Origin of the sequence: Streptomyces sp. OZ13, from assembly GCF_052068155.1 — a bacterium.
In the GTDB taxonomy this organism is placed as follows: Bacteria; Actinomycetota; Actinomycetes; order Streptomycetales; family Streptomycetaceae; genus Streptomyces.
Genome location: NZ_JBQHCZ010000005.1, coordinates 396,178 through 452,527, shown reverse-complemented (window position 1 = coordinate 452,527; position 56,350 = coordinate 396,178). Strand labels below are relative to the sequence as shown.

The 56,350-nt window shown below is 70.7% G+C and carries 55 protein-coding genes (2 of these 55 running past the window's edge); 17 read left to right on the top strand and 38 right to left on the bottom strand.

The genetic code is table 11. The features are described from left to right. Nucleotides 1–323 carry the 3' portion of an alpha/beta fold hydrolase gene (locus ACTMTU_RS15530; RefSeq protein ID WP_441264063.1) on the top strand. It extends 529 nt beyond the left edge of the window, so only the last 323 of its 852 coding nucleotides appear in the window; its start codon lies off the left edge, out of view; the stop codon is at nt 321–323. 42 nt (nt 324–365) lie between these two features. Here the strand turns inward: ACTMTU_RS15530 and ACTMTU_RS15525 are convergent, their stop codons facing one another. Next, nucleotides 366–1,265, bottom strand: coding sequence for an NYN domain-containing protein (locus ACTMTU_RS15525; protein WP_441264062.1), 900 nt, complete (start codon nt 1,263–1,265; stop codon nt 366–368). A gap of 180 nt (nt 1,266–1,445) precedes the next feature. On the opposite strand from ACTMTU_RS15525, the gene ACTMTU_RS15520 reads away from it, so the two are divergent. Beyond that, nucleotides 1,446–1,601, top strand: coding sequence for a hypothetical protein (locus ACTMTU_RS15520; RefSeq protein ID WP_441264061.1), 156 nt, complete (start codon nt 1,446–1,448; stop codon nt 1,599–1,601). 76 nt (nt 1,602–1,677) lie between these two features. On the opposite strand, the gene ACTMTU_RS15515 is transcribed toward ACTMTU_RS15520, so the two are convergent. The 4 genes from ACTMTU_RS15515 to ACTMTU_RS15500 all read right to left on the bottom strand — a co-directional run bounded on the left by ACTMTU_RS15515 (nt 1,678) and on the right by ACTMTU_RS15500 (nt 4,908). Next, nucleotides 1,678–2,283 (bottom strand): MarC family protein, encoded by a 606-nt coding sequence (locus ACTMTU_RS15515; protein WP_005312320.1) that lies wholly within the window; start codon nt 2,281–2,283, stop codon nt 1,678–1,680. 101 nt (nt 2,284–2,384) lie between these two features. Continuing rightward, on the bottom strand, nt 2,385–3,248 hold the full coding sequence (locus ACTMTU_RS15510) for a PHP domain-containing protein (RefSeq protein WP_441264060.1): 864 nt from the start codon (nt 3,246–3,248) through the stop codon (nt 2,385–2,387). Between the two features lie 133 nt (nt 3,249–3,381). Continuing rightward, nucleotides 3,382–4,020, bottom strand: a complete 639-nt coding sequence (locus ACTMTU_RS15505; RefSeq protein ID WP_441264059.1) for a DUF6758 family protein — start codon at nt 4,018–4,020, stop codon at nt 3,382–3,384. Between the two features lie 291 nt (nt 4,021–4,311). Beyond that, entirely contained in the window at nt 4,312–4,908 is a 597-nt protein-coding gene (locus ACTMTU_RS15500) for a suppressor of fused domain protein (protein ID WP_441264058.1), read from the bottom strand. 449 nt (nt 4,909–5,357) lie between these two features. Between ACTMTU_RS15500 and ACTMTU_RS15495 the strand changes: the two genes are divergently transcribed. Continuing rightward, a complete protein-coding gene (locus ACTMTU_RS15495; RefSeq protein ID WP_441264057.1) occupies nt 5,358–6,473 on the top strand; it encodes a magnesium and cobalt transport protein CorA in 1,116 nt (371 codons plus the stop codon). Nucleotides 6,474–6,501: 28 nt separating this feature from the next. Next, nucleotides 6,502–7,014, top strand: coding sequence for a hypothetical protein (locus tag ACTMTU_RS15490; RefSeq protein WP_441264056.1), 513 nt, complete (start codon nt 6,502–6,504; stop codon nt 7,012–7,014). Nucleotides 7,015–7,299: 285 nt separating this feature from the next. Here ACTMTU_RS15490 and ACTMTU_RS15485 read toward each other — a convergent pair whose 3' ends face one another. Further along, the gene (locus ACTMTU_RS15485) at nt 7,300–8,076 is read right to left on the bottom strand and encodes a hypothetical protein (protein WP_441264055.1); all 777 of its coding nucleotides are present in this window, start codon (nt 8,074–8,076) and stop codon (nt 7,300–7,302) included. Nucleotides 8,077–8,259: 183 nt separating this feature from the next. Between ACTMTU_RS15485 and ACTMTU_RS15480 the strand changes: the two genes are divergently transcribed. The 3 genes from ACTMTU_RS15480 to ACTMTU_RS15470 are packed head-to-tail and all read left to right on the top strand — an operon-like array spanning nt 8,260 to nt 11,284. Beyond that, nucleotides 8,260–9,522, top strand: a complete 1,263-nt coding sequence (locus ACTMTU_RS15480) for a magnesium transporter MgtE N-terminal domain-containing protein (protein ID WP_441264054.1) — start codon at nt 8,260–8,262, stop codon at nt 9,520–9,522. Next, nucleotides 9,515–10,108: a DUF1003 domain-containing protein gene (locus ACTMTU_RS15475; protein WP_441264053.1), complete on the top strand. Its 594-nt coding sequence runs from the start codon at nt 9,515–9,517 to the stop codon at nt 10,106–10,108. The genes ACTMTU_RS15480 and ACTMTU_RS15475 overlap by 8 nt, the downstream gene beginning before the upstream one ends. Nucleotides 10,109–10,150: 42 nt before the next feature. After that, nucleotides 10,151–11,284, top strand: coding sequence for an Mrp/NBP35 family ATP-binding protein (locus ACTMTU_RS15470; RefSeq protein WP_441264052.1), 1,134 nt, complete (start codon nt 10,151–10,153; stop codon nt 11,282–11,284). Between the two features lie 156 nt (nt 11,285–11,440). Here ACTMTU_RS15470 and ACTMTU_RS15465 read toward each other — a convergent pair whose 3' ends face one another. The 5 genes from ACTMTU_RS15465 to sigE form a co-directional block, all read right to left on the bottom strand. After that, complete coding sequence (locus ACTMTU_RS15465) at nt 11,441–12,136, bottom strand: hypothetical protein (RefSeq protein WP_441264051.1); 696 nt, start codon at nt 12,134–12,136, stop codon at nt 11,441–11,443. A 118-nt stretch (nt 12,137–12,254) separates the two neighbouring features. Continuing rightward, nucleotides 12,255–12,716, bottom strand: coding sequence for a sec-independent translocase (locus ACTMTU_RS15460; RefSeq protein ID WP_441264050.1), 462 nt, complete (start codon nt 12,714–12,716; stop codon nt 12,255–12,257). Between the two features lie 138 nt (nt 12,717–12,854). Further along, the gene (locus ACTMTU_RS15455) at nt 12,855–14,831 is read right to left on the bottom strand and encodes a trypsin-like peptidase domain-containing protein (protein ID WP_441264049.1); all 1,977 of its coding nucleotides are present in this window, start codon (nt 14,829–14,831) and stop codon (nt 12,855–12,857) included. A gap of 120 nt (nt 14,832–14,951) precedes the next feature. Further along, complete coding sequence (locus tag ACTMTU_RS15450; protein ID WP_441264048.1) at nt 14,952–15,899, bottom strand: anti-sigma factor family protein; 948 nt, start codon at nt 15,897–15,899, stop codon at nt 14,952–14,954. Continuing rightward, nucleotides 15,896–16,666, bottom strand: a complete 771-nt coding sequence (gene sigE, locus ACTMTU_RS15445) for an RNA polymerase sigma factor SigE (protein WP_441264047.1) — start codon at nt 16,664–16,666, stop codon at nt 15,896–15,898. Before sigE ends, ACTMTU_RS15450 begins: the two co-directional genes overlap by 4 nt. A 132-nt stretch (nt 16,667–16,798) precedes the next feature. Between sigE and ACTMTU_RS15440 the strand changes: the two genes are divergently transcribed. Beyond that, on the top strand, nt 16,799–17,476 hold the full coding sequence (locus ACTMTU_RS15440; RefSeq protein WP_441264234.1) for an O-methyltransferase: 678 nt from the start codon (nt 16,799–16,801) through the stop codon (nt 17,474–17,476). Between the two features lie 160 nt (nt 17,477–17,636). Here ACTMTU_RS15440 and ACTMTU_RS15435 read toward each other — a convergent pair whose 3' ends face one another. Further along, on the bottom strand, nt 17,637–17,804 hold the full coding sequence (locus tag ACTMTU_RS15435; protein WP_003966491.1) for a DUF3117 domain-containing protein: 168 nt from the start codon (nt 17,802–17,804) through the stop codon (nt 17,637–17,639). A 311-nt stretch (nt 17,805–18,115) separates the two neighbouring features. On the opposite strand from ACTMTU_RS15435, the gene ACTMTU_RS15430 reads away from it, so the two are divergent. After that, nucleotides 18,116–18,916: an enoyl-CoA hydratase/isomerase family protein gene (locus tag ACTMTU_RS15430; RefSeq protein ID WP_441264046.1), complete on the top strand. Its 801-nt coding sequence runs from the start codon at nt 18,116–18,118 to the stop codon at nt 18,914–18,916. 21 nt (nt 18,917–18,937) lie between these two features. On the opposite strand, the gene ACTMTU_RS15425 is transcribed toward ACTMTU_RS15430, so the two are convergent. Next, nucleotides 18,938–19,522 (bottom strand): DNA-3-methyladenine glycosylase I, encoded by a 585-nt coding sequence (locus tag ACTMTU_RS15425; protein WP_441264233.1) that lies wholly within the window; start codon nt 19,520–19,522, stop codon nt 18,938–18,940. Between the two features lie 5 nt (nt 19,523–19,527). Beyond that, a complete protein-coding gene (locus ACTMTU_RS15420) occupies nt 19,528–19,881 on the bottom strand; it encodes a DivIVA domain-containing protein (RefSeq protein WP_441264045.1) in 354 nt (117 codons plus the stop codon). Between the two features lie 133 nt (nt 19,882–20,014). On the opposite strand from ACTMTU_RS15420, the gene folP reads away from it, so the two are divergent. Beyond that, nucleotides 20,015–20,875 carry a dihydropteroate synthase gene (gene folP / locus ACTMTU_RS15415; RefSeq protein WP_441264044.1) on the top strand — a complete coding sequence of 287 codons (861 nt, stop codon included), beginning with the start codon at nt 20,015–20,017 and terminating at the stop codon, nt 20,873–20,875. Nucleotides 20,876–21,016: 141 nt separating this feature from the next. On the opposite strand, the gene ACTMTU_RS15410 is transcribed toward folP, so the two are convergent. Both ACTMTU_RS15410 and dapE read right to left on the bottom strand, forming a co-directional pair. Beyond that, nucleotides 21,017–21,766 (bottom strand): TIGR00730 family Rossman fold protein, encoded by a 750-nt coding sequence (locus ACTMTU_RS15410; protein WP_441264043.1) that lies wholly within the window; start codon nt 21,764–21,766, stop codon nt 21,017–21,019. Nucleotides 21,767–21,863: 97 nt separating this feature from the next. Then, complete coding sequence (dapE, locus tag ACTMTU_RS15405; RefSeq protein WP_441264042.1) at nt 21,864–22,943, bottom strand: succinyl-diaminopimelate desuccinylase; 1,080 nt, start codon at nt 22,941–22,943, stop codon at nt 21,864–21,866. Between the two features lie 83 nt (nt 22,944–23,026). Between dapE and ACTMTU_RS15400 the strand changes: the two genes are divergently transcribed. Next, nucleotides 23,027–23,986 carry a hypothetical protein gene (locus ACTMTU_RS15400; RefSeq protein ID WP_441264041.1) on the top strand — a complete coding sequence of 320 codons (960 nt, stop codon included), beginning with the start codon at nt 23,027–23,029 and terminating at the stop codon, nt 23,984–23,986. A gap of 295 nt (nt 23,987–24,281) precedes the next feature. Next, the gene (locus ACTMTU_RS15395; RefSeq protein ID WP_441264040.1) at nt 24,282–24,710 is read left to right on the top strand and encodes an ATP-binding protein; all 429 of its coding nucleotides are present in this window, start codon (nt 24,282–24,284) and stop codon (nt 24,708–24,710) included. Between the two features lie 161 nt (nt 24,711–24,871). Here ACTMTU_RS15395 and dapC read toward each other — a convergent pair whose 3' ends face one another. After that, complete coding sequence (gene dapC / locus ACTMTU_RS15390; protein WP_441264039.1) at nt 24,872–25,966, bottom strand: succinyldiaminopimelate transaminase; 1,095 nt, start codon at nt 25,964–25,966, stop codon at nt 24,872–24,874. Nucleotides 25,967–26,162: 196 nt separating this feature from the next. Then, nucleotides 26,163–26,483, bottom strand: coding sequence for a ferredoxin (gene fdxA / locus ACTMTU_RS15385; RefSeq protein ID WP_003985062.1), 321 nt, complete (start codon nt 26,481–26,483; stop codon nt 26,163–26,165). A 114-nt stretch (nt 26,484–26,597) separates the two neighbouring features. Here fdxA and ACTMTU_RS15380 point away from each other — a divergent pair, with 114 nt between their 5' ends. Further along, entirely contained in the window at nt 26,598–27,593 is a 996-nt protein-coding gene (locus tag ACTMTU_RS15380) for a GNAT family N-acetyltransferase (RefSeq protein ID WP_441264038.1), read from the top strand. Between the two features lie 17 nt (nt 27,594–27,610). After that, nucleotides 27,611–28,444, top strand: a complete 834-nt coding sequence (locus tag ACTMTU_RS15375) for a transglutaminase-like domain-containing protein (RefSeq protein WP_441264037.1) — start codon at nt 27,611–27,613, stop codon at nt 28,442–28,444. Between the two features lie 127 nt (nt 28,445–28,571). Here ACTMTU_RS15375 and ACTMTU_RS15370 read toward each other — a convergent pair whose 3' ends face one another. From ACTMTU_RS15370 to ACTMTU_RS15350, 5 genes are all read right to left on the bottom strand, one after another. Then, nucleotides 28,572–28,937 (bottom strand): hypothetical protein, encoded by a 366-nt coding sequence (locus ACTMTU_RS15370; RefSeq protein ID WP_441264036.1) that lies wholly within the window; start codon nt 28,935–28,937, stop codon nt 28,572–28,574. A 508-nt stretch (nt 28,938–29,445) separates the two neighbouring features. Next, nucleotides 29,446–31,674, bottom strand: coding sequence for a hypothetical protein (locus ACTMTU_RS15365; protein ID WP_441264035.1), 2,229 nt, complete (start codon nt 31,672–31,674; stop codon nt 29,446–29,448). A 234-nt stretch (nt 31,675–31,908) separates the two neighbouring features. Continuing rightward, complete coding sequence (locus ACTMTU_RS15360; protein WP_441264034.1) at nt 31,909–32,394, bottom strand: DUF6113 family protein; 486 nt, start codon at nt 32,392–32,394, stop codon at nt 31,909–31,911. Next, entirely contained in the window at nt 32,391–33,278 is an 888-nt protein-coding gene (mshB, locus tag ACTMTU_RS15355) for an N-acetyl-1-D-myo-inositol-2-amino-2-deoxy-alpha-D-glucopyranoside deacetylase (protein WP_441264033.1), read from the bottom strand. The genes ACTMTU_RS15360 and mshB overlap by 4 nt, the downstream gene beginning before the upstream one ends. 23 nt (nt 33,279–33,301) lie before the next feature. Then, nucleotides 33,302–33,496 (bottom strand): hypothetical protein, encoded by a 195-nt coding sequence (locus ACTMTU_RS15350; RefSeq protein WP_005312422.1) that lies wholly within the window; start codon nt 33,494–33,496, stop codon nt 33,302–33,304. A gap of 169 nt (nt 33,497–33,665) precedes the next feature. Between ACTMTU_RS15350 and ACTMTU_RS15345 the strand changes: the two genes are divergently transcribed. After that, nucleotides 33,666–35,825: a prolyl oligopeptidase family serine peptidase gene (locus ACTMTU_RS15345; protein WP_441264032.1), complete on the top strand. Its 2,160-nt coding sequence runs from the start codon at nt 33,666–33,668 to the stop codon at nt 35,823–35,825. A gap of 8 nt (nt 35,826–35,833) precedes the next feature. On the opposite strand, the gene ACTMTU_RS15340 is transcribed toward ACTMTU_RS15345, so the two are convergent. The 15 genes from ACTMTU_RS15340 to ACTMTU_RS15270 form a co-directional block, all read right to left on the bottom strand. Continuing rightward, on the bottom strand, nt 35,834–36,985 hold the full coding sequence (locus ACTMTU_RS15340; protein ID WP_441264031.1) for a hypothetical protein: 1,152 nt from the start codon (nt 36,983–36,985) through the stop codon (nt 35,834–35,836). 218 nt (nt 36,986–37,203) lie between these two features. Further along, a complete protein-coding gene (locus ACTMTU_RS15335; RefSeq protein ID WP_441264030.1) occupies nt 37,204–38,274 on the bottom strand; it encodes an ABC transporter ATP-binding protein in 1,071 nt (356 codons plus the stop codon). Beyond that, nucleotides 38,267–39,268, bottom strand: coding sequence for an ABC transporter ATP-binding protein (locus tag ACTMTU_RS15330; protein ID WP_441264232.1), 1,002 nt, complete (start codon nt 39,266–39,268; stop codon nt 38,267–38,269). The genes ACTMTU_RS15335 and ACTMTU_RS15330 overlap by 8 nt, the downstream gene beginning before the upstream one ends. Before the next feature lie 44 nt (nt 39,269–39,312). Then, entirely contained in the window at nt 39,313–40,308 is a 996-nt protein-coding gene (locus ACTMTU_RS15325) for an ABC transporter permease (protein ID WP_441264029.1), read from the bottom strand. Further along, nucleotides 40,301–41,224: an ABC transporter permease gene (locus tag ACTMTU_RS15320; RefSeq protein WP_441264028.1), complete on the bottom strand. Its 924-nt coding sequence runs from the start codon at nt 41,222–41,224 to the stop codon at nt 40,301–40,303. The genes ACTMTU_RS15325 and ACTMTU_RS15320 overlap by 8 nt, the downstream gene beginning before the upstream one ends. Before the next feature lie 73 nt (nt 41,225–41,297). Continuing rightward, nucleotides 41,298–42,926, bottom strand: coding sequence for a peptide ABC transporter substrate-binding protein (locus ACTMTU_RS15315; protein ID WP_441264027.1), 1,629 nt, complete (start codon nt 42,924–42,926; stop codon nt 41,298–41,300). A gap of 67 nt (nt 42,927–42,993) precedes the next feature. Next, nucleotides 42,994–43,938: a GNAT family N-acetyltransferase gene (locus ACTMTU_RS15310; protein ID WP_441264026.1), complete on the bottom strand. Its 945-nt coding sequence runs from the start codon at nt 43,936–43,938 to the stop codon at nt 42,994–42,996. A gap of 93 nt (nt 43,939–44,031) precedes the next feature. Next, nucleotides 44,032–44,517, bottom strand: coding sequence for a GNAT family N-acetyltransferase (locus ACTMTU_RS15305; protein ID WP_441264025.1), 486 nt, complete (start codon nt 44,515–44,517; stop codon nt 44,032–44,034). 121 nt (nt 44,518–44,638) lie between these two features. Then, entirely contained in the window at nt 44,639–45,787 is a 1,149-nt protein-coding gene (locus ACTMTU_RS15300) for an ABC transporter ATP-binding protein (RefSeq protein WP_307708116.1), read from the bottom strand. Next, entirely contained in the window at nt 45,780–46,838 is a 1,059-nt protein-coding gene (locus tag ACTMTU_RS15295) for an ABC transporter ATP-binding protein (protein WP_441264024.1), read from the bottom strand. Before ACTMTU_RS15295 ends, ACTMTU_RS15300 begins: the two co-directional genes overlap by 8 nt. A 14-nt stretch (nt 46,839–46,852) precedes the next feature. Continuing rightward, nucleotides 46,853–47,824 carry an ABC transporter permease gene (locus ACTMTU_RS15290; RefSeq protein WP_441264023.1) on the bottom strand — a complete coding sequence of 324 codons (972 nt, stop codon included), beginning with the start codon at nt 47,822–47,824 and terminating at the stop codon, nt 46,853–46,855. Beyond that, nucleotides 47,817–48,746, bottom strand: coding sequence for an ABC transporter permease (locus tag ACTMTU_RS15285; protein WP_441264022.1), 930 nt, complete (start codon nt 48,744–48,746; stop codon nt 47,817–47,819). Before ACTMTU_RS15285 ends, ACTMTU_RS15290 begins: the two co-directional genes overlap by 8 nt. A 127-nt stretch (nt 48,747–48,873) precedes the next feature. Continuing rightward, entirely contained in the window at nt 48,874–50,490 is a 1,617-nt protein-coding gene (locus ACTMTU_RS15280; protein WP_441264021.1) for a peptide ABC transporter substrate-binding protein, read from the bottom strand. Between the two features lie 413 nt (nt 50,491–50,903). Then, the gene (typA, locus tag ACTMTU_RS15275) at nt 50,904–52,811 is read right to left on the bottom strand and encodes a translational GTPase TypA (RefSeq protein ID WP_307708112.1); all 1,908 of its coding nucleotides are present in this window, start codon (nt 52,809–52,811) and stop codon (nt 50,904–50,906) included. Nucleotides 52,812–53,190: 379 nt separating this feature from the next. Further along, nucleotides 53,191–55,545, bottom strand: a complete 2,355-nt coding sequence (locus tag ACTMTU_RS15270) for an ABC transporter family substrate-binding protein (protein ID WP_441264020.1) — start codon at nt 55,543–55,545, stop codon at nt 53,191–53,193. A gap of 320 nt (nt 55,546–55,865) precedes the next feature. On the opposite strand from ACTMTU_RS15270, the gene ACTMTU_RS15265 reads away from it, so the two are divergent. Next, nucleotides 55,866–56,105, top strand: coding sequence for a hypothetical protein (locus ACTMTU_RS15265; RefSeq protein WP_441264019.1), 240 nt, complete (start codon nt 55,866–55,868; stop codon nt 56,103–56,105). A gap of 85 nt (nt 56,106–56,190) precedes the next feature. Next, nucleotides 56,191–56,350, top strand: partial view of a hypothetical protein gene (locus tag ACTMTU_RS15260; protein WP_441264018.1) — the 5' end (the start) only. The gene runs 662 nt beyond the window's last position; 160 of the gene's 822 nt are visible here — the first part of the coding sequence; it begins with the start codon at nt 56,191–56,193; its stop codon lies off the right edge, out of view.

Here is a 56,350-nt window from a genome sequence, read left to right as displayed (position 1 = left end):
AGGACGCGGCGGAGGAAGCCACGGAGGACCGTGAGGACCTGCGGCGCCGATGGCTGCTGCACAGTCCGGCCCAACTCCTCGCCACGGGACGGCAGTTGATGAACGAACCGGACAGGGTCGCCGAACTCGCCGCCGTACGGCCGCCGCACACGCATGTGCTGTCGGGCGAACGGGACGACACCTGGCCGGTGCCGCTGCTCGACGCGATGGCGGAACAGCTGGGGGCGCACCGGACGGTGGTCGCCGGTGCGGAGCACTCCCCGAACACCGACCGGCCTGTGGAGACCGCCGCCGCGCTCGTCCGGTTCTGGGCTCAGCACTGAGGCCGGAGCCGGGGCCGGATCGTACGGCTCCCCCAGGAGCAGTCAGTACTGGGACTGGAGGTGCTGCCAGAAGCCGTCACGCAGCGCACGCCGGAGCAGCGCGTGCCCGCGAAGCGAGCGCTGGAGCCGCCGTTCCGCCTCGATGAGCAGGTCCTGGTCGACGGACCCGGGCAGGTAGGGGTGGCCGGGAAGCAGTTCGGCCAGCTCGGCGCGACCGCGCTCGCCCAGCCAGGTCGCGGCGATCTGCGCGCCCACGAAACGCACTTCGTCACGCGAGGGCGGCGGTGAGCCCTCGTTCTCGTAGGTCGTCACGGGCCTGCGGGTGATGTAGGGACGGCAGAAGTCGAGGTCGAAGGTGCGCTGGCTGTCGACCTCCCACAGCAGCGGCTCCGCCTGGTTGCGGCCCTCCCCCGCCTCGATGCCCCACAGGTGGACCCGTGCGCCGTACCCCTGGGCCGCCTCGACCGCGGAGACCAGGTCCTCGTCTCCGCCGACGAGCGCCGCGTCGCTGATGGCGCGGTGCCGGGCCAGGGACTCCAGGTCGGTGCGGATGAGGGAGTCGACGCCCTTCTGCTGGTTGTTGGCGTTGAGGTTGCCGAGGCGCACCTTGACGTCGGGCAGCTCCGCTATCGCCTGCTGCTCGGAGGTGTGGATGCGGCGCCGGGCGCCGTCGTACCAGTAGACCCGCAGCAGCCGACTGTCGGCGAAGATCGTGCGCGCCTTGTCGATGAAGGCTTCGATCAGACCTTCCGCGTCGAGGTCGAAGGAGCGCCGGTCCTCCGTGCCCGCCACAAGCAACCCGGCCGCAGCATAGACGTAACCGGCGTCGACGAAGATGGCATGGGTGGAGGGAGTCTTCGCGACCTCGGCGAGCATCCGCTGCAGGAGCTCATTGGTGCGCTCCAGGCGGCCGGCGATCTGGTTGATCTCTGCGTCGTTCATACGGGGCTCATTGTCCGTGCCCGGAGCGCTACCCGCCAGTAGTTAGGCATCCGAAAAATTTCCTTAGCGTAGGGAATGTTTGCAGGATGCATCCCGTTGTCACCCATATACACGGACGGAGGCTTCCGTCTGTCAGCCACTCAGTTCTCCTGCAGGAGGATCAGACGAAGGGAGAAGCGCTTGCGCTTCGAGATCATGCGACTGGACGACATCGACGGCACGGCTGTCGACAGTACGGTCGTGGACGCCGCCTCCGTCAATCGGATCGTGCAGCAGGCCGCCTACACCGGCCAGCGCATCTACATCCGGCCCGCCGACACCGACGTTGCTTCATAACGCCTGACCAGCTCGACGACGCACGACGCCCCCGTACGGACGAACCGTACGGGGGCGTGCTGCGTCCCGGCGCCGGTCAGGCGCCCTGGACGACCTGGGTCACGCCGTTGATGATCTGCTGCACGGCTATCGCGGAGAGCATCATCCCGGCGAGCCGGGTCACCAGGACCACGCCGCCGTCCTTGATCAGGCGGATGATCACCAGCGAGTAGCGCATGGTCAGCCAGAGCACGACATGCATGGCGACGATCGCCGCCCACACGGAGACCTGCTCGCCCGCCCCGTCCGCGTGCTGCACGGCGAGGATCACGGAGACGATCGCGCCGGGCCCCGCCAGCAGCGGCATGCCCAGCGGCACCAGCGCCACGTTGACGTCCTTGGTCTGCTTGGGCTCGTCGGTCTTGCCGGTGAGCAGATCCAGGGCTATCAGCAGCAGCAACAGTCCGCCGGCGATCATCAGCGCGGGGACGGAGACATGCAGATAGTCGAGGATCTGCTGGCCGAGTATGCCGAAGACGGTGATGACACCGAAGGCGACGGCCACGGCCTGCCACGCCATCCGGCGCTGCACCTTGGTGGCGCGCCCTGAGGTGAGGGCGAGAAAGATCGGCGTGATCCCGGGGGGATCCATGATGACGAAGAGGGTCAGGAACAGGGAGCCGAAAACGGCAGCGTCGAACACAGTGAGGGCCTTGCGGGAGAGGGTCGTACGAGGTGGGCAAGCGTGGGTGAGGGCGCGTCCCGCGTGATCGAGGACGTCAGGACGCCAGGCGCGGGAACGCCCTAGGAAATGGCTCCGCCCGTGCCCGGCACCGGGAACGCCCCGGTGGCACGGCGGGTGATCTCGCCGTAGATCTCGGGATCGGTGGTGTATTCGCCGAGCCGGCAGGTCTTGCGGCTGCCGTGGTAGTCGCTGGAGCCGGTCGTCAGCAGACCGAGGTCCTGGGCGAGGCCGCGCAGCCGGGCGCGGGTCTCCTGGTCGTGGTCCATGTGGTCGACCTCGATGCCGTCGAGGCCGCACGCGGCGAGCTCCGCGATCGCGGCCTCCGGCACCACCCGGCCGCGCTTCACGGCGAGCGGGTGGGCGAGGACGGTGACGCCGCCGGCGGCCTTGACCAGGCGGACCGCCGTGAAGGGATCGAGCTCGTGCTTCTCCACGTACGCCCGGCCGCCGTCGGCCAGCCACAGGGGCGTGAAGGCGTCGGAGACGGAGGGCACGACGCCCAGCTCGACGAGGGCCTCAGCCACGTGGGGCCGACCGACGGAGCCGTCCCCGGCGATACGGGCGACCTGCCCCCACTCGACGGGCACACCGAGGTCCCGCAGCTTGCCGACCATCGCCCGGGCGCGCGGCACCCGGTCGTCGCGCACGAGCTCCCGCTCGCGCAGCAGGTCGGGCTCCTCGGGGTCGAAAAGGTACGCCAGCATGTGGACGCCGATGCCGTCGAGGCGGCAGGAGAGTTCGGCCCCGGTGACGAGAGTCACTCCCGCAGGGACGGCCGCGGCGGCCTCCGCGTGGCCGCGAGTGGTGTCGTGGTCGGTGAGCGCGACGACGTCCAGACCTGCGGCCGCCGCGTTACGCACCAGCTCGGCCGGGGTGTCCGTGCCGTCCGAGGCCGTGGAGTGGGTGTGCAGGTCGATGCGCACGACGCGTGACTCCGGGGCTCGGGGCGGACAGGGGACACCTCAGGATAACTGCCGCACCAGCACGCCCCGGCCGCCCTCGGAGCGCACCCCCGCCACCCCCGACCGCCCTCGGCGGCCCGGAGGGAACGGCCCGCTACGAGAGGAGTCGCGGCGACAGGGCCCCGCACGGCAGCAGTTCGACCTCGGCGCCCGCGTCCCGCAGGTCCGTGAGCACCAGCTCGTCGTACATCAGCAGCCCGGACTGCTCCGGCCAGACCACGGCCCACAGCCACAGGCCCCGCGCTTCGCCGGCGAACACCGCCCGGTCGTCGGGGACGCCCTTGACATGCCACAGCGGGGTGGGCCGGCCGGCCGCGAGCACCTTGGCCTGCGACGGCTTGTCCACTTCGATGTGCGGCCCGGGGTCCGGACCGTCGATACCGGCGTAACGGGATCCGAGGCCGACGCCCAGCTCCTCGGCGATCAGCAGCAGCTCCCCGATGCCGCCGAGCGGCCCCGGTCCGGAACACGCGACGGCCGTCGCCCGGCCGCCGCTGCGGTCGTCGCCCGCGTAGGCGACGCCGGTGTAGAGCCAGCCGACCGGAAGGGGCCAGGGCATCCACACGGGGACCTGCGCGCGGTGCACGACGACACCGAGGGCCTCGACACTGGGCGGGATCACCGGCTGCAGCGGGTGCACGGCACCGTGCACATCGCACTGCCAGGAGTCGGCAAAGAGACCGGGCGCCCTCACCCGGCCACCGCACTTCGGGCAACTGGGTTCGCCCCTCATAAGGGTCAACGGTCCTCTCCGGTGGACGCCGCGTCAAGGACGATCACCCGTCCGGAGCGCGCCTCCGGCCCGGTGAAAATAAATGTATGGATCACTTATCAGGTCATGTGACGTCTTGCCCGGCGCCGAACGGTCCGAACGGGAGGAAGTCACCCGATCGGATCAACGGCCCGCTCCGGGAGACGCGGCGGCCCCGGTGAGGACGGACAAGGCTCGGCCGCACCCTGGGGCCTGGGCTGAAACCGCGTCATGCACCGCGTCCCGGCCAACCTCCTTGAACCGGCGCGTGGTTCAGTCCAGCGTCACGGACCGGCGCAGCGGATCGCGCAGGTCCGTCCCGTGCATCAGCCAGCGTTCCTGGAGTTCCGCCGCGCCGTGCACCCTCTTCCATGCCGCCTCGTTCGACGTCATGGGCAGCAGAGGCAGGAAGCGCACCGGGTCCATCGGGTCGCCCAGCTCCAGGTCCTCCACCAGCCCGCCGGGCTCCGCGACGAGCACGGAGCTGAACGGCGCGGAGGGCCACAGGGCGTCCCCCACGTCGAGCGACGCGCCCGGCGCCACGACCACGCCCTCCACCTGCGGGGACGCGGCCAGGACCGCGAGCGGCCGCAGCACCTTGTCGGTGTCGGCGAGCCCGGCCCGCACGGTCAGCACCAGCTCCGCGCGCGGGCCCTTCACCGGATCGGCGAGGGCCGCGGTGGGGTCGGTCATCGGGTGGGCGGACATGCCGAGAGTGGCGTAGCGCACGATGTCCTTGTCGCCGTCACGGTCCCGGAAGCGGAGCACCTCGATGCGGTCGGTGCCCAGGAAGGTCACCGCGGCACGGGCGTCCGGTTCCCCGAGGGCGCTGCGCAGCCGGGCTTCGACAAGAGCAAGAACGTCTTCCATGTCGCGAGCATAAAACGCGTAAGGACCGGGCAAACACAGGGATTGACCCGTAGTCGGCTGATAGGCTTGGCCGCTGGTCGGGACGGACACAGAAGTGTTGCCTTCAAGTCCTGACGACACATCGTCCCTCACGGGGGACCGGCCGGAGGAGGTGAGGCTGCGGTGGATCGAAGTCGATCGTGCAGTACCAGCAGCTCTTCCGCACGGCACCGTTCCCTTCGCCGGTCCTGACCCGACGAACCGGAATCCGGTGTACTGAGGCCTTCCCGCACGGGGCCCCACGGCTTTTCGCACGACGGAAGAGCGCGAGCACTTCGTTTTTGCCTGTCTGTAGCGAACGCCGTCACCGCGCTCCCGCGGTGCCGCCCGCTTTGCGGACGTACGACTCACGTCCCCATTCCGGGCTGTGCCACGCCACCGCCGACGGCCTCTCCGTGAAGGAGCCAGCCATGTCGATGATCCGTGACCTGCGCGCAGCGGTCCGCCCCTCGCTGCGAAAGAGCAGCACCCCGTACAACGGCTACGACACCACCCGTGACCCCTCCGCCTCCAGCGCGGTCGTCGACTGCGCCGTCTACCGTGACGGCCGGCGCCTCGAGAGCACCGCGTGCCTGACGCCCCACGAGGCGATGCTGCGGGTGCGGGAGGGCGGCGGCTTCGCCTGGATCGGGCTGCACGAGCCCACTGAGGCCGAATTCGCCGGTATCGCCGCGGAGTTCGGGCTCCACCCGCTCGCCGTCGAGGACGCGGTCCACGCCCACCAGCGGCCCAAGCTGGAGCGGTACGACGACACCCTGTTCACCGTCTTCAAGACGATCCACTACGTCGAGCACGCGGAGCTCACCGCCACCAGCGAGGTCGTGGAGACCGGCGAGGTGATGTGCTTCACCGGCCGGGACTTCGTCATCACGGTGCGGCACGGCGGCAAGGGCTCGCTGCGCGCACTGCGGCACGGTCTCCAGAAGGACGCCGAGCTCCTCTCCAAGGGTCCCTCCGCGGTGCTGCACGCCATCGCCGACCATGTGGTGGACGGCTACATCGCGGTCGCGGAGGCCGTGCAGGACGACATCGACGAGGTGGAGATCGACGTCTTCTCCGCGCCGGCCAAGGGCAGCCCGCGCGGTGGCGACGCGGGGCGGATCTATCAGCTCAAGCGCGAGGTGCTGGAGTTCAAGCGGGCCGTCTCCCCGCTGCTGCGTCCGATGCAGCTGCTGAGCGAGCGGCCCATGCGGCTCGTGGACCCCGACATCCAGAAGTACTTCCGCGACGTCGCCGACCACCTCGCACGGGTGCAGGAGGAGGTCATCGGCTTCGACGAGCTGCTGAACTCCATCCTCCAGGCCAACCTGGCCCAGGCGACCGTCGCCCAGAACGAGGACATGCGCAAGATCACCTCCTGGGCGGCGATCATCGCCGTCCCGACGGCGGTCTGCGGCATCTACGGCATGAACTTCGACCACATGCCGGAGCTGAAGTGGAAGTACGGCTACCCCCTGGTGCTCACGGGCATCGCGGTGGTCTGTTTCGCCATCCACCGCACGCTCAAGCGCAACGGCTGGCTGTAGTACGAGAGCCGGTCGATAGGCTGCGCGCATGACATCGCATCTGCTCGGCCGGGCGCTCGTCGAGGAGGCCACGAAGAAGTCGGGCCTCATCTGGGTGCGTGGCGACGGCCCCGCGCGTGCCCTGTGGCACGTCTGGCACGAGGGCGCCGCGTGCATCGTCGGCGACGGGCCCGGCGAGCAGCCGCTGCCGGGTCTCGTGGACGGCGCGGACGCGGAGGTCACCGTACGCAGCAAGGACAAGGGCGGCCGGCTCGTCGCCTGGTCGGCCAGGGTGAGCGAGCTCGCCCCGCACTCCGAGGCGTGGGAGGCGGCCGTCGGCGAGCTCAAGGGCAAGCGGCTGAACGCGCCGGACGCGGAGCGGATGACCGAGCGCTGGGCGCGTGAGTGCCGGGTGCTGCGCCTCGAGCCGCGGGACGTGGTCACCGACCTGCCCGACGGCTCGCTGGCGGCCGCGCCGCTGCCGACCGCCGCGACGACCCGCCGGCCTGTTCCGGCGGCACTGCCGAGGCTCCTGCTGAAGCGGCGCAAGCGCCGCGACTGATCCGGCCGCGGCGGCCAAGGGCCTCCGGCGGGAGTCAGCGGGCGGGCTCGAGTCGCCTGGCAACTCGGGCCCGCCCGGCGTTTGAGGGCACCGCGCGGAGCGCGGTACGCCGCCCGCAGGGCGGTACGGGGGGCCTGCCCGGTTTCGGGAAGTGGGGCCCCACGACCGCCAGGCCGGAGGGGGTGGGAAAACGCCCCAGGGCAGCGCCACGCGCCCCAGCGTGAGTCAGGAGCCCTGCGCGCAGCTCACGAGCTCGGCGCGCAGATCAGGGGCCCTGCTCGGATATCAGGAGCTCTGCTCGGAGGACTTGGGGAGCTGCTTGCCGTAGTCGACCATCTCGTCCTTCGACGGCTCCGCCAGCGGGAAGTCCTTGTCCCAGTCGCCCAGCGTGAGCACCCCCGCGCCGCCGGCCCGGGTGAACTGCAGCGGATACGGCTTGCCCTCCAGCGACACGTCGAGGACACCGCCCCGGCCGCCCTCGCCCGCCGTGACCTTGATGGTGCGCACCCCGCCGACGCGGGTCCGGTCGCCCTTGCTGAGCTTGCCCTCCATCCCGAGCAGCCCGTCGAGCAGCACGTCCATGTCGGTGAAGCCGCGGAACTGCTTGTACGAGGGGTCGCCCTTGGGGACCTTCACGTACTTGTCGGCGAGCTTCTTCGCCGCCTCGAGGTCCGATTCGCTCGGCTCCTTCTCCTCGTCGCCGTCCGCGTGGCTCCAGAAACCGGCGTCGGCCTTCAGGAAGAGGGTGTCGCCGATCCTCAGCAGCTCGAAGGCGTTCTCCTTGGACGTGAGCGAGCCGGTGCCGCCGTCGTGCTTGAGCCGCATGTTCAGCTTGTAGGTGCCGCCCTTGCTGACGAGGGTGCCCGAGAGGCGCACCGAGGCCGCGGCGTCGGCCGCCGTCCGCGCCTTGGTCTCGATCTCCTCCGCCGACAGCTTCCCGATCCCGTTCGTCCCCGCGTCGGGGTCCTCACCGCACGCACCGAGGGCGATGGTCAGCCCGGCACACAGCACCGCGGAGAGCCCGGCCCGGCGTGCTCGGCCGGCCGGAGGGAGGGGAGTCACCAGCGCACTGCCTCTCATCTGTGGGGAATGGCAGACCGCAGCGTACCTGTGCGTGGTGCACGGTTGAGCAGGCAGCCGTACGGCCGTCGGCCGGGAGCGGCCCGGATCGGTACCGGCTAGCCTGAAACGGTCCGGAACCAGCATTCCGGGGCAGAAGTGGCCGGTAGTGGAGGAGGGGCGAACATGGCGGCAGGCGCCCCGCGGGTCTTCGTCTCGCACCTCGCCGGCGTGCCCGTCTTCGACCCCAACGGTGACCAGGTGGGGCGCGTACGCGACCTGGTCGCGATGCTGCGTGTCGGCCGCCGCCCGCCACGGCTGCTGGGCCTGGTGGTCGAGGTGATCAGCCGCCGCCGGATCTTCCTCCCCATGACGCGGGTCACGGGCATCGAGTCGGGCCAGGTCATCACCACCGGTGTCCTCAACGTGCGCCGCTTCGAGCAGCGTCCCACCGAGCGGCTGGTGCTGGGCGAGCTGCTGGACCGGCGGGTACGTCTCGTGGAGAGCGGCGAGGAGGTCACGGTGCTCGACGTGGCGATCCAGCAGCTGCCGGCCCGCCGCGACTGGGAGATCGACAAGGTCTTCGTGCGCCGGGGCAAGGGCGGGGCACTGCGCCGCAAGGGAGAGACGCTGACCCTCGAGTGGTCCGCCGTCACCGGCTTCTCGCTCGAGGAGCACGGTCAGGGCGCGGAGAACCTGCTGGCCACTTTCGAGCAGCTTCGTCCGGCCGACCTGGCCAACGTGCTGCACCATCTGTCGCCCAAGCGTCGTGCCGAGGTGGCCGCGGCGCTCGACGACGACCGGCTCGCCGACGTGCTGGAGGAGCTGCCCGACGACGACCAGGTGGAGATCCTCGGCAAGCTCAAGGAGGAGCGGGCGGCCGACGTCCTGGAGGCCATGGACCCGGACGACGCCGCCGACCTGCTGTCCGAGCTGCCGGAGGCGGACAAGGAACGGCTGCTGGCCCTGATGCGGCCCGACGACGCGGCGGACGTACGGCGGCTGATGGCGTACGAGGAGCGCACCGCGGGCGGTCTGATGACGACCGAGCCGATCGTGCTGCGCCCCGACGCCACCGTGGCCGACGCGCTGGCCCGGGTGCGCCAGCAGGACCTCTCCCCCGCGCTCGCCGCGCAGGTGTACGTGTGCCGACCGCCCGACGAGACGCCGACGGGGAAGTACCTGGGCACGGTGCACTTCCAGCGGCTGCTGCGGGACCCGCCGTTCGCGCTGGTCAGTTCGATCGTGGACAGCGACCTGCCGCCGCTGTCTCCGGGCACCCCGCTGCGGACCGTCACCCAGTACCTCGCCGCCTACAACATGGTGGCGGCGCCGGTCGTCGACGAGGGCGGGTCGCTGCTGGGCGCCGTGACCGTCGACGACGTACTGGACCACCTGCTGCCCGACGACTGGCGCGAGACCGAGTTCGAGGAATCCGCCCATGGGTAGCGGCGAGACGGGTCCGCCCGACCGGTTCGAGCAGCCGGGGCGCATGCCGGCGGGCGCGAGCGCCGCCTCGCGGTCGCGGGTGCGGCTGGACCTGCCGCGGGCACCGCGCCGCAGCCTGCTGCCCGACTACGACCCGGAGGCCTTCGGCCGTCTCTCCGAGAAGATCGCACGGTTCCTCGGTACGGGCCGGTTCCTCGTCTGGATGACCCTGACGATCATCGCCTGGGTGGTGTGGAACGTCAGCGCCCCGGCCCCGCTGCGCTTCGACGAGTACCCGTTCATCTTCCTGACCCTCGCGCTCTCCCTCCAGGCGTCGTACGCGGCGCCGCTGATCCTGCTGGCGCAGAACCGGCAGGACGACCGCGACCGGGTCAACCTGGAGCAGGACCGCAAGCAGAACGAGCGCTCGATCGCGGACACGGAGTACCTGACCCGGGAGATCGCGGCGCTGCGGATGGGCCTCGGCGAGGTGCCGACGCGGGACTGGATCCGCTCGGAACTGGAGGATCTGGTGCGGGCGACGGACGAGCAGCGGGTCCCGTCCACGCACGAGCGCACGCGCGGTAGTGACGAAGACGACCGCTGACGGCCTTTCCGCAGGCGGTGGCCGGAGCCGTACCATCTCCGTATGGCTACGGAAGACGCGGTGCTTGAGGCACTGGCGACGGTGAACGACCCCGAGATCAACCGACCGATCACCGACCTGGGCATGGTGAAGTCGGTCGACATCGGGGACGACGGCACGGTCGCCGTCACGGTGTACCTCACCGTCTCGGGCTGCCCGATGCGCGAGACGATCACCAAGAACGTGACCGAGGCGGTCGCCCGCGTCGACGGCGTCTCGCGGGTCGAGGTCACGCTGGACGTGATGAGCGACGAGCAGCGCAAGGAACTCGCGGCATCGCTGCGGGGCACCACCGCCGAGCGCGAGGTGCCGTTCGCCAAGCCCGGTTCGCTGACGCGTGTGTACGCGGTGGCGTCCGGAAAGGGCGGCGTCGGCAAGTCCTCCGTGACCGTGAACCTGGCGGCGGCCATGGCGGCGGACGGTCTGAAGGTCGGCGTCGTCGACGCGGACATCTACGGTCACAGCGTGCCGCGCATGCTGGGTGCGGACGGGCGTCCGACCCAGGTCGAGAACATGATCATGCCGCCGTCCGCGAACGGCGTGAAGGTCATCTCCATCGGCATGTTCACGCCCGGCAACGCCCCGGTGGTGTGGCGCGGCCCCATGCTCCACCGGGCGCTGCAGCAGTTCCTCGCCGACGTGTACTGGGGCGACCTGGACGTCCTGCTGCTCGACCTCCCGCCGGGCACGGGCGACATCGCGATCTCCGTCGCGCAGCTCGTCCCGAACGCGGAGATCCTCGTCGTCACCACCCCTCAGCAGGCCGCCGCCGAGGTGGCCGAACGGGCCGGCTCCATCGCGGTGCAGACCCACCAGAAGATCGTGGGTGTCGTCGAGAACATGTCGGGCCTGCCGTGCCCGCACTGCGACGAGATGGTCGACGTCTTCGGCAGCGGCGGCGGCCAGCGGGTCGCCGAGGGCCTGACGAAGACGACCGGCACGACGGTGCCGGTGCTGGGCTCGATCCCGATCGACGTACGGCTCCGCGAGGGCGGCGACGAGGGCAAGCCGGTCGTCATCACGGACCCGGACTCCCCCGCGGGTTCGGCTCTCCGGGCGATCGCGGGCAAGCTCGGCGGCCGTCAGCGCGGTCTGTCGGGCATGTCGCTGGGCATCACCCCGCGCAACAAGTTCTGACCGGAGGGGCACCCGCCCTTCACCGGCACCGAAGGGCGCCGCTCGGCTCGAGCGGCGCCCTTTCGGTCCGTCTTCGGGTCCGTACCCGCCCCGTGGGGCACGTACGGCGGTCGTCCCGCCTCCGGGTCGGCGCACGTACGCGACCGGCCTACCGGGTCAGCGCACGTACGCGGCCGGGTTGGCGACCACCGCGAACCCCAGGCCGTACGCGCTCATCCCGCGCCCGTACGCGCCGATGTGGACTCCCGCCCCGGTCGTGCCGGCCAGTACCCAGCCGAACTCCGACTCGCGGTAGTGGAAGGACGTCGGCACCCCGTCCACCGGCAGCGAGAGGGTCGACCACTCGGGGCCGGTCAGATCGTCCGCCAGCTCGAACGCGGTCTCCGTCTGCTGGTCCAGCCAGTCGTCACGCAGCGAGTGGTCGAGCTTCTCCGGCCAGGTGTGGGCCAGGAGGCCGGAGCCGGCCAGCCAAGCGGCCGAGGAGACGGTGGTGGCCTCCAGCACGCCCGTGCCGTCACCGGTACGCCTGACCGGGTTCGCGGCGACGGTCACCACGACGGCGAAACGCTCCTTCTCGGCACCTGCCGTCTCGGACCGTATCGTCGGCTCGTCGCCGTGACCGATCGCGCCGTGCTGGACCGTCCCGTCCGCGGCGGTGCCCACCTGCATCAGGCGCCGGGGACCGGTGAAGGCCTCGTCAAGCGCGTACCAGGGGAAGGCGGCGTTCTTGAATCCCTCCGCCGCACGCCGGGCAGCCGTGTCCCCCTGCGCCGTGCGGGATCTGTAGCCGCTCTGGTCCGGCGTTTCGCCCGCCGTCCCCTGCTGCTCCGTCACCCGGCTCGTCGTCGACATGTACCCGGCCGCCTCTCCGTCTTTCACACCTGCAGCGGACCCGCCCCCCTCGGGCGTCCTCACTGCCGGACAGATGGAGAATAGCCACCCTGTCCCCGCTCGCAGGGATTGACAGTCCTCAGGTGGCGTCTGCGTCGAACGGCGGACGGGTGCCGCCGGCGGGCTTGTCGCCCTTCTTGAGCAGGTCGGGGCCGCCTGAGGAGGAACCGTTCACCGCGGCGGGCACGGAACTGTCCGACACACCGGAATGCTCCGTTCCGTTGACGGCGTCGGCAACCTCGTTGATCTCCTTCTTGAGATCGAAGCTGCTGCGGAGCTCCTTGAGGTCCTTCAGATCCTCGTTCTCCGCGAGCTGCTTGCGGATGAACGCCTTCGGGTTCAGGTCCTCGAACTCGAAGTCCTTGAACTCGGGCCCGAGCTCGCTGCGGATGTCCTCCTTCGCGCTCTCGGAGAACGCGCGGACCTTCCGGATGAAGCGGCTGGCGTCCTGGATGACCTTCGGCAGCTTGTCGGGGCCGAAGATGAGCACGGCGAGAACCACGAGCGCCACCAGCTCCAGTGCGCCTATGTCATTGAACACCTTGCTGCTCCTCGTGTTCTCCGTGCTCGCTGCGTGCCCCGTGCCCGCCGCGGTCCGCGGACCGGCCGGGATCCGGGTCCGGTCCACGGTACCCGGCGAAACTGTCGGCCCGGTACCTTCCGGGCAGCGCCGAGATGGTCATGAGCTGTCCGCGGAACCGAGCACGAGCGTCACCGTCCGCTCGTCCCCGCCGCGACGCAGCGTCAGCTCCAGCTTGTCACCGGGGCGGTGTGCGCGGATCTTCACGATCAGCTCCTCGCCGCTGTGCACCCGCCGGCCGTCGACCTCGGTGATGACATCGCCCGGCCTGACACCCGCCTCGGCGGCGGGACCGCCCGGGGTGACGGCCGGGGAGTCGTCCTGGCCCTTGTCGCCGACACGCGCCCCGTCACCGGCGAACTTCATGTCGAGGCTGACCCCGATCACCGGATGCGTGGCCTTACCGGTGTTGATCAGCTCCTCCGCGACGCGCTTGCCCTGATTGATGGGAATCGCGAAGCCGAGCCCGATGGAGCCCGCCTGGGCCCCGTCGGTCCCCGCACCGGTGTCCGCGGCACGGATGGCGCTGTTGATGCCGATGACCCGGGCCTTGCCGTCCACGAGCGGGCCGCCCGAATTGCCGGGGTTTATCGGTGCGTCGGTCTGCAGGGCGTCGACGTAGCTGATGTCGCTGCCGTCGCCCTTGTCGCCGCCGGCGGTGATCGGCCGCTCCTTGGCGCTGATGATTCCCGAGGTGACCGTGTTCTGGAGGTCGAACGGTGCGCCGATCGCGACGACGGGATCGCCGACCCGGACGTTGTCGGAGTTGCCCAGTGGCAACGGCTTGAGGCCGCTGACCCCGGTCACCTTGACCACAGCGAGGTCGTAGCCGCTGTCCTTGCCGACGAGGGTGGCCTTGGCCGTCTCGCCGCCGCTGAAGGTGATCGAGATGTCACCCGAGGCGCCGGCCGGGTCGACGACATGGTGGTTGGTGAGGATGTGTCCCTGCTCGTCGAGCACGAAGCCGGTTCCGGTGCCCTGTTCCGCGTCGCCGCTGACATGCAGGGTGACGACGCTCGGTAGGGCGCTCGCGGCGATGCCGGCGACGCTGTCGGGCGCCCGGTCGACGCTCTCGCGACCGGCCTGGGGAAGCTCGATGCGGGTCACACCGCCGTTGCGCTCCACATAGGCGCCTATGACACCGCCGGTACCGCCCGCGACGAGCGCGACGACGAGCGCCCCGATCAGCAGCGGGCCGCGCCTGCGCCTGCGGGGGGCGGCCGGCTCCCCCGACTGGGTGAGCGGCGCTCCCGGCGCACTCCAGGGGTCGTACTGGAGCCAGACGGAGGACAGCGGCTGCGGTCGCTCCGGGGCGGGCGGCGGACCGGCCAGGGCGGGCGCCGGCGGCACTACGGGGTCGGAGTGCGGATGCGGGAGCAAGGGCTGGGACTGGGGCTGAGGGTGCTGGTCCGGGTGCGGATGCGGATGCGGATGCGGCTGCGGCTGCGGCTGCGGCTGCGCGTAAACGCCGTTCCCTGCGCCCGGCGTCGCGTACTGGGCGGGCAGCGGCGTGCCGTGGGCCGGTGTCGCCACCGGGCGCTGCACGGGAGGGGCGGGCGCCCACGGGCCGGGTCCGCCGTACGGCGGGGTGCTGTAGGGATCGGGGTCGTGCAGCGGCTGGGGCCTCTGGGGCACGGTGCCCGCTGAGGCGGCCGCCACGGGCACGGTGGCGTCCACCGGCGCGGGTGCCTCCGCGTGGGCCGGCTCGGGCACGGTGGCCTCCACGGGCGCGGGTGCCTCCGAGTGGGCCGCCGCGGACACGGTGGCGTTCACCGGCGCGGGCACCTCAGCGTGGGCAGGCGCCGGCGCCTGCGAGGGCACCTCGGCGGGAGCCGGCGCGGGTGCCTCATCAGGCGCCTCCGCGGGCGCGGGGACCGTCGCCCCGTCCGGCTGCGCGTGCGTCCGGGCGTCCACCCGGTCCGTTTCCGGTGCCGCTGACGCGTCCACCGATGAAGCGTCCCGGGCCCCGGGAGCCTCTTCCGGCGCGGGTGCCTCCTGCCCGGAGGGGACCGCGCGCCCCTTGTCGGGGCGGCTCCACCACTTCGCCTTGGGTCCGGTGGGCTTCCCGTCGTCCATGCTCTCCCCGCAAACTGCCGGCCGCTGCGGCGCCCCCGCGGGCACCCGCTGAGATTCAACCAGGTTTGCGAATCCGCGCGCAGGGTCCTGGTCGGGTCCTGCTCAGGTGCCCGGTGCCGGTCAGCGCGAAGGCGGCGGGGCGGGCTGCGACGGGGCAGCCAGATACCTGGGCACGGGATTGGCCACAGGACCGATCGCCGCGGCGGCGGCCAGGTGCAGCGCCGCTGCCGTGGGTCGTATCAGCGGCGTCGTCGACGAGGCGTGGGCCAGCGGCGAGACACCGAGGTGGCGGTTGAGCGCATGACCACCCGGCTCCCCCGGCACCGCGGCGATCACCGGCCCGGAGCCCGGCCTGGTCTGGCCGCTTCCGCCCCGGCGCCGGTCGCCGTCCGTGCCGCGGTACACAGTGGCACCGCCACCGGATCCCGGGGTCGTGGTGTTCGCGGCGGTCGTCGGCGTCGCGGTGCGCAGCGGCGTCACCTTGTTGCCGCCGCCCTGCCCGCGCGCACCGGAGTCGCCGGAGGCGTCCAGCGGAACGGCACCGCCCAGGGCGATGGCGGCGAACGACACGGCGCTGGCCGCCGCGAAGGCGAACCGCCTGCCGCGCCACGGCGAGCGCTCAGCTTCCGCGCGGCCGACCTCGTGGATCCGGAAGCCGCTGCCGCCACCGGGCAGAACGGCCGCGTGGGCCCCGCCGGGGACGTAGCCGAACGTCTCCGCGCGTGGATCGCGCGGTCTTCCCGCGGACGGGGTCAGCGCTCCGAACACCCCGCCGGCGGCACGTCCGCCGCCGAAGGGGCCGGGCTCGTCGTCGTCGCCCGCGGCGCCGGGACCCGCGGGCAGGCCCTGGAGCCGCGCGAGCAGCCCCTCGGACAGAGGCGGCGGCGCGGCCTGGGCGAAGACGTTCTTGAGACGGCGCTGGGCATCGGCCTCGGCCTTGCACCTCGGACAGGTCGCCAGGTGCGCGAGAACCCGGTCCCGGGCGTCGTGCTCCAGCTCACCGTCGACGAGTGCGGCCAGCCGGTCCCCCAGATGCTGTTCCGCAGGAGTCGGACCTGTGCCGCTCACGCCGGTCCACCCTCCCCCGCGAGACTCACGGCACCCGCCAGCGAGCGCTGCTGCTCGGCACGCGCCTCCGGGGAACGGTGCTGCAGTGCCTTGCGCAGGTGTGAGCGGCCGCGGTGGATGCGGCTCCGGACGGTGCCGAGCTTCACGCCCAGGGTCGCGGCGATCTCCTCGTACGACAGGCCCTCGATGTCACAGAGCACCACGGCGGCGCGGAACTCGGGCGCGAGGGTGTCCAGCGCCTGCTGCACGTCCGCGTCGAAGTGACTGTCGTTGAAGACCTGCTGCGGCGACGGCTCCCGGCTGGGAAGACGCTCTGCCGCGTCGTCCCCCAGGGCGTCGAAGCGGATCCGCTGCTTGCGGCGGACCATGTCCAGGAAGAGATTCGTGGTGATCCTGTGGAGCCAGCCCTCGAAGGTGCCGGGCGTGTACGTCGACAGGGAGCGGAACACGCGGACGAAGACCTCTTGGGTGAGGTCCTCCGCGTCGTGCTGGTTACCCGTCAGGCGGTACGCGAGGCGGTAGACCCGTGCGCTGTGCGTGCTGACGATCTCCTCCCACGTGGGAGGGGTCCAGGCCTGCGATTCCGCATCCGATGCGAAGGTCGCCGTGGTGACGGAGTCGGAGGGCGTAGAACGGTCAGCAGTGTTGGTCACGGATTTCGGCTCACCCACCGACCTGAGAAGGCGCCTCAGCACTCCTCCCCGATCCGCAGGTGCAGCCGCACCTCCCCTGTCGGCTCTGGTGGTGTCCAGCGGAGCCCCTACCATAGCCACCTCGCCCGTTAGCTCCGGATAAGAATCTTTACGTGGATTTGGAACCCGGCATCCGGGCCCCTCTCCACGCGCTTCCCACTGCCTCGACAACGACCGGTCCCATCTGCGGGTTCCCGGGTCCAGCCGATACAGTCAGCGTCGCGCCAACTACGGGGACAGGAGAGGGTCATAACCGCCAACCAGCAGACGAGCTGGGCGTTCGCCGACGCCTTTGTCGCCGAGGACGACGCTCTGCGCTGGGCCCGGGAGCGGGCCCGGGAGTCAGGGCTGCCCTCGGTGTCCCCGGGCACCGGCGCCGCCCTGCGACTGCTGGCCGCCACCGCCGACGCGAAAGCGGTGGCCGAGATCGGGACCGGGACGGGAGTCTCGGGCATCTACCTGCTGCACGGCATGCGCCCGGACGGCGTCCTGACCACGGTGGACCTCGAGCCGGAACGCCAGCAGTTCGCCCGGGAGGCCTTCCGCGCGGCCGGCTTCGCCGGGAACCGCGCCCGCTTCATCCCCGGCCGCGCGCTCGACGTCCTGCCGCGGCTCGCGGACGGCGGATACGACCTGGTCTTCTGCGACGGCGACCGCACCGAGTCCCTCGACTACCTCGCTGAATCGTTGCGCCTGCTGAGGCCGGGCGGACTCGTCTGCTTCGAGGGCGTGTTCGCCGACGGCCGTACGGTCGACTCCGCCGCGCAGCCGGTGGAGGTGCTCCGGGTGCGTGAGCTGCTGCGGGCGGTCCGCGAGAGCCATGAACTCCTGCCGACGCTGCTGCCGGTGGGCGACGGGCTCCTCTGCGCGGTCCGCCGCGCCTGAGCCGGCGCCGGGCGAGGCCTTCCGGGGCCCCGTGCCTCCCACGCCGACGGGGCCGGGACCGCCGCACCCCTGAAACACAAGGGCCCGGTCTGCCGACCGGGCCCGGAACACACACTGCCCCGGCACGAACCGTGCCGGGGCAGTGGAAAATCAGGGCGCGTCAGCCGACGACCTTCTTCAGGGCGTCACCGAGTGCATCGGCTTCGTCCGGAGTCAGTTCGACGACAAGCCGACCGCCGCCTTCGAGCGGAACGCGCATGACGATGCCCCGCCCCTCCTTTGTCACCTCGAGCGGGCCGTCGCCCGTCCGCGGCTTCATGGCCGCCATGCTCGTTCCCCTTCCTGAAACCAGCTCATCGCAGCCGGCGGCCCCGTGAGAGGTGCTGTGTCACCGGCATCGAACACATTGCTTCCAGGTCATTATCCCGCATGGCGGGACCCAAAGACCAACATCAGTCGGCATCGCTTGCGCAACGCGCTCTCTCAAAACCACTCAATTCGGCGATGTGCCTGCGATACTTCGCCGCCGCTCCCCAGGCGCCCCACGGAGTTTGTTTGACGCAGGTCACATGTGCACACCCGATGATCTCCGTCATGCTGGGCTCGACACTGCTGTCAGAACCACTAAGGGGACCCGCCATGGCCGACTCCGTGCTGTACGACGTGAACGACGGACTCGCGACGATCACGATCAACCGGCCCGAGGCCATGAACGCGATGAACGTCGACGCGAAGGTGGCCCTGCGGGACGCCGTACAGGCCGCGGCCGCCGACCCGGCAGTGCGCGCGGTGCTGCTGACCGCCACCGGGAAGGCGTTCTGCGTCGGCCAGGACCTCAAGGAGCACGTGTCCCTGCTCGCCGCCGACCGGGAGTCCGGCAGCGGCGGGACCATGAGCACCGTGCGCGAGCACTACAACCCGATCGTCCGGGCGCTGACCGGGATGCAGAAGCCGGTCGTCGCCGGGGTCAACGGTGTGGCCGCCGGTGCCGGCCTCGGGTTCGCACTGGCCGCCGACTACCGGGTCGTCGCCGACACGGCCAAGTTCACGACGTCGTTCGCGGGTGTGGCCCTCACCGCCGACTCCGGTGTCTCCTGGACGCTGCCCCGCCTGATCGGGCAGAGCCGCGCCGCCGACCTGCTGCTGTTCCCCCGCTCGTTCTCCGCGCAGGAGGCGTACGACTGGGGCATCGCGAACAAGCTCGTCCCGGCGGACGAGCTGGCCATGGAGGCCGCGGCCGTGGCCCGCGCGCTGGCCGACGGGCCCACGCTCGCCTATGCCGCGCTGAAGGAGTCGATGGCCTACGGCGCGGACCGTTCGCTGAGCGAGGCGCTGGACAAGGAGGAGGAACTGCAGGCGAAGGCGGGCGCCTCGGAGGACCACGCGATCGCGGTGCAGGCGTTCCTGGCCAAGGAGACGCCCAAGTACCTCGGCCGCTGAGCCGTCCGGTACGGCGTGGCGTCAGCGGCCGCCGCCGCGCGCCACGCAGTCGGCGAGGTGGTCGTCGACGAGCCCGCAGGCCTGCATCAGGGCGTACGCCGTCGTCGGGCCCACGAAGCGCAGTCCGCGCTTCTTGAGCGCCTTGGCCAGAGCGGCGGACTCGTCGGTGACGGCCGGTACGTCGGCGATCGTGCGGGGTGCCGACCGCGCCGGGCCGGGCGCGTACGACCAGATCAGGTCGTCGAGCTCGCCGGCCGGCCAGTCGGCGAGCACCTGCGCGTTGGCGAGGGTCGCCCGGATCTTGGCGCGGTTGCGGATGATGCCGGGGTCGGCGAGCAGGCGCTCCTCGTCGGCCTCGGTGAACGCGGCCACCGAGGCGATCTTGAAGCCGTCGAACGCGCTGCGGAAGCCTTCCCTGCGGCGCAGGATCGTGATCCAGGACAGCCCGGACTGGAAGGCTTCCAGGCAGAGCCGTTCGAAGAGGGCGTCGTCGCCGTGGACCGGGCGGCCCCACTCCTCGTCGTGGTACGTGACGTAGTCGGCGGTGGACAGTCCCCAGGGGCAGCGGAGCCTGCCGTCCGGGCCCGGCACGGCGGCGCCGGTCACCACGGTCACCGGTCCGACTCCTCTCCGGGCTTGGTGAACATGTCCTGCCGGCCCACCGCGGTGGCCTGGGCCCCGGCGAGCGCGGACTCCAGTTCGGCGATGCGCGCGTCCCGCTCGGCGAGCTCCGCGCCGAGGCGGTCGAGCACCTCGTCCACATCCATCATCCGGTAGCCGCGCAGGCCGACCGGGAGGCGGAGGGCCTCGACGTCGGCGCGGCCGACGGGGCGGCCGGGCGGCAGCGGGTCCACCAGCTGCTCCGGCGGGGCCTCCGGCAGTGCCGCACTGTCACTGCCGCCGACCACCACGAGCGTGACCGCCGCGATGACCACGACCATCGCGATCAGCAAGAACCAGAACACGAGCGACCCTCTCCCCGAACTTCCCGTACGTCCCCGGGGAACTTACCCGAGCGGAAAACCGTCCACCGCTGATCGTGCCACGGGGCACCGACAGCTAGGGTCGCAGGCGAACGACCTGAGGAGGAAACAGCGGATGCTGCGGCTGGGACGGCGCGAGTTCGACGCGCACGAGCCGGTGATCATGGCGATCGTGAACCGGACGCCCGACTCCTTCTACGACCAGGGCGCGACGTTCCGGGACGAGCCCGCCCTGTCCCGCGTCGAGCAGGCGGTGGCCGAGGGCGCCGCCATCATCGACATCGGCGGAGTGAAGGCCGGTCCCGGCGAGGAGGTGTCCGCCGAGGAGGAGGCGCGGCGCACGGTCGGCTTCGTGACCGAGGTGCGGCGACGCCACCCGGACGTGGTGATCAGTGTCGACACCTGGCGCCACGACGTGGGCGCGGCGGTCTGCGAGGCGGGCGCCGACGTGCTGAACGACGCGTGGGGCGGCGTGGACCCGAAGCTGGCGGAGGTCGCCGCACGGTACGGGGCCGGCCTGGTGTGCACCCACGCGGGCGGGGCCGAACCGCGCACGCGTCCGCACCGGGTCGCGTACGACGACGTGATGGCGGACATTCTCCGCGTCACGCTCGCGCTGGCGGAGCGGGCGGTCGGGCTCGGCGTCCGCAGGGACGGGATCATGATCGATCCCGGGCACGACTTCGGCAAGAACACCCGGCACAGCCTGGAGGCGACCCGTCGGCTCGGGGAGATGACGGAGACCGGCTGGCCGGTGCTGGTGTCGTTGTCCAACAAGGACTTCGTCGGGGAGACCCTCGACAAGCCGGTCAAGGAGCGGGTGCTGGGGACCCTGGCGACCACGGCGGTGTCCGCCTGGCTGGGCGCTCAGGTCTACCGCGTGCACGAGGTGGCGGAGACCAAGCAGGTCCTGGACATGGTGGCCTCGATCGCGGGCCACCGTCCGCCGGCGGTCGCCCGCCGCGGTCTCGCCTGAGAAGCAGAGCCGGACGCGCAGGCGGCGGCGGCCGGGGAGCCCGGGACGGCGCCGCCAGGACGGCCCGAAGGGCGCGGCCAGGAGCCCGCGCCGCCAGGAGGCCCCGGACGCCCGTCCGGGGCCCTGCGCGGCCGCGTGCGGCTACCTGCCGGTCTCCTTGGAGACCATGTCCACCGCCTCCTCCACGTCGTCCGTGACGTGGAAGAGCAGCAGGTCCTTCTCCGACGCCTTGCCCTGGGCGATGACGGTGTTGCGCAGCCAGTCGACCAGGCCGCTCCAGTAGTCCGTACCGAAGAGCACGATCGGAAAGCGCGTCACCTTACGGGTCTGGACGAGCGTCAGCGCCTCGAAGAGTTCGTCCAGCGTGCCGAGTCCGCCCGGCAGCACGACGAAGCCCTGCGCGTACTTCACGAACATCGTCTTGCGGACGAAGAAGTAGCGGAAGTTCACCCCGATGTCGACGTGCGCGTTGATGCCCTGCTCGAAGGGCAGCTCGATGCCGAGGCCGACCGAGATGCCCTTGGCCTCGCTCGCGCCCTTGTTCGCGGCCTCCATCACTCCGGGACCGCCGCCGGTGATCACCGCGAAGCCCGCCTTGGCCAGCGCTCTGCCGAGTGCGACGCCCACCTCGTACTCGGGTGTGCCGGCCGGGGTGCGGGCGGAACCGAAGACGCTGATGGCACTGGGCAGTTCGGCGAGGGCGCCGAAGCCCTCCACGAACTCGGACTGGATGCGCATGACCCGCCACGGGTCGGTGTGCACCCACTGGGAGTCGCCCTCGGTGTCGAGCAGCCGCTGATCGGTCGTGCCCGGCCTGATCTGTTCCCTGCGGCGCAGTACCGGTCCCAGCCGCTGCTCCTCCAGCGCCCGCAATCCCTCGGGGTTGCTCATGACCTGCTCCCTCCGCCGAACATCATTCGCTTTGGCTCAGGGTAGGTCGGCCGACGTTACGAATGGCGAAATCGGGGCGATCCACCAGGATGCGATGTCAGGAAGTGAGCCACTCGCGCAGCCGGTCCTCGCAGTGCGTGATCTTGTCCACGGCGACGTGTTCGTCCCGCTTGTGGGCGAAAAGCGCGTCGCCGGGGCCGTAGTTGACCGCAGGCACCCCCAGGGCGCTGAAGCGTGAGACGTCCGTCCAGCCGAACTTCGGCTGGGCTGTGCCGCCCACCGCCTCCATGAACGCGGCAGCGGCAGGGTGCGACAGGCCGGGCAGGGCCCCGCCCGTGTGGTCGTCCACCACGATCTCGCTCACACCGCAGTCGGCGAACACCTCGCGGACGTGCGCCTCGGCGTCGGCCATGCTGCGGTCCGGGGCGTACCGGTAGTTGACCACCACGGTGCATTCGTCGGGGATGACGTTGGTGGCCACGCCTCCTTCGATGCCGACGGCGTTGAGGCCCTCCCGGTACTCCAGCCCGTCGATGACCGGCCGGCGCGGCTCGTACGACGCGAGGCGGGCCAGGATCGGGCCTGCGGCGTGAATGGCGTTGGACCCCATCCAGCTGCGCGCGGAGTGTGCCCGCTCCCCCTTCGTGCGCAGGTGGACCCGGAGCGTCCCCTGACAGCCGCCCTCGACCTGGGCGTCGGAGGGTTCCAGCAGGACCGCGAAGTCGCCCACGAGCCAGTCCGGGTGGGCCTCGGCCACATGCCCCAGTCCGTTGAGGTGTGCGGCCACCTCTTCGTTGTCGTAGAAGACGAAGGTGAGGTCGCGGTTGGGCTCCGGAACGGTGGCGGCGATCCGCAGCTGGACGGCGACGCCCGACTTCATGTCGCTGGTGCCGCAGCCCCACAGGATGCCTTCGGCGTCGAGCCGCGAGGGCACGTTGCCGGCGATCGGGACCGTGTCGATGTGCCCGGCCAGCACGACCCGCTCCGAGCGGCCGAGGCGGGTCCTCGCCACGACGTTGTTTCCGTGCCGGTCGACGGTGAGGTGCGGCAGCTCGCGCAGCGCTTCCTCGATGGCGTCGGCGAGGGGCTTCTCCGTGCCGCTGACCGACGGGAAGTCGACCAGGGCTGCGGTGAGCGCGGGGGCGTCGAGGGTGAGGTCAAGCGCGGTCTCAGGCATGGCTCCGACGATAAGCGGTCCCCGGCGGGTCATGACCGGCACACCCCCCGGGGTCGCTCAGGGGGCTCCAGTACGGTGGGCGGGTGTCCGAGACCGCCTCTCCCGTCCGGCGCGGCCGCCTCTTGCGCTTCGCGGCCGCGTCCCTCGTGCTGCTGGCCCTCATCGGTTACGTCGCGGTGCAGTACATCACCGGCGGCGGGCCGTCGCGCTGTGTCGTCCGTACCGCCGAGGGCGACGGCCCGTCGTACGAGCTCACGCCCGAGATGGCGGGGAACGCCGCGACGATCTCCGCGGTGGGCACGACCCGCGGGATGCCGGAGCGGGCCGTGACGATCGCGCTGGCGACCGCGCTCCAGGAGTCGGCTCTGCGCAACATCGAGCACGGCGACCGGGACTCGCTCGGCCTGTTCCAGCAGCGCCCTTCGCAGGGGTGGGGGACGCCCGAGCAGATCCTGGACCCCGTCTACTCCTCGGGGAAGTTCTACGACGGCCTCGCCGAGGTCCCCGGCTACTCACGGCTGCCGCTCACGGTGGCCGCGCAGCGCGTCCAGCGCAGCGGTTTCCCGCAGGCGTACGCGAAGCACGAGCCGGACGCCGCGCTGCTGGCCGCCGCCCTCACGGGCCGGGCCTCCGCGACCCTGACCTGCGACGTCAAGAGCGGCGGCGGGCCGGGCGACCCGGCGCGGATCCGGACGGAGCTGACGCGGGCGTTCGGGCCCGAGGTGCTGCCGAAGGGCGGCAGCGGCCGGGGCCGCGCGGGCGACGCCGGTGCGCGGGAGGTGTCCGTTCCGGTGCGGTCGACGGCCGGTTCGGCGGAGACGGGTACCGGCGGCACCGGCGCGCACGGCGGCGGCCGCGGCCGGGGCGGCGAGCGCGGCTGGGAGCTCGCGCACTGGGCGGTGGCGCGGGCCGACGAGCTGCGTATCGAAGAGGTCTCGTACGCGGGCCGGGTGTGGAGCGCCGAGGAGTCGGAAGAGGGCTGGCGTCCGGCGGGCGACGAGGACAGCGTCACGGACGACGTACGCATCCGCATCGCACGCTAGTTCAGCACCCCCCTCGAACGAGGCAGTCCGTTCCCCTCCGGGACACGCTCTTCCGGGCAGCGGACCACCCCAGGGCGGGCGCCGCCATTCCCCTTGAGGGCAACGGGAAGTGACGGTTCGCCAGATGGCTTCACTATGCAGCGTTTGACCGTTTTTATCCGAGAACGATAATGCGACGCGTTACCAATTCTTTACCTTGGATCACCGCAACTTCCCCCCCGCTCCCCCCGGTTGTCAGGACGTCCGAACGCCGGACACGCAGCATTCCGAACGTCCTCTCGTCTCAAGGAGCATCATGTCCCTCCCCCTGACCCGTCGGATCGCCCGTGCCGCGCTGCTCATCGCGGCGGGAGCAGCTCCCGTGGTCGGTGCGGCCGGCTCCGCAGGCGCCGTTGAACTCCCGCAGGCCCCGGTCGGCGGCCTCTCGGCCCTCGACGCGGACAACGTCGACTCCACGGTCGACGGCGTCTCGAAGGAGACCACCAAGGTGGCCGGCCAGGTCGGCGGCAAGACCGCGGAGAAGGCCGCCCCTGTGGCGACCAAGACCGTTGGCAAGGCGGCCAAGACGGCCACACCGGTCGCCACGAAGGCCGCCGGTGACACCGCCGGGCAGGCGGGCGACCTGGTCGGCGGCGCCGGCGAGGGCGGGCTTCCCACCGACTCGCTGACCGGCGGCGGTCTGCCCACCGGTGCGCTCGGCGGCGGCGGCCTGCCGATCGGCTGACAGCACGGCGCGCACACGCAAGAAGGGCCCGGGAGCCGCTGCTCCCGGGCCCTTCCCGTGCGGTGACCGGATCGTGCCGCGACCGGGTCACGCCCTGACGGCATGCGGTCCCGTGCTCAGGGCATGACCGGATCACGCCGTGACCGCATGCGCTCCTGAGCTCATCCGAGGCGCTTGACCGCCGCCTCGACGCGCTCGTCGGTCGCGGTGAAGGCCACGCGCACGAAACGCTCGCCCGCCTCGCCGTAGAAGTCGCCGGGCGCGACCAGGATGCCCAGGCCGGCCAGGTACGCGACCGTGTCCCAGCACGGCTCGTCGCGGGTGCCCCACAGGTAGAGGCTGGCCTCGCTGTGCTCGATCCGGAAGCCGTGCGACTCCAGCGCCGTCCGCAGAGCCGTGCGCCGGGCCGCGTACCTGGCGCGCTGCTCGGTGACGTGCGTGTCGTCGCCGAGCGCGGCGACGGTGGCGGCCTGGACGGGGGCGGGGGTCATCATGCCGCCGTGCTTGCGGATCTTCAGCAGCTCCCCGAGCACGTCCGCGTCGCCCGCGACGAACGCGGCGCGGTAGCCGGCCAGGTTGGAGCGCTTGGAGAGCGAGTGGACGGCCACCACGCCCGTGTACGAGCCGCCGCAGACATCCGGGTGGAGCACGGAGACCGGCTCGGCCTCCCAGCCCAGCTCGAGGTAGCACTCGTCGCTGAAGACCAGCACGTCGTGCTCGCGCGCCCAGGCGACGATCCGCGTCAGCTCGTCCTTGTCCAGCACCCGGCCGGTCGGGTTGGACGGCGAGTTGAGCCAGAGCAGCCGGAGGCCCGCCGGGTCGAGCTCGGTCGGGTCGTCGTAGACGACGGGGGTCGCGCCGCAGAGCCTCGCGCCGACCTCGTACGTGGGGTAGGCGAGACGCGGGTAGGCGATCCGGTCACCGGCGCCCAGGCCCAGCTGCGTCGGCAGCCAGGCCACCAGCTCCTTCGAGCCGACGACGGGCAGGACGTTGGTGTGCGCCACGTTCACCGCGCCGAGCCGGCGCTCGACCCAGGACACGAGCGCGTCGCGCAGCGCCGGCGTGCCCCAGACCGTCGGGTAGCCCGGCGAGTCGGCGGCGGCGACCAGAGCCTTCCTGATCAGCTCGGGCACCGGGTCGACCGGGGTGCCGACGGAGAGGTCCACGATGCCGTCGGGGTGGGCAGCGGCCGTGGCCTTGTAGGGCTCGAGCTTGTCCCAGGGGAAGACGGGGAGTCGCGAGGAGACTGCGGGCACGGCGGCGCTCACTTTCGGGTACGGGCGTCGTTTCGGGCTGTGTCGGTCACGGCGTCGGACGGCGGGGTCGCCCAGGGGCCCTCGGCGACGGCCGGGCGTGCCGGGCGCGTCACCCGGGTGTGCCGGCCGGGCGCGTCAAACGCCTCGGTCCCGTACGGACGACGAACCGTACGGGACCGGGGACATGCGGACGGGATCAGCCGTTCTGCGGCGGCAGGGCGGCGATGAAGGGGTGGTCCCGCTCGATCAGGCCGAGCTTGGAGGCACCCCCGGGCGAACCGAGCTCGTCGAAGAACTCGACGTTCGCCTTGTAGTAGTCCTTCCACTCCTCGGGAGTGTCGTCCTCGTAGAAGATCGCCTCGACCGGGCAGACCGGCTCACAAGCACCACAGTCGACGCATTCGTCCGGGTGGATGTACAAGGACCGGGAGCCCTCGTAGATGCAGTCGACGGGGCACTCCTCGATGCACGCCTTGTCCTTGACGTCGACACAAGGCTGCGCGATGACGTAGGTCACGCTGTCGTTCCTCCTCGATAAGGGCTGGCTTGCGCGGGAGCGCGGCGTCGTCGATGCCCACCCCTAGTATCTCCGTTCTTGGTAACGATCCGAACAGGAGGGGCTCACAGAGCTGTGGAATTCACTGCGGGCGGACGGCTCGAGATCAGGATCAGCCCTGCTGACGTGGGCAAACGCGTCTCGGTGCGACGCTTGAGCAACGCTGAAGCACCAGTCGCGAAGTTCACCGACACGGTCGGTGTTCTCACATCATGGACCGGGGGTGTGCTGGTGATCACACGCCGGACGGGTGAGAGCGTCCGCATCCCGGAGTCCTCGCTGGTCGCGGGAAAGGTCGTCCCCGCGGAGCCTGCCCGGCGCCGGGGCCCCGCGGCCGATTTCCAGGAGCTGGCCAGGGTCACGGCGCGCGCCTGGCAGCCGGTGGAGAGCGAGCGGCTCGGTGACTGGGAACTGCGGGCGTCGGCGGGTTTCACCAGACGGGCGAACTCGGTCCTCCCTCTGGGTGACCCGGGCATGCCGCTGGACGACGCGCTGACGCGGGTGCGGGACTGGTACGCGGCTCGCGGCCTTCCGGCGTACGTGCAGACCGCGACAGGCGCGGCCGGCACACAGGAGGAACTCTGCGCCGAGTTGGAGGCGCGGGGCTGGCGCGCCGAGGTCTCGGCGGAAGTGCGGGTCGGGGGCCTGGCGGCGGTGGGCGACCTGGACGCGGACGTTTCCCGTGTCAGGTTGTCCCGCTCCTTCGACGAGGCGTGGCTACGGCGCTACCAGCGGTCCAGTGTGCCAGGACCACATGTGCTCAAGGTCCTCGGCAGCGGCCCTTCCGTATGGTTCGCGTCCATACCCGGAGAGGGCCAGGTCCCTGCGGCGATCGGCCGTTGTGTGGTCGACGCACGCTGGGCGGGCTTCATGGCCGTGGAAGTGGACCCGGCGTACCGGCGCCAGGGGCTCGCGAAGGCGATCATGGCCGCCCTGGCGCGCCGGTCGCTCGAGGAGGGCGCCTCGGCTGCCTGGCTCCAGGTCGAGTCGGACAATGACGGGGGGCGTGCCCTGTACGCCGGTATGGGCTTCCGGGTCCATCACCACTACCACCACTACCGGGCGACGTAGGCCGGGGGTACGAGCTCATGCACCAGAACGACCGGAGGTCCCGCTTCGCGCAGGAGGCCCGCTCGCAGCGACCGGACGTGGCCCTGCTCTGCCTGCTCATCGGCGCGGAGGCCGACCCGTCACTGGACGAGGCCGGCATGGACGCGGCCCAGATCGAACTGGACCGCCTGGCCGGGATGCTCCCGTACGGGCTGCGCGACCCGCACGCGTGGGCGGCGGCCGTCGCCGGCCTGCTGGGCGGCCGGGAGGGCTTCCACGGCACGGCCGACGACTACCAGCACCTGGAGTCCTCGCTGCTCCACGAGGTCCTGCGCCGCCGCCGGGGCCTGCCGATCCTGCTCTCCGTCGTCTGGACCGAGGTCGCCCGCCGCGCGGGCGCCCATGTCTACGGAGTGGCCCTGCCGGGCCACTTCGTGGTCGGCTTCGGCGACGCGGAGGATCCGGCCGGGCAGGTGCTGGCCGACCCTTTCGCGGCCGGGCGGGTGCTCTCCGGCGCGGAGGCCGACCTCCTCGTCACGGGCGCCGTCGGCACGCCGGTGACCCCCTCCATGCTGACGCCCGCGGATCCGCTCGCGGTGGTCTCCCGCATCCTCAACAACATCCGCGCCTGGGCGGCCCAGCGCCCGGAGCACTCGGCGGTCGCCCTCTGGGCCCTCGACCTCCTTCTCCTCCTCCCTTCCCACCCGGCCCGCCTCCGCTTCGAGCGCGCCCAACTGCTGGTCCAGCGGGGCGACTTCGTGACGGGCGCGGCGGAGATGGACGCGTACGCCGAGGTCGTGGACGCGGTCGAGCCGACGGCCGCGGAGGAGATCCGTGGGCGAGCCAGGGCGGCCCGGGCCATGCTCAACTGAGCCGATACCGGACCGGACCGGGCCGGGCCGGGCCGGGCGGGGCCGCGGCGAACGGAGCCTGCCTCCGGGGCACGCCAGGACGGGCCGCTGGGAGCCACGCCACGCCGGGCCGGGCCGGTTTCCGCGTCTACCGGAATTCGTGCACGACCTGGATCTCGCCGACGATGTGCGCGTTGAACTCGTCGAGCTCCTCGGCCGGCACCCAGAGCTCGAGGATCGTCTTCCCGCCGGCCTGCTGCACGGGATACCGCGCGACGAACTCGGACTCGACCTCGAACCGCGTCACGAACCCGGCGCCGTCGTGCTTGACGTTCCAGTCCCGGGCGATGCGGATCGCGTAGTCCTCGTTGAGCACGGGATAGAAGATCGGCTGCTCGGGCAGCCTCGGCGGCCACGCCCGCCATCCCGACTCCCGCACCAGCCCCAGTTCGACGGGGCCGGTGGGGCGCCACAGGGTCGTGGTGGGGGTGGTGGCCTGCTGCTGCCTGGTCATGATCCGCTCTCGGAAGTCGGGCGTGCTGGATGTGAGCCCGGACGATAGCCCGCGTACTGCCGGACGGCCACGGCGTTTCCTGACACAGCGGCGGCCGGGGCGGCAGGAGCCACGGCTCCCGTGGAGCCGGCAAGGAGATCTTCGGCTCAAGTCCGCTGTGACTTGGGCCGCTTGCCGACCCCGTCAGGCGGTGACGACACGTGACATCGGAGCACGACGCTGAGCTGCTCGAGCGCCGGGGTGAGCGACCCCGGCGGCATCACCTTGTCGACCGACCCCGCCTTGCTCGCGATCGATGTGAAGGTGCGCTCCCCGGAACCGATTACCGACAGCACGTGCCTCGGCTGCAGGGCGACGGGGAACTCGGCGGCCAGTATCCGTTCGCCCGACAGCAGCAGCGCGGAGGTCGGACAGTAAGTTCGAAACGAGTAACACTACGAGGACCCACAGGCACGAATCCCCCTGCCAAGCCCGACAGGGGGATTCGTGAGGCCGTCGCGAAGAGCGGTCAGCTCGGGTCGAGCTCGATGACCGCCGTGCGTTCCGCCGGGGTCTTGCCGCGCAGCGCCGGCCCCATCGCCTGGGCCACGTCGTCCGCCGAGACCTCGTGCTTCTTGCCGTCGCCCTTGGTGATCATGATGCCGTCGAAGACACCCTCGAGCAGCTGCTCGATCGCCTTCTTGTCGTAGACCTCGACCAACCTGCCGTCGATCGGCTTCATGGAGAGGATCTTCGGCAGCGACTTCGCGGGGCCGAACTGGATCGACTTGCCGCCCGCCTTGATCGTGATCAGGCCGGACATCGCGGGCTCCGCGAACTCCTTCATCGCCCGGTCCAGCTCGGCCTGGGTGATGGTCGGCTGCCGGGTGGCGACCGGGAGTTCGACCAGGTCCGGCTTGCCGGTCTGCACCTGGGCGCGGTAGGCGTCCTTGACCGAGATCATGGAGCGGCCGACGTCCAGCGTCTCCCCGGGCTTCCCGGGCACGGCGACGGCCTTGTTGGGCTCGAAGCGGATCGTGCCGTCGCTGGAGGACCCCGCGGTGCCCGCGAGGTCGGCGAGGGCGACGCTCAGCTTCTCCTCGTCGACGACGATCACCGGCTCCGCGACCCGCTCGCCGCCGAAGAGCGAGCCGATGACGGAGACCGGGTTGTAGTCGCTGCCCGCGGCGGCGCGGACGGTGGCCTGGCTGTCCAGGGACAGGCCGGCCTTGTCCGGGTGGAGTTCTGCCTTCTTGCCGCCCACGGAGAGCTGCAGCGGCGCCTTGGCCCGCTCGCCCAGCGTGGCGTCGAGCTTGTTGACGGCCTCGTCCCTGGTGCCTCCGCCGATGTCGACGCCGAGGACCGTGGTGCTCTTGGGCACGTCGGAGTGGTTCAGCAGCAGCCCCGCGCCGTAGGCGATGCCCAGCAGGCCGACCACGCCGGCCCCGACGAGCACCAGCTTGGAGCGGCCCTTCTTGGCCGGCGCGGGCGCGGGCCGGGGAGCGGGCCGGGCGGCCGGATCGGCCGAGGGGCCGGGCACGACAGGGCCGCCGGAGCCGCCCGGACCGGCCGGGAACTCCGGGACGGAGAAGTCACCGTCACCGGCCTGCGGGCCGGGCCGGGACAGGATCGGGTTGGGACCCGTCCCCGGGCCCGTCTGCAGTCCGCCCGGCGGCGGGAAGGGCGAGCGGTGCCCGCCGCCCGGGACCACCGGGATGCCACTGGTGAGCGTGTCACCGGAGACATGGCCGTGACCGCCGTCGCCTTCGGGCGAGGGCCTCTGCGGGGTGAGCACCGCCGTGTCGTCGGACATCCGGGGCGGGTTGACGCCGGGCACCGGTGCGCCGGGGCGCGCGCCGAGCGGCATGCTGCCCGTGGCCGGGCCGGACGTCGGGCCCGTGGGTCCGCCGTCCCGGTCCGGCGCGCCGGGCGGACGGACGCCCGGCGGAGGCGTGTTGCGGCCGGGGGCGAACCCGTTGCCCTGTCCGGGCGCACCGGGGCCACCGGACGTGCCGGAACGAGGGGCCGGGGGTCCGGAGGGGGCGCCGGGGGAATCCGCCTGCTCCGCGAGGGCGGCGAGGCCCGAACGCGGACCGGACCCCGCACCGCCCGGACCGGGAGCGCCCGCACCGCCGTTGCCGGCGGGGCCGCTGCCCGGCGCCGACGACGGTCCCGGGCCGCCGCCCGCACCCGGCGTACCTTGCGCGGCCGCGCCCGGCGTCGGCGTACCGGCCGCCGGTGTCGCGCCCGCGGCCGGTTTGCGCGGGGCGAACCAGTCGCTGGTGGCGGGCTTCTCCTCGGCCGCCGGTCCCGACGGCCCTGACGTCTCGCGAGCAGCTCCGGGGCGCGGTGTGCTGCCCGTGCGCTCGCTCTCCCGCTCCGCGGTACCCGCGCCGCCCGAACCGCGCGACGCACTCGGCGAACCGGAGGAACCGGTCCCGCCGGACGCACGGGTGCCGGCCGACGTGCCGGTCCCGCCGGAGGCGGGCCGGGCGTCGACGTCGCTCATCGGCGTGCGCATCACGACCGGAGGGATCGGCCGGGAACCCGGGATGTTGATCCGGATGCGCGTCGTCAGCGTCGTCTCGGTCCTGGGCTCTTCCGGCTGCTGCTCGGGGGCCTCCGCGGCCTCTTCCGGAGCGTCCTGCGGGTGCAGTGACGGATACTGGCGCGATCCGTACGGCGGTGTCCCGGAGGGGTACGCGGCTCCACCGCGCCCCTGGGGGCCGGAGGACGAACTGTCAGTTTCACGACTCAAAGCAGGTTCTCCCGGTTGGCTTCGCCGCCCGTTTCTTACTGGATAGCTACTGCTGCGGGCGGCTCGGCGGCGCGCACCACCATACTGGCCGCCGCCGACGAACACCCCGGGACTGTGGGAAGCGGCCTTCCGCCGACCGTACGGGCATGGTCAGTTCGACGGCTTCCCACTCCGTGGGTCGACCCACCCTAGGGGGCGGGTCGCACCGGGTGCTTGCTGGGGTCCTGCGTTGTCCTAACCGCCAAGTCGGCCGGAGCCGCCGCCCGGTTGCGGCGCCCGCGACATGGTGGCACACATCACAGCGACCGCCATGCCGCCGAGCATGAAGACGAGCGGGCCGATCCCGGCCCCGAACATGGCGTCCCCTTCGGGCCGTCCGGTGCTGAGCACGACGATCGCCGCGAGCCAGCCGACGGCGGCGCAGGCCACGCCGAGCTGGGAGCCGGTCGCCCGCCGCGAGCCGATGAACAGGCCGGCGGAGGCAAGCAGAGCCAGCGCCAATCCGCCCGGGAGCCATGCCGCTTGGACGAGTGAGCCGGCCGTGCCGACGACCGCTCCGAGGACCACCAGGGCGAGGTACGCCACGAGGCGGCCGGGCCTCGGGGGCTTCGGGGAACGGGTGAGCCAGGACCCGGGCGCGCTCCCGCCACCGGCGCCACCGACACCGCCGCCGACACCGCCGTGGGCACGGCTCCCGCCGGCCCGACTGCCACCACTCATGACGAAACCCCCGCGAAAAGGTCGTGCTCGCGCTCCCCGGGTTCAGCTCCCGGCTCCCCGGCCACCAACTGGTAGTACTCGGTGGAGAAGAGAGGTTGCCCCAGTTCGTTGGAGAGTGCGAAGAATGGTCCGTCCACCACGATCTGGGTGGCGTGCGCCCGCATCGCGGCCGCCTTGCGGTCCGCGTACGCGGTGCCGTCGATCTCGGTCGTGATCTCCGCGTCGTCCACGACACCGGGGACGTCACCGATGGCGGCGACACCGGAGAAGTCCGCCCCGGCGGCACGCAGCCGGGCGAAGCCGTCCTCGGCGACCGAGCGAGGGACGCGGTTCCAGTAGATCTTGGCGATCGAGTGGGGCGCTCCGAGGTCCGGCCGGAAGCCGGGTTCGGCGGCGAGGGCGGCGCCGCGCATGGCCACACGATGGGCCTGGATGTGGTCGGGGTGCCCGTATCCCCCGTCGGGGTCGTACGTCACCAGCACCTGCGGACGCACCGACCGGACGACCTCGACGAGATGCGCGGCGGCCTCGTCCACGTCCGCGCTCCAGAACGCCCCTTCTCGGTGGTTCTGCTCGAGCCCCATCATCCCGGAGTCCCGGAAGCGCCCCTGTCCGCCGAGGAAGCGGTGGTCGGTGACGCCGAGCTCCTTCATGGCCGCGGCCAGCTCCCCGGCCCGGTAGGGGCCGAGCCGGTCCTCCCGGTCCGGAGCGAGATGGGCGAGATCGGCCGGAATGACCTCGCCCTCCTCTCCGAGGGTGCACGTCACCAGCGTGACCTGGGCGCCGGCCGCCGCGTACAGGGCCATGGTGGCGCCGTTGTTGATCGACTCGTCGTCCGGATGCGCGTGCACGAGGAGCAGACGGCGGTCGGGGAGATCCTTCATACAGGACACCCTAGAACGGGCGGTCAGAACTTGATGCCCCCCAGCATCCCCGCGACGTTGGTCGTCAGCTCGGTAATGGTCGGCGCGACCGACGAGCTGGCGAGGTAGAACCCGAGCAACACACAGACCGCCGCATGTCCCCCCTTCAGCCCGGCTTTCCGGATCAGCAGGAAGACGACGATCGCCAGCAGCACCACCGCCGAAATCGAGAGTGCCACGGCGGTTCACCTCCACAGATATTCGGCCGGGACGGGCCGGTTGCATGTGCCAGGACATGTGCCAGGAGGTTCATACCCACCTTGCGCTACGGATCATAACTATCCGTGCCTGCGCATCGATCGGTGCACGGCAGCACATGGGGGCGCACACCCCCTAAGGTTCGGTCGCATGACGTCGACGCAACCGCTCTCCTTCCCGCGTCAGTCCGCGCGGACGCAGCGCTTCACGCTGGGCGCCCCCCGCGCCTTCACGGTGTCGCCGGACGGTTCACGCGTGGTGTTTCTGCGCTCGGCCTCCGGAACGGACCGTTCAGGACTGCTGTGGGTGCTCGATCTCGAGGGCCACGGCCCACCGCAGGAGCGGCCGGCCGCCGATCCGCGGGAGTTGCTGGGCGGCTCGGCGGAGGAGCTCTCCGCCGAGGAGCGGGCACGGCGCGAACGCAGCAGGGAAGGATCGGCCGGGATCGTCGCCTACGCCGTGGACCGGGCGGTCGAGTTGGCGGCGTTCACCCTGTCGGGGCGGCTGTTCACCGCGGAGCTGCGGGCCGGAACCGCGCGTGAACTCCCCACGCCGGGGCCGGTGCTCGACCCGCGGCCGTCGCCGGACGGCCGGCTCGTGGCGTACGTGGCCGGCGGCGCGCTGCGCGTGACGGGCGCGGAGGGCGACGGCGACCGTGCCCTCGCGGAGCCGGAGGACGAGCACACCGCCTACGGGCTCGCGGAGTTCATCGCGGCCGAGGAGATGGGCCGTTCACGCGGCTTCTGGTGGTCACCGGATTCGGACAGGCTGCTGGTCGCCCGCGCCGACGAGCGGGACGTGCGGCGCTGGTGGATCCCGGATCCGGCGAATCCGGACCGGGAGCCCTCGAAGGTCGCCTATCCGGCCGCGGGGACGCCCAACGCCGACGTCCGGCTGTTCTTCGTCGCGCTGGACGGCAACCGCACGGAGGTGACCTGGGACCGTGGGCGCTACCCCTATCTGGCGCGGGTGCACTGGTCCTCCGCCGGACCTCCGCTGCTGCTCGTGCAGTCACGGGACCAGCGCACCCAGCTGTATCTGGCCGTGGACCCGGAGTCCGGCACGACCCGCACGGTGCACGTGGACGAGGACGACGCCTGGCTGGAACTCTTCTCCGGCGTCCCCGCCTGGGCCCCCGAGTCGTCCTACGAGCAGGGCTTCGGCGGCGGACGGCTGGTGCGCATCGCGGACGAGGGCGGAGCACGGGTGCTCGCCGTCGGCGACCGGGTGCTGACCGGCGCGCAACTGCACCTGCGCGCGGTGGTCGACATCAGCGAGAGCGATGTGCTGGTCTCGGCGTCGGCGGGTGCGGACTCCGCGGAGCCGGAGACCGGCGAGGTCCATGTGTACCGGGTGAACGAGCTGGGCGTGGAGCGCGTCTCCGACGGCCCCGGGGTGCACGCGGCGGTACGCGGCGGCGGGGTGACGGTCCTGGCCTCGTCGCGTACGGACGTCAGCGGCGCCCTCGTCCAGGTCCTCAGGGACGGCAAACAGATCGCGGTGGTGGCCTCGCACGCCGAGCAGCCGGTGCTGCGTGCCCGGCCGACGCTGACCGAGGCGGGCGCCCGCCGGATCCCGTGCGCGGTGCTGCTGCCGGCGGGCCACCGGGAGTCGGACGGTCCCCTGCCGGTCCTGATGGACCCGTACGGGGGCCCTCATGGCCAGCGTGTGCTCGCGGCGCACAATCCGTATCTGACCTCGCAGTGGTTCGCCGATCAGGGTTTCGCCGTGGTCGTGGCCGACGGCCGGGGCACCCCGGGGCGCTCCCCCGGCTGGGAGAAGGCGGTCGTGGGCGACTTCACGCCGACGCTGGACGACCAGGTCGAAGCGTTGCGGTCATTGGCCGGATCCTTCCCGCTCGACCTCGGCCGGGTGGCGATCCGCGGCTGGTCGTACGGCGGTTATCTGGCCGCGATGGCGGTGCTGCGCCGTCCCGACGTCTTCCACGCGGCGGTGGCCGGCGCCCCGGTGACCGACTGGCGGCTCTACGACACCCATTACACGGAGCGGTATCTGGGCGACCCGGACGCGCAGTCCGCGGCGTACGCGGCGAACTCGCTGGTCACCGACGCCGGGTTGACGTCCGCGGAGGGCCCGGCGCGGCCGCTGATGATCGTCCACGGGCTGGCGGACGACAATGTGGTGATGGCCCACACGCTGCGGCTGTCGTCGGCGCTGCTGGCCGCCGGCCGGGCGCACGAGGTGCTGCCGCTGACCGGTGTGACACACATGACACCGCAGGAGCAGATCGCGGAGAACCTGCTGCTGCTCCAGGTCGACTTCCTCAAGCGCTCGCTGGGCCTCGGGTGAGCCAGGGCCTACCAGTTCGGCGGCGGTGACGACGGCGGCGGCGGACCGAGCCCGCCGCCGGACGGTGAACCGGGTGGTGCGGCCGGCCCGGGGTAGCCGTACCCCGGCGGCGCGGAGGGCGGATACCCGTAACCGGGCCGGGCCGGCGGGTAGCCGTAACCGGAAGCGGGCTGCGGATACCCGTAACCCGACGGCGGCCCGTACGCGCCGTCCGGCCCGCCCGCCGGGCCGCCCTCGCCGCGACGCGTCAGCAGGACGATCAGCAGGAGTCCCGCCGCCAGCTCGAACAGCGAGGTCGCGACGAGCAGTTGGTACTCCAGCGGCGCCTGCCCGAAGTGCTCCAGGATCCGCAGCCGGACGGCGGCGTCCACGCCGACCGCTCCGGAGGCGGTCACGGCCACGGCGAGGACGGCTCCCAGCGGGCGGGAGAACACGGCCCTGGCGAGCAGGCCCACGCCCGCCGTGAGGCCGAGGACGACGGTCGTGGCGGCCAGCCAGCCCGAGGGCGGCGCCAGCAGCCGCTGCCCGACCCGTTCGCCACCCACCAGGCTGTCGAGGTACACCTCTGCACCGACCTGGTAGCCGAAGCGGAACTGCCAGGCCGTGACCAGGGCGGCCTCCAGGAGCAGGAACGCGGCGGAGAGCCAGGCCACCACGACGGACGGCCTGGTGGGCGCCCGGCGCTGCCGTGCGGCGCGCGGGCCGTCGTCGTGGCCCGCCTCGGCCGGACGCCGTCCCGCCACGGCCGTGATGACGAGCCCGACGGCCAGCCCCAGCACGGCGAAGGTGCTGAACAGCGCCCGGGTGCGTATCGAGTCGGTGGGCTGGAGGTACGCCCAGGAGGCGGTCAGGACCCACAGGCTGGGCAGCCGGACGGCGAGGGTGAACACCGCGGCGGCGACCAGCGCGGACGCCGCCACCGACGAGCGCAGCACGGCGACACCGACACCCGCGTACACGGCGAAGAGCGTGCCGTCGAGGGGCGAGGTGGCCTGCGGGGCGATCCTCCACTCCCGCCGGGGGTCGGAGGCCCAGTAGCGCCACAGGCCCTCGAGCCCGCCGGACACCGAGACGTCCCTGACGATCCACGCTCCCGTGATCAGGGCGAGCACGCCGCACAGCGCCGCTCCCGTGATCCTGGCCCCCCGCGTAAGAGTCACATCGACGATCCTGCATCGGGGCCAGGGGCCGGACAAGGCGGGGACCGGACAGTTCCGGACAACCGGCGCCACGGCACGGGAGGACCGGCCGGGTCCGCATGGCGCGGTCCCGGCCGGTCTACGGCACCCGCACGGCCGTACGTTCCTCAGTGTGAGGCGTCCGTATATCGGACCTGCGACGCCCGAGTTGCGCCGGTGTTAAATGAACTGGCGGACCCTCACAGGGACTTCGCACTCCCGGTGCCGCCGTCGCCGGGTGCCGGGCCGCTCGGCACCACATGCTTCTCCTCCGCGAAATGGCATGCCGACGGGTGCCGCGCCGGCCCTTCGACCTGCTCCAGGTGCGGTGGCACGGCCAGCAGCGGGACCTCTCGCGCGCACCGTTCCTGAGCCTTCCAGCAGCGGGTGCGGAAGCGGCAGCCCGAGGGGATGTTGGTGGGCGACGGCACGTCCCCCGTGAGGATGATCCTCTCCCGGTGCTCGCGCGCCTCCGGGTCGGGCACGGGCACGGCGGAGAGCAGGGCCTGGGTGTAGGGGTGCGTGGGGTGGTCGTAGATCTCGGCGTCCCGGCCGATCTCCACGATCCGTCCCAGATACATGACGCCGACCCGGTCGGAGATGTGCCGGACGATCGACAGGTCATGGGCGATGAACACATAGCTGAGCGAGAACTCGCTCTGCAGTTTGTCGAGCAGATTGATGACCTGTGCCTGGACGGACACGTCGAGAGCGGAGACCGGCTCGTCGGCCACGATGACCTCGGGCCGCAGGGCGAGCCCGCGGGCGATGCCGATGCGCTGGCGCTGGCCGCCGGAGAACTGGTGCGGATAGCGGTTGATGTACTCGGGATTGAGCCCGACGACGTCCAGCAGATCCTGGACCTTCTGCCTGCGGGAGCCCTTGGGAGCCACCTCGGGGTGGATCTCGTACGGCTCGCCGATGATGTCGCCGACCGTCATCCGCGGGTTGAGCGAGGTGTACGGGTCCTGGAACACCATCTGGATGTTGCGGCGCACGGCCTTGAGCGCACGGCCCGACAGCTTGGTGATGTCCTCGCCCTTGTACCGGATGGCGCCCGCCGTGGGCCGCTCCAGGTGGACCAGCATCTTGGCGAGCGTGGACTTGCCGCAGCCCGACTCCCCCACGATGCCGAGGGTCTCCCCCGCGAACAGGTCGACGTCGACGCCGTCGACCGCTTTCACCGCGCCGACGTGCTTCTTGAAGAGGATGCCGCGGGTGAGCGGGTAGTGCTTGACCAGGTCGCGCACCTCGAGGATCGCCTCAGCCATGGATCGCCGCCTCCCAGAAGTGGCACGCGCTGCCACGCTGCTCGTTCACCTCGTACAGCGGCGGTACGTCGGTCCGGCACACGTCCTGGGCCATCGGGCAACGCGGATTGAAGGCGCAGCCGGGCGGGATGTGCATCAGGTTGGGCGGCAGGCCCTTGATGGCGTAGAGCTCCTGCCCCTTCTGGTCCAGGCGCGGGATCGATTCGAGCAGGCCCTTGGTGTAGGGGTGGGCGGGCGCCCGGTAGATGTCGTGGACGGGCGCGGTCTCCACGATCCGCCCGGCGTACATCACCGCGATCTTGTCGGCGACGTCGGCGACGACGCCGAGGTCGTGGGTGATCAGGATCAGTCCCATGTCCAGTTCGCGCTGGAGCTCGGCCAGCAGGTCCATGACCTGTGCCTGGACGGTCACGTCGAGCGCGGTGGTCGGCTCGTCGGCGATGATCAGGTCCGGCTCCAGCGAGAGGGCCATCGCGATCATGATGCGCTGGCGCATCCCGCCGGAGAACTGGTGCGGGTACTGGCCGACGCGCTCCTTGGCCGCGGGGATGCGGACCCGGTCCATCAGCTCGACGGCCCTGGCCTTCGCGTCCTTTCGGGACATGCCCTGGTGGACGATGAACATCTCCCCGAGCTGGTCCCCCACGCTCAGCACGGGGTTGAGGGAGGACAGGGCGTCCTGGAAGATCATGGCCATTCCCGCGCCCCTGATCTTCCTCCGTTCGTCCTCCCGCATCTTCAGCAGGTCCTGGCCCTTGAAGAGGATCTCGCCACCGGTGATCCTGCCGGGCGGCATGTCGAGGATGCCCATGACGGCCTGGGCGGTGACGGACTTGCCCGACCCCGACTCGCCCAGCACCGCGAGCGTCTCGCCCGCGTCGACGGTGTAGTTCACGCCGTTGACGGCTCTGGCCACGCCGTCGCGCGTGCGGAACTCCACGTGCAGGTCGCGTACGTCGAGCAGACGGCCTGGCGTGTCCGGTTCCGCGGACATCACAGCCTCGTAGGACGTGGCGGGCATGGCGGCTCCTTGGGCGGTCAGCGCAGCTTGGGGTCGAGGGCGTCGCGTACCGCGTCGCCGAGCATGATGAAGGCCAGCACCGTGATCGCCAGCGCTCCGGCGGGCCACAGCAGCATGTGCGGGGCGTTGCGGATGTACGGGGAGGCCGACGAGATGTCGATCCCCCAGGAGACGGTCGGCGGCTTGAGCCCGACGCCCAGGAAGGACAGCGTCGCCTCCAGGGAGATGTAGGTGCCCAGGGCGATGGTGGCCACGACGATGACCGGTGCGACCGCATTGGGGGCGATGTGCCGCAGCAGCATCCGTGAGCTGGAGGCGCCGAGGGCGCGGGCGGCCTGCACGTAGTCGTTCTGTTTGGCGGTGATGACGGAGCCCCGTGCGATGCGGGAGATCTGCGGCCAGCCGAGCAGCACCATGAAGCCGACCACGGGCCAGACCGTGCTGCTGGTGATGACGGACAGCAGCACCAGGCCGCCGAGCACCACGGGGATGCCGAAGAAGACGTCGGTGAGCCGGGACAGGACGGCGTCCCAGGCCCCGCCGAAGAAGCCGGCGAGTCCGCCGAGCACGGAGCCGAACAGCGCCACACCCAGGGTGGCGCACACGCCGACGGTGACCGAGGCCCGGGCGCCGTAGACCGTACGGGTGTAGACGTCGCAGCCCTGCCCGTTGAAGCCGAAGGGATGGCCGGGCCGGGAGCCCTCTTGTGCCTTGGCGAGATCGCAGCTCTGGGGGTTGCCGGAGGCGATCAGCGAGGGCCACAGGGAGATGACGACCAGAAAGAGGATGACGAGCGCGGAGACGATGAAGACGGGGTTGCGTCGCAGGTCCCGCCAGGCGTCGGACCAGAGGCTGCGCGGTCTGGCGGCGGGGCCGGGGCCGTCGGGCCCCGGGGCCTTCTCCAGGGTCTCTCCCTCCGCCATCGCGAGATTGGCCGCCCCGCCCGCTCCGGTGGCCGCGACGGCGGAGTGCCCCGGGTCGTCGAAGTGCGGATTCTGCTGCGGCTCAGGCATACCGGATCCTCGGGTCCAGGACGGCGTACAGGAGGTCCACCAGCAGGTTCGCCACCAGGAAGACGATGACGAGAACGCTGACGAAGCCGACGACGGTCTGCGTGTTCTGGCGCAGGATGCCCTGGTAGAGCTGGTAGCCGACGCCGTGGATGTTGAAGATCCGTTCGGTGACGATCGCACCGCCCATGAGGGCGCCGACGTCGGTGCCGATGAAGGTGACCACCGGGATGAGGGAGTTGCGCAGGAGGTGCTTGCGGATGACCCGGCTCCTGGGCAGGCCCTTGGCCTTGGCGGTGCGGACGTAGTCGGCGCGGCTGTTCTCCGCGATGGAGGTGCGGGTCAGCCGGGTGACGTAGGCCAGCGAGACGGAGGCGAGCACAAGGCCGGGGACGATCAGTTCGTCGAGCCGTGCGTCGGTGGAGACCGACGGGTCGATGACGCCCCACTTGTAGCCGAGCAGCAGTTGGAGCAGCAGGCCGGTGACGAACGTCGGCACCGAGATGACCACGAGGGTGAGCAGCAGCGCGCCGCTGTCCACCGGCCGGCCGCGGCGCAGGCCGGTGACGACGCCGAGGGCGATGCCGATGACGATCTCGAAGAAGACGGCCACCAGGGTGAGCCTGATCGTGACGGGGAAGGCCTCGCCCATCAGCTCGGTGACCTCCTGCCCGTTGAAGGCGGTGCCGAAGTCCCCGGTGAAGACGTTGCCCATGTAGGTCGCGTATTGCTGCCACACGGGCTTGTCGAGACCGAACTCCTTGCGCAGCTGTGCGGCCGTCGACGGGTCGCACCGCCGCTCGCCGCACAGGCCGGCGATGGGGTCGCCCATCACGTTGACCATGAGGAAGATCAGCAGTGTGGCGCCGAAGAAGACGGGGACCATCTGCAGCAGACGCCGGATCACATAACGTCCCATGAAGGGCTCCGGGGGTCGGGGGAAGGGGTGCGGCCCGGCGCCGCGGGCGCGCCGGGCCGGGTGCCTTCGGCCGTCAGTTGACCTTGATCTCTTCGTAGACGGGGACGCTGAACGGGTTGAGCGCGACGTTCGAGATGCGCTCCGAGTAGCCGGCGCTGCCGTTCTGGTACCAGAGCGGGATGGCGGCCATCTCGTCCCGTACGACCTTCTGCGCGTCCTTGAACGTCGTGACGGCCGCGGCCGGGTCGCTCTCCGCGTTGGCCTTGTCGACGAGGTCGTCGAACTTCTTGTTGCTCCACTTGCCGTCGTTCGAGGAGGCGTTGGTGTAGTAGAGCGGCTGGAGGAAGTTCTGGATCAGCGGGTAGTCCATCTGCCAGCCGGCCCGGAAGGGGCCCGACATCTTGGACTGGGTGATCTGGTTGCGGAAGTCGGCGAAGGTGCCGACCGGGTTGCCGACGCAGGCCCTGTCGTTGCCCAGAGCGTTGTTGATGGAGTTGCAGACGGCGTCGATCCAGTCCTTGTGCGACCCGGTGTCCGCGTTGTAAGTGAGGGTGATCCGGCCGCCCGGGAGGCCGCCGCCCTCGGCGATCAGCCGCTTCGCCTCCGCGGGGTCGTACTCGCAGGCCTTGCCGCACAGCGTCGGGTCGAAGCCGCCCTCCTCGCCGAGCACCGGCGAGGTCCAGTCCTTCGCGGGGGTGCGGGTCTGCTGGAAGATGGTGTCGGTGATCTGCTTGCGGTTGATCGCCATCGACAGACCGGTGCGGACCTTCGCCCCGTCCGGCGTGTTCCACGCCTTGTCGTAGTAGGGGAAGGCGAGGGTCTGGATGATGCCGGCGGGGGTGTTGATGTACCGGTCGCCGAGGTCCGCCTTCACGTTCTTCAGCTGGGAGGCGGGCACGTCGTCGACCAGGTCGAGGTTGCCGGCGATCAGGTCGGTGTAGGCGGTGTTGTTGTCGGTGTAGACCTTGAGGTCGATGCCGCCGTTCTGTGCCTTGTCGGGCCCCTTGTACTCGTCCCAGCGGCGCAGGGACATCTGGGAGCCCCTGGCGTAGGAGTCGACGAGGTAGGGGCCGTTGCCGACGGGCTTGGCGAGCCAGGCGTCGTGGTCGTCGAAGAACGCCCTGGGCAGCGGGGCGAAGGCCGCGTAGCCGAGGGTGTCGGGCCAGGTGGAGAACTTCTGCGACAGCTTGACGGTGAAGGTGCGGTCGCCGGTGACCTTGAGCCCGGACATCGTCGGCGCGCTCGGCCGGCCCTTCTCGGGGTGGACCTGCTCGTACCCGTCGATGTAGCCGAAGAAGTAGGCGTTGCGCTGGTTGTTCCTCAGGTGGGCACCGTAGTTCCAGGCGTCCACGAAGGACCTGGCTGTGACGTCCTCGCCATTGCTGAACTTCCAGCCCGGTTTGACCGTGATGGTGAAGTTGGTGGAGTCCTTGGTCTCGATGCGCTCGGCGAGCATGTCCTGGGCCTCGCCCGTCTTGGGGTCGTACCGCTTGAGCCCGCGGAAGATCATGTCGAGGACCTTGCCGCCCTGCACCTCGTTGGTGTTGGCGGGCTCCAGCGGGTTCTGCGGGTCGCCCCAGGAGGAACTCACGATCCCGTCGGCACCACTGCCGCCGCTGTCGCTTCCGCCGCCGCAGGCCGCCGTCGTGAGGGCGACGGCGATCGCGCATGCGGCCCACTTCGCGTGCGTGGCTCCGCGCATGGAGTGCCTCCTAGATCCCAAGTCAGACTTGGGCCCAATATCACCCCATAAAGGATCTAACGCATTTTCAGCACACCCGCGCGGAGGCCGGAGACACCGTCAGGACCAGCTCCCAGGTGTCGATCGCATAGAACAAGGACATCCCGTGCGCCTCGTAGAGGGAAAGGGCGCGGCTCTCGTTCTGTGTGTCCACGGCCAGGCCGATGGTGTCCCGGCCGCGGGCGGCGTACGTGCCGAAGGCATGGCGCAGCAGATGGCTGCCGAGGCCACGGCCGCGCGCCTGCTTCCGTACGCCGAGGTTCCCGATCCACCCCATGGCGTCCTTGTCGTTCCTCGTCAGCAGGACGGCCACGTCGCCTTCGCCCTCGATGCTCGCGATCCACATGAGGGACCGGTCCCGTGGCCCGGTGTCGGCCAGCCACTGCTCGTAGGTCCGCGGGTGGTGGTCGAAGTGCTCCGCGAACGTCTCCTCCACCAGGGCGTGGGCGATCCGGTGGTCGGCGTCGGCGGCGCAGTCGCGCAGCCTCACACCGGCGGGCGGCTCCGGCATCCGGTCCGCCTCGCTCAGCGGCCGGGTCATGACCTGGTGGCGGCGTACGGTGCGCCAGCCGCGGGCGTCGAGGAGCCCGGTGTCCAGCGTGGTCCGGACGGTGAGGTTCAGATGGAGCACGGCCCGCGCCGCGCCGGCCGCGGCCGCCTTGGCGGCCGCGCGCTCCTCGATGCGCTCCAGCACGAGCACGGCCGCGTCCGGCCGGCCGGGGAGCACATAGTGGTCGACGCCGATGTCACCGTCGCCTGAATCGCTCCAGAGGATCCCGTACGCCACGAGGTCACCGTCCTCGTGCACCAGCCAGGAATCCTGGGCGAGGTCCACCTCGGGGTGGGCGAGGTCGGTCTCGACCGTGTGCAGTTCGGTGTCCGCCCGGCCGATCTCCTCGACGTCGAGGGCGTTCAGCAGGGCGCATATGAAGGGCGCGTCCGCTAGGGTCGCGGGCCGGACGGTGAGTGGCATGCCGCCACTGTTCGCGCCCCGGCCCCGCCCTCGCAAGGGATTTTCGCCGCCTCGGCCGCCCAGTCGCCTCGGCGGCCCGGTCGGCGGGGCGGCTCAGCCGGCGGGGCTCTGTCGGACCGCGAGGCCGACGACGGTCTCGTCGTCCTCGAACTCCCCGGTCGCGATGAAGCCGAGGGCACTGTAGAGCTTCGCCGCGCCGGTGTTGCGGGGGTGGTAGGACAGCCGTATCTCCCGGCAGTCAGGGCGCTCGGACAGCATCCTGATCAGCGCGGTCATCGCCTGCCGGCCCACGCCCCTGCCCTGCTCGTCCGCGTCGACGATCAGGCCCCCGACCCAGTGGGTCCCGTCCTCGTCGTCGTACGCCCACATGACATGGCCGACCACCGTGTCGTCGGCGAGGACACCGAGCGAGGTCCAGACGCCGCCGCGCATCGACAGCAGGAGGTACCGGGCGGCGAGGGCCGCCACGAAGGTCCGCTGCTCGTCACGCGGCGCGACGTCCGCGACGGCCCGCCAGTTGGCGTCGTCGACCGGGCACAGTGTGATGCGGCGGCCGGTCCGGTCGGTCAAGTGGTCCATCCCGACACCTTCCGGTGCCGGTCCCCGCGGGCGCAAAGTCTTTTCCGCCGCCTTTCCCCCGGGCACGGCGAAGGCGCCCGCTCCCCGGAGGGAACGGGCGCCTCGCGCCGAACAGAGGGGACTACGCCGCGTGGACGACGTCCTTCTCCTCGGCGAAATGGCACGCCGACTCGTGCGCGGCCGGGGTGTCCTGGCCCTTGAAGCGCTCCGGGACCGCGAGCAGCGGCACCTCGGTGGCGCACTTGTCCTCCGCCTTCCAGCAGCGGGTGCGGAAGCGGCAGCCCGAAGGCGGGTTCGCCGGCGACGGGACGTCACCGGTGAGGATGATCCGCTCCCGGCCCTCGCGCGCCTCGGGGTCCGGGACCGGGACCGCCGACAGCAGCGCCTGGGTGTAGGGGTGCGTCGGGTGGTCGTAGATCTGCACGTCGGTGCCGATCTCGGCCATCTTGCCGAGGTACATCACGCCGACCCGGTCCGAGATGTGCCGGACGATCGACAAGTCGTGGGCGATGAAGAGGTAGGAGAGGTTGAACTCGTCCTGGAGCTTCTCCATCAGGTTGACGACCTGCGCCTGGACGGACACGTCCAGCGCGGAGACCGGCTCGTCGCAGATGATGATCTCCGGGTTGAGCGCGAGGCCGCGGGCGATGCCGATGCGCTGGCGCTGACCGCCGGAGAACTGGTGCGGGTAGCGGTGGATGTACTCCGGGTTGAGACCGACGACGTCCAGCAGCTCCTGCACCTTGCGGCGCCGGTCACCCTTCGGGGCCACCTCGGGGTGGATGTCGAAGGGCTCGCCGATGATGTCGCCGACCGTCATACGCGGGTTGAGCGAGGTGTACGGGTCCTGGAACACCATCTGGATGTTGCGGCGCACGGCCTTGAGCGCACGCCCCGACAGCTTGGTGATGTCCTGGCCCTTGTAGAAGACCTCGCCGGCGGTCGCCTTCTCGAGCGTCATCAGCAGCTTGGCGACGGTGGACTTGCCACAGCCGGACTCGCCGACGATACCGAGCGTCTCGCCCTGGTAGAGGTCGAAGGAGATCCCGTCCACGGCCTTGACCGCGCCGACGTGACGCTTGAACAGGATGCCCTGGGTCAGCGGGAAGTGCTTGACCAGGTTGCGCACCTGAAGGATCGGCTCACCGCGCTCGACGGTCGCGTCGAGCGCCGCGACGGCAGCCTCCTCGGAGGTGACCTCGACGGTCTCCACCTCGGTCACGTTCGGGGTCGCGTCCACGGCCTCGTTCGTCTTCTTGAGCTCAGCCATGGATCGTCTCCTTCCAGAAGTGGCACGCGCTGCCGCGGCCGGGCAGATCGGTGCCGTCCTGTTCGGTCACCGGAGCCAGCGCCGGGATCTCCGTACGGCAGATGTCGTCCGCCTTGGGGCAGCGCGGGTTGAAGGCGCAACCGCTGGGGATCTTCAGCAGGTTGGGCGGCAGACCCTTGATCGCGTACAGCTCCTGGCCCTTCTGGTCCAGGCGCGGGATCGAGTCGAGCAGACCCCGGGTGTACGGGTGCGCCGGCCGCTTGTACAGCTCGTGCACGGGGGCGGTCTCGACGATCCGGCCCGCGTACATCACGGCGATCTTGTCCGCGACGTCGGCGACGACGCCGAGGTCGTGGGTGATCAGGATCAGGCCCATGTTGTACTCGCGCTGGAGCTCCGCGAGCAGGTCCATGACCTGCGCCTGGACGGTCACGTCGAGCGCGGTGGTCGGCTCGTCGGCGATGATCAGGTCCGGCTCGAGAGCCAGGGCCATGGCGATCATGATGCGCTGGCGCATACCGCCGGAGAACTGGTGCGGGTAGTCGCCGACCCGGGCCTTGGCGGCCGGGATCTTCACCTTGTCCATCAGCTCGATGGACTTGGCCTTGGCGTCCTTCTTGGACAGGCCCTGGTGGACCCGGAACATCTCGCCGAGCTGGTAGCCCACGGAGAGGACCGGGTTGAGGGAGGACAGCGCGTCCTGGAAGATCATCGCGATCTTCCGGCCGCGGATCTTCCGCCGCTCCTCGTTGCTCATGGTGAGCATGTCCTGGCCGCGGAAGAGGATCTGGCCGTGCGGGATCTTGCCGGGCGGCATGTCGAGGATGCCCATGATGGCCTGGGCGGTGACCGACTTGCCGGAGCCCGACTCGCCGAGGACGGCCAGCGTCTCACCGGAGTCGACGCTGTAGTTGACCCCGTTGACTGCCTTGGCGACACCGTCACGGGTGTGGAACTCGACATGCAGGTCGCGCACTTCGAGCAGCGGACCGGAGGCCTCGCCGCCCGCGCGGGGCGCCGGGACGCCTGCTGTTTCTTCGATGATGGTCACGTCGTACGCCCTCCTCAGCGCAGCTTGGGGTCGAGGGCGTTGCGAACCGCATCGCCGAACATCAGGAACGAGAGCACCGTGATCGAGACCATCACCGACGGGATGATCAGCACGTGGGGTGCGTTGCGCAGCTGCTCACGTCCACTGGACACGTCGACGCCCCACGAGACCGTCGGCTCGGCGAGACCGACACCGAGGAACGACAGCGTCGCCTCCGCGGCGATGTAGCCGCCGAGGGCGATGGTCGCGACGACGATGATCGGCGCGAGCGCGTTGGGCAGGACGTGCCGGGTCAGGATGCGGGTGGTCGAGGCGCCGAGCGCCTTGGCCGCCACCACGTAGTCCGCCTGCTTGATGGTGATGACCGCACCGCGGGCGACACGGGCGATCTGGGTCCAGCCCAGGAACACCAGGGCGAGGATGACGACCCAGATGGCGCGCTTCTCGAAGCTGGTGAGGACGACGAGGGCGCCCAGCAGGAACGGGATGCCCATGAAGATGTCGGTGAGGCGGGACAGCAGGGTGTCGATCCAGCCGCCGAAGTAACCGGCGATCATGCCGACCAGGGTGCCGAGGATCGTCACCAGGGCGGTGACGCCGACGCCGACGATGATCGAGGCGCGGGCGCCGTAGATGACACGGGCGTAGATCGAGCGGCCCTGGCCGTCGTAACCGAACCAGTCCGGCTGGAAGAAGTGGGTCCAGCTCGGCTGGCCGAGGTAGTGGTTCGCCAGGTCGGCGTCGCGCGGCGAGGCGCTGGTGAACAGGCCCGGGAACGCGGAGATGACGACGAGGAGGACGATCAGACCCGCCGAGATCAGGAACAGCGGGTTGCGGCGCAGGTCGTGCCAGGCGTCGGACCACAGGCTGCGTGCCTTGTCCGGCTTGGGCGCCTTGGTGACCAGTGCGGTGTCGGGAGCGGCAGCGGTGCTGGTGACCTTCTCGGCCCCGGTGGACGCCGCGGTGGCTGCGGTCTTCTCAGGCATACCGGATCCTCGGGTCCAGGACCGCGTAAAGCAGGTCGACGAGCAGGCTGGCGAGCAGGTAGACGAGGACGATCAGGGAGGCGATGCCGACGACGGTCGCGCCCTCGCGGCGGAAGAGTGCCTCGTAGATCGCGTCACCGACGCCCTGGACGTTGAAGATGCCCTCGGTGACGATGGCGCCGGTCATCAGGTTGCCGATGTCGGTGCCGAGGAAGGTGACCACCGGGACGAGCGAGTTGCGCATCAGGTGGACACCGATGATCCGGCGGCGCGGCAGGCCCTTGGCGACCGCCGTGCGCATGTAGTCGGCGCGCAGGTTCTCCGCCATGGAGGTACGGGTCAGTCGTGCCACGTAGGCGAGCGACAGCGAACCGAGGACGATCGCCGGCAGGAGGAGGTCTCCGAAGCTCTCGGAGTCCTGCACGGTCGGGGTGGTCACCCCCCACTTGAAGGCGAACAGGTACTGCATCAGGTAGCCCAGCACGAAGGAGGGCATCGAGATCAGCACGAGGGTGAGGGCGAGGAGCCCCCGGTCCCGCACGGACTCGGGACGCAGACCCGCGATGATGCCGAGGCCGATGCCGACGATCACCGTGAAGGTGAACGCGAAGAGCGTGAGCCGGATGGTGACCGGGAACGCCTGCGCGATGATGTCGGCGATGGGACGCTGGCTCGCGATCTCCGTGCCGAAGTTCCCCTGAACCAGCTCGAAGAGGTACTTCAGGTACTGCTGCCACAGCGGCAGGTCGAGACCGCGGTCATGGCGAATGGCCTCGACCACGGCGGGGTCGAAAGCCTGGTCCCCCATGAGCGCTCTGACGGGGTCGCCGGGCAGCGCGAACATCATGGCGAAGATCAAAAAGGTTGACCCGATGAACACCGGGATCATCTGGAGCAGTCGTCGTGCGACGTAGCGCCCCATGGGTGCCTCCGTGAGGGGTTAACTGGGTCCGGGGGCCGTCCGCACGGGACGGCCCCCGGACCACCGCCGCCGCCGGATGTCCGACGGCGGCGGGTGACGGCCGAGTGGGGATGAGGCCCGCAGGCGCTTACTTGACGGTGACTCCGGTGAGCTCGAGGTCACCGTGGAAGTCGACCGCGACGTTGTCGACGCCCTTACCGTGGCCACCGTTGATGCGGTAGTACCACAGCGGGATGGCCGGCATCTTCTCGAGAAGCTTCTTCTCGACCGCCTGGTAGCCCTTCACGGCGTCTTCCAGGGAGCTGGCCTTGTCCGCGTCCTCCATCATCTTGTCGATCTCCTTGTCGGAGAAACGACCGTTGTTGGACTCGGCGTTGGTGTGGTACAGCTCCTTGATGAAGTTCACGTTGACGGGGTAGTCGGCCACCCAGCCACCGCGGTACATCGACTTCACCTGGTCGTTGTCACGGGCCTCGAGGTCCGTGGGGAAGTCCGGCTTGGCGTCGCCGACACAGTCGACACCGGTCGCCTTGCGGATGGACTCGCAGACCGCGGTCACCCACTCCTTGTGGCCACCGTCGCTGTTGTACTGGATGAACAGCTTGTTCTCCGGGACGCCGCCGCCCTCGGTGATGAGCTGCTTGGCCTTCGCCGGGTTGAACGTGAAGACGTCCGTGCCCAGGTCCTGGTTGCCCTTGACCTGCGGCGGCGTGAAGCTCGTCGCGGGGGTACGGGTGTTGTTCAGGACGGTCTTGGTGATCGTCTCACGGTCGATCGCCATGGACAGACCCTGGAGGACCTTGGGGTCGATGTCCTTGAACGTCTTGCTGTAGAACGCCGGGACCAGCGACTGGATGGCCGCGTACGGCTGCTCGATGGCGCCGTCACCCAGGTCCTGCTTGTACTTCGGCAGGTCCGTCGGGCCGACCTGGCGGATGATGTCCAGGTTGCCGGAGACGACGTCCTGGTACGCGGCCTCGAGGGTCGCGTAGTTCTTGAACTGGATGCCCTTGTTCTGCGCCTTGTTGGGGCCCTGGTAGTCAGGGTTGGCCGCAACCTGGATCAGCTTCTTGTGGGTCCACTTCTCGAACTTGTACGGACCGTTGCCGACCGGCTTCTGGCCGAACGCCTTCGGGTCGTCGAAGAAGACCTTCGGCAGCGGCGCGAACGTCGCGTAGCCGAGCTTGTAGTTGAAGTACGGGACCTTGTCCTTCAGCTCGATCGTGAAGGTGGTGTCGTCCACGACCTTCAGACCGGACATCTTGTCGGCCTTCGGGTCACCCTTCTCGGGGTGCACGTCGTCGTAGCCGGCGATGTCCGCGAACCAGAAGCTGTTCTGCTGGTTGTTCTTGATGTTCGCGTACCAGTTCCACGCGTCGACGTACGACTGCGCGGTGACGGCCTCGCCGTTGTGGAACTTCCAGCCGGACTTCAGCTTGACGGTCCAGGTCTTGGAGTCCGTCGTCTCCACCGACTCGGCGTTGGTGTAGACGATCTCGCCCTTGGCGTCGAAGTCCAGCAGCTGCGTGAAGAGCGACTGGATCACGTACGAGCCGTTGGTCTCGTTCGTGTCGGCCGGGATCAGCGGCTTCTGCGGCTCGCCGACGTCGATCGAGACGTAACCGGCAGGCTTGCCGGCCGGGTTCTTCTTGCCCTCTTCACCGCTGCCGCCACCACAGGCAGTGGCCGCCAGGGCGACAACGATCGCTCCCGCGACCCACTTGGCGCTCTTGGCACCACGCATGGGTTCCTCCTCATGAGTCCACTTGTCACTACAAGAGGGGCACCGTTCTACGCGCGCTGACACCCCTGACAGCGCTCGTCAAGTACCCCGAGTGTGCTCGTGAGTCGGCGCTCCCCACAGCGCATGACCCATTGACCCGAGCTCAATGGAGCCAACTATTAAGTAGGACAGGCTTGTAAACCACACCTAAAGGGTCTCGTTTTGACAACATCAGAGAGGGACTCCAGCCCGAAATCCGGACAAAGCGATCCCAGACAGACACCCGCGAAACGGACCGTTAACACATGTTCCGGAGTGCGACGGCCGATATCCGGACACTCGGAGCATGAAAAGGAGTTGACGAACGGCCCGGCCCTCCACAGTCTCTGCGGAGGGCCGGGCCGTGCGTTCAGCGGTTTTCCAGAGCTTTACCGTCAGCCGTGCTTGGCACGCGAAGCCGCGCGGCCGCGCTCCTTCTGGTCCAGGACAACCTTGCGGATGCGCACCGCCTCCGGGGTCACCTCGACGCACTCGTCGTCACGGCAGAACTCCAGCGACTGCTCCAGCGAGAGCTTGCGCGGCGGGACGATCGCCTCGAACGAATCGGCCGAGGAGGAGCGCATGTTGGTGAGCTTCTTCTCCTTGGTGATGTTCACGTCCATGTCGTCGGAGCGGGAGTTCTCGCCGACGATCATGCCCTCGTACACCTCGGTGCCGGGCTCGGTGAACAGCACGCCGCGCTCCTGAAGGTTCGTCATCGCGAACGCGGTGACGGCGCCGGAGCGGTCCGCGACGAGCGAGCCGTTGTTCCGGGTCTGCAGGGGACCGAACCAGGGCTCGTGGCCCTCGTGGATGGAGTGCGCGATACCGGTGCCGCGGGTGTTCGTCAGGAACTCCGTACGGAAGCCGATCAGGCCGCGGGACGGGACCACGAACTCCATGCGGACCCAGCCGGAGCCGTGGTTCGACATGTTGTCCATGCGGCCCTTGCGGACGCCCATGAGCTGGGTGACGGCGCCCATGTGCTCCTCGGGCACGTCGATCGTCATGCGCTCGACCGGCTCGTGGACCTTGCCGTCGACCAGCTTGGTGACGACCTGCGGCTTGCCGATCGTCAGCTCGAAGCCCTCACGGCGCATCTGCTCGACCAGGATCGCCAGCGCCAGCTCACCGCGGCCCTGCACCTCCCAGGCGTCGGGACGCTCGGTGTCCAGCACGCGCAGCGAGACGTTACCGATCAGCTCGCGGTCCAGCCGGTCCTTGACCTGACGGGCGGTCACCTTACGGTCCTTGACCGCGGACTTCGCATCGGCGCCCTTACCGGTGCCGCCCCGGCCGACCAGCGGCGAGGTGTTGGTACCCACCGTCATCGAGATCGCCGGCTCGTCGACCGTGATCAGCGGCAGCGCGATCGGGTTCTCCGGGTCCGCCAGCGTCTCGCCGATCATGATGTCCGGGATACCGGCGACGGCGCAGATGTCACCGGGGCCGGCCACCTCGGCCGGCTTGCGGGTGAGCGCCTCGGTCATCATCAGCTCGCTGATGCGGACGTTGGAGATCGTGCCGTCGCGCTTGATCCAGGCCACGGTCTGGCCCTTGCGCAGCTCGCCCTGCTCGACGCGGAGCAGCGCGATACGGCCGAGGAAGTTGTCGGCGTCCAGGTTCGTGACGTGAGCCTGCAGCGGCGCGGACTCGTCGTACTCCGGGGCCGGGACGGTCTCGAGCAGCGTGCTGAAGAACGGCTCCAGGCTGGTGCTGTCGGCCGGGACGGTGCCGTCCTCCGGCTTGGTCAGCGAGGCGACGCCGTCACGGGCGCAGGCGTAGACGATCGGGAACTCGATCTGCTCCTCGGTCGCGTCCAGGTCCAGGAACAGGTCGTACGTCTCGTCGACGACCTCGGCGATCCGGGAGTCCGGACGGTCCGTCTTGTTGATGCAGAGAATGACCGGCATCTTCGCGGCGAGCGCCTTGCGCAGCACGAAGCGGGTCTGCGGCAGCGGACCCTCGGAGGCGTCGACGAGGAGGACGACCGCGTCCACCATCGACAGACCGCGCTCCACCTCGCCGCCGAAGTCGGCGTGGCCGGGGGTGTCGATGATGTTGATGGTGACCGGGGCCCCGCCGTCCTTGGGGTGGTACTTCACGGCGGTGTTCTTGGCCAGGATCGTGATGCCCTTCTCACGCTCCAGGTCGTTCGAGTCCATCATGCGGTCGTCGAGCTGCTCCGCGGCGTGCGCGGCGAAGGCACCGGCCTGCTTCAGCATGGCGTCGACCAAGGTGGTCTTGCCGTGGTCGACGTGGGCGACGATGGCAACGTTACGGATGTCGTGGCGCGTGGGCATGCTGGCTGGCGCTTCTCTCGATCGTGGGATCGGGCGTTGGATGTGATCCTCGTCCGCCCGCCGGGCGGACACGCCACGGCTTGTCCCATGGTACGGGGCCGCCGGGACCCGGGCCTCCCGGAACGATCGGGTCCGGGACGAACGAGGCGGGGATCACGCCGCGGCAGGGGCTCCGGGTGGTGCCGGGAGGCCCGGCGGAGGCGGCGCACACGGGCAGGTGGGGAGGCTGCCGGTACGAAGGTGCTGCAGGGGATGCGTGGGGCGAGCCCGGGTCGAAGAATCGGCACGAGCTTGCCCGCCGGCGCTGCCGGCGGGCAAGGTAATTGAGCCAGTTCTGAGGTTGTGACCTGCGGTTTCTCCTGACCGACGGTCCCTGTGGCTACTGCTTGGGGGTGGCTGCGGCCGTCTTGAAACCAATGTCCTGGTATCGGGGCTCGGCGAATCCGAAGGCGCCCGCGTTGACCACCTGCTTGCGTGCCGCGACCAGCTGCGGGCGCTGGTAGAGCGGAACGGAGCCGGCCGCCGCCCAGATCCTGGCGTCGGCCCTGCGCATCAGGTCACGCGCGGCGTCCGCGTCGAGCTCGCCGGCGGCCTGGTCGAAGAGCTGGTCGATGTAGTCCGTACCCACCCTCGTGTAGTTCTGCTCGACGAGGAGCGAGCCGTCGGAGGCCGGCCGGGGCTTGGCGTAGATCGGCCGGGCGTCGGTCGCCGGGAAGGGGCTGGAGGGCCAGGAGTAGAGGGCCAGGTCGTAGTCGCCCGACGCGATGTGGTCCTTGAAGAAGCTCGCGTCGTCCACCTTGATGATCTCCGTGCGCACCCCGACCCGGTCCAGCATCTGCGCGATCTTGTCGCCGACCGTGCGCAGCACCTCCGAGCCCGCGCCCGAGGGGAGGACGAAGCGGAGGCTGAGCGGCTTCCCGTCCTTGCCGAGGGCGCCGCCGACGGGGGCGGCGCCGGGTGCCGCCGTACCGCGCGGTGCGTAGGCGCCGGGCATGCCGCCCTTGTCCTCGGCCTTCCTGGCCGCCTTGTCCGTGGCGCCGTCGTCGGCGAGCGACGCTGCCTGCCGGCGGACGGCGGCGCTCTGGAGCGCGGCGCCGGGGGCCGGGGCGAGGATGTGCGTGACGCGGGAACCGGACCTCGGGTCGTGGGCCGCGGGCTTGTCGTCGCCGACGATGTAGAGCCCGTCGTCGGAGGCGGCGTCGTTCTTCTTCTCCGACGCCTCGGCCGACGGGCTCGCGGACGGCTCGGCGGAGGCCTTGCCCGGCGTCCTCTTCCCGTCCTCTTCCTTGCCGTCCTGGCCGCCCTTGCCCTTCTCGTCCGCTTTCCCGGCCTCACCGCCCGCCTTGGCCGGCTCTTCGCGGAGCCCTCCGGGCGTCCAGCCGGCGTCGGCGAGCAGCGCCTGCGCCTCCTGGGTGTCCTGCTCCCCGAGTGCGGCGCTGTTGTCGGTGTACGCGGCCTGCCCGGCCAGCGCGAGGTGGTTGCCGGGCGGCTCCGCGGGCAGGCCGAGCGGCGTGAGCACGGCGTCGGCGATCTCCTTGCGATTCAGCGCCCGGGCGATCGCGCGGCGCACCCGGTCGTCGGCCAGCGGCCCGGACTCGCCGTTCAGCGCGAGCTGGGTGTACGCGGGCTCCAGCGACTTGCGGACCTCGTACTTACTGAGGGCGGACTGCTCCTGCGCGTACTTCTTCTCCGCCTCCGCCGCCCGCTTGCGGGCCTGCTGTGCGACCTCGGCCAGCTCCTCGTCGGAGCCGTGGGCCATCGCCCACGACTTCAGGGCGGCGGACGGAGTCCTGTCGGCGCCGGGGCCGTAGGCCAGCGGGCGTCCGCCGCGTCCGGCGTCCTTCACGGCGTAGGCGATACGTTCCGCCGCCGAGGGGTCGACATCGGCCAGGTCGAGGCTTCCGGCGGCGAGCGCGGCGATCCGCTTCTCGCGCGGTACGGCCGACAGCACCAGCTTGTCGAGCTTGGGGCGGTCCCCCCACCAGCGCGGGTTCGGCACGAGCGTGGTGGTGTCGGCCGCCTGGTCGATCTTGGAGATCCGGAACGGTCCCGCCGTCACCTTGAGCTTCGTGCGGGCCCCGTCGTTGAAGGCCGCCGGAGTCCCGGTCACGTCCTTGGGGTAGAGCGGCGTGAAGAGCGACTGCCAGTCCGCGTAGGGCTTGGTGAAGGTGACCTTGACCTCCAGGTCGTTCTCGCCGCGCTCGACCTTCTGGATCCGCTCGTACCCGGCGTTGCGCGCCGTCCAGTACGAGGAATCCTTTCCGCTCAGCGCCCGCCACTGGGCGAGGAAGTCCGGGGCGCCGATCTCGCGGCCGTCGCTCCACACGGCCTGCTGGTTGAGCTTGTAGAGCACGACCTGCTTGGGCTCCCGTTCGACGATCTCCGCCGATTCGAGATAGTCGGGATTCCGCTGCGGCCGCCCGTCGGCGTCCAGGGTGAACAGGGCCGGCAGCACGGCGCCGGCGATCCGGCCGGTCGTGGCGTCCGCGTCGGCCTGGAAGGAGTTGAGCGTGGCGGGCATCGCGTCGACGGCCCAGCGCAGCGTTCCCCCGTCGGCGACGAGCTCACGGTCGGCGGGCGAGATGTCCTGAGCCGGGGGCTTCCCCCTGCTCTGCTCGTCGCCCGAGCTGCATCCGGCGAGAACGGGGAGTACCAGCACTCCGCTCGCGAGCAGTGCGACGGGGCGGAGCCTTCGGGAGCATGTCCGCCCGCGGGGGGCTTCGACCTGGGACATGGCTTGTACCTCTTCGTCCTGTTTCGTCGAATTTAGAGATGATCACACCGATTCCACTCACTGAAGTGGATGGATTGCCGCGCCGGACGGAGACACGACGGCGCTTCCGCGAAGGCCACCCGTGCGGAGGAACCGCGAACGCCCCCAAAGGGAATAAAAAGGGCGAATATGGGGGGAGTGAGGCTCCGACCATGAGGGGCGCGCTGGCAGCGCATGCGCCGGGAATCCCCGTACGTCCCCTTCACAAGCGGGGATGTGACGCGCGACACTCGCAGGCGCATGAACGACGCCACCGCACCCCGCGGAAGTGAGGGCAAGTCATGTCACAGGAAGATCTCGCGGCCGTACAGCGCCGCCTCGATGAGCTGGTCCGGCGTGTCGGCGAGCTGGAACAGACCGTCGACCGGCTGAGCGGCTCCCGCCCGCTCGCGGGCTCCGCCGCACCGGCCGCCAAGGTCCGGACCGAGCTGGTCACCATCCCCGACGCCCCGTACGACAACGCGCTGTGGACCGATTCGGACGACGAGGGACTGGGCGTCCGCGACCGGCACGCGCCCTGACCGGCCCGGACAGCAGGAGCCGGCCCGCAGGTAGGGCCGGCGGACCGGAGCCCCATCCCTGATCCCACTCCACCCGGAGCCTTCGTTGGCCACTGGTACCGAACCACCACAAGTCCATAAGGGCGTGCACGAGGCCACGCGTGCCGCCATCGGCCCCCGCCACCTGCGGACGGACCGCTGGTGGCTGGCCCCGGCCATGACGGCCGCCGGCCTGCTCGCCTTCATCGTGTACTCGACCTGGCGCG

Coding starts and splice junctions, on each gene's coding strand:
- ACTMTU_RS15360 (WP_441264034.1), bottom strand. CDS start 32,394: ATGAGTGGTGGCAGTCGGGCCGGCGGGAGCCGTGCCCACGGCGGTGTC.
- ACTMTU_RS15505 (WP_441264059.1), bottom strand. CDS start 4,020: ATGAGGGGCGAACCCAGTTGCCCGAAGTGCGGTGGCCGGGTGAGGGCG.
- ACTMTU_RS15470 (WP_441264052.1), top strand. CDS start 10,151: ATGGCTACGGAAGACGCGGTGCTTGAGGCACTGGCGACGGTGAACGAC.
- sigE (WP_441264047.1), bottom strand. CDS start 16,666: ATGGTAGGGGCTCCGCTGGACACCACCAGAGCCGACAGGGGAGGTGCG.
- ACTMTU_RS15330 (WP_441264232.1), bottom strand. CDS start 39,268: ATGTCCGCGGAACCGGACACGCCAGGCCGTCTGCTCGACGTACGCGAC.
- ACTMTU_RS15320 (WP_441264028.1), bottom strand. CDS start 41,224: ATGGGACGTTATGTGATCCGGCGTCTGCTGCAGATGGTCCCCGTCTTC.
- ACTMTU_RS15335 (WP_441264030.1), bottom strand. CDS start 38,274: ATGGCTGAGGCGATCCTCGAGGTGCGCGACCTGGTCAAGCACTACCCG.
- ACTMTU_RS15270 (WP_441264020.1), bottom strand. CDS start 55,545: ATGTCCCAGGTCGAAGCCCCCCGCGGGCGGACATGCTCCCGAAGGCTC.
- ACTMTU_RS15435 (WP_003966491.1), bottom strand. CDS start 17,804: ATGGCGGCCATGAAGCCGCGGACGGGCGACGGCCCGCTCGAGGTGACA.
- ACTMTU_RS15375 (WP_441264037.1), top strand. CDS start 27,611: ATGCACCAGAACGACCGGAGGTCCCGCTTCGCGCAGGAGGCCCGCTCG.
- ACTMTU_RS15480 (WP_441264054.1), top strand. CDS start 8,260: ATGGCGGCAGGCGCCCCGCGGGTCTTCGTCTCGCACCTCGCCGGCGTG.
- ACTMTU_RS15465 (WP_441264051.1), bottom strand. CDS start 12,136: ATGTCGACGACGAGCCGGGTGACGGAGCAGCAGGGGACGGCGGGCGAA.
- ACTMTU_RS15325 (WP_441264029.1), bottom strand. CDS start 40,308: ATGCCTGAGCCGCAGCAGAATCCGCACTTCGACGACCCGGGGCACTCC.
- ACTMTU_RS15345 (WP_441264032.1), top strand. CDS start 33,666: ATGACGTCGACGCAACCGCTCTCCTTCCCGCGTCAGTCCGCGCGGACG.
- ACTMTU_RS15280 (WP_441264021.1), bottom strand. CDS start 50,490: ATGCGTGGTGCCAAGAGCGCCAAGTGGGTCGCGGGAGCGATCGTTGTC.
- ACTMTU_RS15525 (WP_441264062.1), bottom strand. CDS start 1,265: ATGAACGACGCAGAGATCAACCAGATCGCCGGCCGCCTGGAGCGCACC.
- ACTMTU_RS15495 (WP_441264057.1), top strand. CDS start 5,358: ATGTCGATGATCCGTGACCTGCGCGCAGCGGTCCGCCCCTCGCTGCGA.
- dapE (WP_441264042.1), bottom strand. CDS start 22,943: ATGCCTGAGACCGCGCTTGACCTCACCCTCGACGCCCCCGCGCTCACC.
- ACTMTU_RS15455 (WP_441264049.1), bottom strand. CDS start 14,831: ATGGACGACGGGAAGCCCACCGGACCCAAGGCGAAGTGGTGGAGCCGC.
- ACTMTU_RS15265 (WP_441264019.1), top strand. CDS start 55,866: ATGTCACAGGAAGATCTCGCGGCCGTACAGCGCCGCCTCGATGAGCTG.
- ACTMTU_RS15285 (WP_441264022.1), bottom strand. CDS start 48,746: ATGGGGCGCTACGTCGCACGACGACTGCTCCAGATGATCCCGGTGTTC.
- ACTMTU_RS15500 (WP_441264058.1), bottom strand. CDS start 4,908: ATGGAAGACGTTCTTGCTCTTGTCGAAGCCCGGCTGCGCAGCGCCCTC.
- ACTMTU_RS15300 (WP_307708116.1), bottom strand. CDS start 45,787: ATGGCTGAGCTCAAGAAGACGAACGAGGCCGTGGACGCGACCCCGAAC.
- ACTMTU_RS15475 (WP_441264053.1), top strand. CDS start 9,515: ATGGGTAGCGGCGAGACGGGTCCGCCCGACCGGTTCGAGCAGCCGGGG.
- mshB (WP_441264033.1), bottom strand. CDS start 33,278: ATGAAGGATCTCCCCGACCGCCGTCTGCTCCTCGTGCACGCGCATCCG.
- ACTMTU_RS15430 (WP_441264046.1), top strand. CDS start 18,116: ATGGCCGACTCCGTGCTGTACGACGTGAACGACGGACTCGCGACGATC.
- ACTMTU_RS15290 (WP_441264023.1), bottom strand. CDS start 47,824: ATGCCTGAGAAGACCGCAGCCACCGCGGCGTCCACCGGGGCCGAGAAG.
- ACTMTU_RS15490 (WP_441264056.1), top strand. CDS start 6,502: ATGACATCGCATCTGCTCGGCCGGGCGCTCGTCGAGGAGGCCACGAAG.
- ACTMTU_RS15315 (WP_441264027.1), bottom strand. CDS start 42,926: ATGCGCGGAGCCACGCACGCGAAGTGGGCCGCATGCGCGATCGCCGTC.
- typA (WP_307708112.1), bottom strand. CDS start 52,811: ATGCCCACGCGCCACGACATCCGTAACGTTGCCATCGTCGCCCACGTC.
- ACTMTU_RS15305 (WP_441264025.1), bottom strand. CDS start 44,517: ATGGACCACTTGACCGACCGGACCGGCCGCCGCATCACACTGTGCCCG.
- ACTMTU_RS15370 (WP_441264036.1), bottom strand. CDS start 28,937: ATGACCAGGCAGCAGCAGGCCACCACCCCCACCACGACCCTGTGGCGC.
- ACTMTU_RS15395 (WP_441264040.1), top strand. CDS start 24,282: ATGTCCCTCCCCCTGACCCGTCGGATCGCCCGTGCCGCGCTGCTCATC.
- folP (WP_441264044.1), top strand. CDS start 20,015: ATGCTGCGGCTGGGACGGCGCGAGTTCGACGCGCACGAGCCGGTGATC.
- ACTMTU_RS15310 (WP_441264026.1), bottom strand. CDS start 43,938: ATGCCACTCACCGTCCGGCCCGCGACCCTAGCGGACGCGCCCTTCATA.
- ACTMTU_RS15410 (WP_441264043.1), bottom strand. CDS start 21,766: ATGAGCAACCCCGAGGGATTGCGGGCGCTGGAGGAGCAGCGGCTGGGA.